This window comes from Acinetobacter sp. V110_1 (genome assembly GCF_031798975.1).
GTDB lineage: Bacteria > Pseudomonadota > Gammaproteobacteria > Pseudomonadales > Moraxellaceae > Acinetobacter > Acinetobacter nosocomialis_A.
This window is the reverse complement of record NZ_JAVQNN010000030.1, coordinates 403,701-461,371: the sequence shown is the minus strand read 5'-3', so window position 1 is coordinate 461,371 and position 57,671 is coordinate 403,701. Positions and strand designations below refer to the sequence as shown.

Sequence of the window (57,671 nt, the reverse complement as noted above, 5' to 3'; positions counted from 1 at the left end):
CAAACATGCTTATTTAAGAAAACTGGTAGACCAACTGATAGAAGGTAAACTTGTTTATAAAACTTTATATGAAACGGACAATGCGACTAACTTAAAAGAACTGGTTTTACAGGGTTTAGGAGTTGCATGGATTCCGAAAATTAATGTTGAAGAAGACCTTGCAGCTGGAAAATTAGTCATTTTAGATCAGCAAGAATATTGCCTTGCGCAAGATATTTATATCTTTAAAAATAATTTGAGCGATAATAAATCGGTACAACAAATATGGAATGGTTTTAAAGCCCAGCAAGAACAATAACGCATACTCATTCGAAAGATGAAGTACACGATATTTATATATAAATTAATCAAATAAGTAGATTATGCTTAGGTCTTCATGATGAAAGGGATGATAAAGCATTGCCCCTCATCTAAGTTCTTTGCTAATTTAGAGTAAATTTCAATAAGTCAAAACTAGGGTATAGGAATCTTTCTATCATTTATACCTGCTTTTGAACCTATTTCACTGGATTATTGAGTCCAAGCGGAGACAATTTTGTTTGATCTAGACAGTAGATTATTAAATATTTTTTATCATATTTATCGGTTCAAAAGTGTTTCAATGGCTGCAGATGCCATTGGTTTAACACAGCCGAGTGTAAGTAACGGTCTAAACAAAATTCGCCAACATTTTAATGATCCTTTGTTTATTCGAGTTGGAAATGAAATGATTCCGACCGAACTTGCAAAGCAGATTTTCCCTCTGATTAGTGAAGTTATTGATAAAGTTGAAAGTATTAATAACTTTAATGTGAACTTTGATCCGCTAACGTCAGATCAGCTGTTTACCATTGCAATGACTGATGTATCACATTTGGTTTTATTGCCTCAGTTAACCAACTATTTAAAAGAAAAAGCCCCTCTTATTCGTTTAAATATTAGACCGATTACGCCAGAAACCAGCTATCAAATGGCAAATGGTGAAATTGATTTAGCGATAGGTTTCTTGCCACAATTAGAAGAAGGTTTTTATCAGCAGAAGTTTTTCCGTCAACACTATGTCGTAATTAGCTCAAAAAGCCATCCGCGTTTAGACCCGAATAACTTTACTTTAGAAGATTATATGCGTGAATATCATATCGATATTGATGCAGGTATTGGGCATTATCACATTAAAAATGAGTTGCAAAATAAAGGGTTGGATCGAAACATTTTGATTCGATTACCAAGTTATCTAGGGGTAGGTTTAGTTGTTCAGGAAACAGATGCAATTGCCACTGTTCCATATTATTTAAGCCAAGTTTTATTGGTCAGAGAGAATTTACAGATTTTACCTGCACCGCTTGATTTTCCAACTTATGACGTTAAGCAACATTGGCATATGTCTTGCCACCATAAGAGTAGTCATAAATGGTTCCGTCAAACTTGTTATGAGCTATTTAAAACAGCTTAAGAATTTTATTTATAAAAAAGAAGATGCAAGGAAAGTCCTTACATCTTCTTTTATTTTTTAATTAGATTTCAATTGCAACAGCAGTTGCTTCACCGCCACCAATACATAGGGCTGCAACACCTTTCTTTTTACCTAAGCGTTTTAATGCATAAATGAGAGAAAGGATAATTCTTGAACCTGTAGCGCCAATTGGATGACCTAATGCACAAGCGCCACCATTTACGTTAACTTTTGCTTCATCAATGCCGAGTTCGTGAATTGGTGCCATTGCCACCATTGCAAAAGCTTCATTAATTTCCCAAGCATCTACTTCATCAACTGACCAGCCAGCACGCTCAAGCACTTTTTGAATCGCACTAATTGGAGCAATTGTAAATTCGCTTGGATGTTGTGAGTGAGTAGAAGTTGCAACAATTTTCGCCAAAGTATTTAAACCATGAGACTGTGCATATTCTTCAGTAGTAAGTACTAATGCAGCAGCACCATCAGAAATTGAACTTGAGTTTGCAGCTGTAATTGTACCGTCCTTACTAAAAGCTGGGCGCAATGTTGGGATCTTATCAAGATTTGCTTTTAATGGTTGCTCATCTTGATCAACAACTTCCACACCTTTACGTGTTTTTACTTCAACAGGAACAATCTCTTCTTTGAAGTAACCTTCTGTAATGGCAGTTTGCGCTTTTTTAAGTGAAGAAATCGCAAAGTTATCCATTTGCTCACGGGTAAAGCCTTTGGTGTTTGCCATGTCTTGAGCAAAAGAACCCATTAAACGGCCTGTTTCAGCATCTTCAAGGCCATCTAAAAACATGTGGTCCTTAATTTCGCCGTGGCCCATACGGTAACCACCGCGAGCTTTCGGCAAAATATAAGGTGCATTGGTCATAGATTCCATGCCGCCAGCCACAATAATATTGGCACTGCCTGCTTTTAAGGTATCCGATGCCATTAATACAGCTTTCATCGCAGAGCCGCAAAGCTTGTTTATGGTCACAGCTCCGACATGATCAGGTACACCAGCTTTACGCATAGCTTGGCGAGCAGGGCCTTGACCAATACCAGCACTCAATACACAACCGAAAATAACTTCATCTACTTGTTCAGGTTTAACACCTGCACGTTGGATCGATTCACGGATGACAGCAGCGCCAAGATCTGGAGCGGTTAGAGAAGATAAACTACCCTGAAAACCACCCATTGCCGTACGGCTACCTGAAACTATAACTATTGAACTCATCTTAATATCTCTTATTGGTGTTTTTGCTAAATTTGCCTTTAGCCTAAACCAAAGGCGCCACTAAATTAAAAAGTTGGAGGGGTGTAACTGAGCGTTCTACCAAAGAACCACAGCAAGAATAAAACTAATGGAAAATGCACAACGAGCTGAGTGACTGTAAACCCAATCACATCTTTTGCTTTTAGTTTTAAAATGCCTAACATTGGAAGCATAAAAAATGGATTGATTAAGTTTGGTAAAGCTTCGGCTGCATTATAAATTTGTACAGACCAGCCCAAATGAACCTTTAAATCATTTGCTGCTTGCATAACATATGGGGCTTCAATAATCCATTTTCCACCACCTGACGGTACAAAGAATCCAAGTACAGCAGAGTAAACTCCCATCACAATCGCAAAGGTTTCTTTTGATGCGATTGAAACAAAAAACTCGGCAACATAATGAGACAGCGATAAATCCTGACTGTTTAAAGCTTGCGTCATAATAAATGCAATACTTCCATACAGAGGGAACTGAATTAAGATTCCTGATACGGCTGGAACTGCCTTTGCAACAGCATTTAAGAAGTTTCGAGGCGTGCCATGCAACGCTAGACCAAGCATTAAAAAAACAAAGTTGTATGTGTTTAAACTTGAAATAGCAATGATTGGATTGCTTTTTGAAAATTCAAAAAACATCCAGATTAAGCCTAATGCCACTACAATGATCGTTAAAATAGGCGAGTTTTCTAACCAATCGCCCGGACGATTAGTTTTCTCCTCATGTGGCTTGTCTTCTTCAAACTGCACATCAAAACTATCAATCGTTTTAACATTATTGCCTTTTGGAGCTGAAAAATATGCAATTGCGATTGAAACAATCACTAAAATAATGGTCATCGCAATTGATTGCCAAAGAAAAATCGTTTCGGTAAATGGAATAACACCAGTTAGGTTGTAAATTGATTCAGGTAAGCTACTTTTATTAGCTTGAAGCTGTGCTGCCGAAGAGCTGATTCCAAGAGCCCAAGTTGCACCCATACCAATGATTGCTGCCGCAGCCGCTGCGCGGTAATCCATATTCAGCTCTTTACGTTTTGCTAATGCAATCACTAAAAGAGCTGTAAGGATTGTGCTAACAGCCCAATTGACCAGTGAAATTAACAAACTAACAGTTGCAACCAAAACAATAGCACCACGTCCAGAATTTGGAATACGTGCCATTTTTTGGATGAGGTATTTTACGGGCTTAGAAACAGAAACGACATAACCTACAATAATGAGCATAGTCATTTGCAGGGTAAAGGGAATAAGACTCCAGAAACCATTCCCAAAAGAAGTCGCGACATCGTGAATTGGCGCACCAATACTTAAAGCGGCAACTGACACAATAATGACGCCGAGTAATGCAAAAATATATGAATCAGGAAACCATTTTTCAGACCAGTCACTAATCCGAAGAGCAAATCTTTCAAAAATTCCTTGCTGTTTTTCCATAGCTGAAAAATCCTTCTCGTTCTTATTTATAAACAGCACATCCGGTGCTTAAAAGGGTTAAGACTCAAACTCACTTACTAACTTGAGTCTTGCAGCTAAATAAATCTTAGAATTTACGCGACTAAGGTTTTATAAAACTCGACACCTGTAGCAGCTTGAATCTGTTCAAGCGTGACATCTTTAGCAAGTTCAATCAGCTCTACGCCTTGTGGGGTAATATCCATTACACCTAAATCAGTAATGACTCGATGAACCACGCCTTTACCTGTCAAAGGTAAACTACAGTTTTTCACAATTTTTGGCGTACCATCTTTTGCACAGTGTTCCATAAGCACCACAACTTTTTGGACACCAACAACCAAGTCCATTGCGCCGCCCATACCTTTGACTTTCTTACCTGGAATCATCCAGTTGGCTAAGTCTCCATTTTCAGAAACCTCCATTGCACCTAAAATTGCAATGTTGACATGACCACCACGGATCATGGCAAAAGATTCAGAGCTTGAGAAAAAAGCAGCGCCAGGGCGAGCAGTGACTGTTTGTTTACCAGCATTAATTAAATCAGCATCTACAGTTTCTTCAGTTGGAAACTCGCCAATACCTAATAAACCGTTTTCAGATTGAAGCCAAACATTAATATTTTCAGGAATATAGTTGGCAACTAGAGTCGGTAAGCCAATACCTAAATTGACATAAAAACCGTCTTCAAGTTCTTTTGCAGCACGTTGTGCCATTTCATTGCGTGACCAAGCCATTTTATACTGCCTCCGTGCTTAAAGTTTTATGCTCAATACGTTTCTCTGGAGATGCATTAAGCACAATGCGGTTTACATAAATACCCGGCAAATGGATTTCATCCGGATCCAATTCACCAATTTCAACAACCTGTTCAACTTCTGCGATAGTAATTTTTCCAGCCATCGCACATTCAGGGTTAAAATTTTGAGCAGTTTTACGGAATACTAAATTACCTGCTTTGTCAGCTTTATATGCTTTAACAAGAGCCACATCTGCTGTTAACGATTCTTCTAAAATGTAGTTTTTGCCATGAAAGGTACGTTCTTCTTTACCTTCCGCAATGAGTGTACCCACGCCAGTTTGAGTATAAAATGCAGGAATCCCAGCACCGCCAGCACGTAACTTTTCAGCTAAAGTACCTTGTGGCGTAAGTTCTACATCAAGTTCGCCATTTAAATATTGGCGCTCAAACTCTTTGTTTTCACCTACATAAGAAGAAATCATTTTTTTGATTTGTTTAGTTTGAAGCAGAATGCCTAAACCAAAATCATCTACACCTGCATTATTTGAAATACAAGTTAGACCAGTTACACCGCTTTGCTTAACTGCAACAATTAGTTTTTCAGGAATTCCGCATAAACCAAAACCGCCTACAGCGAGTGTTTGATTGTCTGCAATAACATCTTTCAGTGCTGCCTCTGCATTGGTATAAACTTTATTCATTCTGTTGTTTTCCTATATCCCTTAGTGATTTAGTTTTAGCATCACATTTTGCGTTATAGAAGTTAATTTTTTTAAAGGATTAATAAGTATAATCAATGAATAGTATCAAATTCTCAACAAAACAATAGTTTTGCACTGACCAAAAATGTTGAAAAAATTATCATAATCTACTGAAAATTATAACAATTAATAAATTTATCTTAAATGTATGCTTAACTCATCCTAAAATACAGTATTTAATTTTTTAAAATTTATATTGAACCAAAGCCTCAATAAATTGAGTCGAAATATTTGAAATCTCGAAGTTCTTCTTATAAACAATTCCCACAGTCTTATGAATAGATTCATCCTTTAACTCAATCAACACGTTATGTTCTTTATCAATGTGTTTTGCAAAGTGTCTAGGTATTGCACTTACCCCTATACCGTAAGCCACAAAACTTGAGAGTGATGAAATTTGATGACATTCAACTTTTAAATCGAGCGTTATGTTATTTCGCAAACAGTTTTGCTCAACTAAATAACGAACAATTGAAGGTTTCTGCAAGGTCACGAATGGGTTTGAACAAAGCTCATGCCATGTAATAGAAGATGATTGAGCAAGTGGATGAGTCTTTGGCAATAGAGCTAAGAAATCTTCTTCAAATAGGGGCTTAAATTCTAAGCCTTCTGTGAGATCTGGTTCAAAACAAATACCAAGCTCAAAAATACCATCCTGTACTTTTTCTATAATGGTCTCATTTGGAATATCGTGAATTGAAAAATTAAGATTGGGGTGAAGTGCTAAAAACTGGTGAATGACTTCAGGCAAAATTGCATGAGTCACAAAGGGCATAGATGCAATACTTAAGGTTCCACGGTTGAGCTTAAAACGTTGTTTAACATCATTTTCCATCTCATCCCAATTGGCGAGTAACTTTTTCGCATAGGGAATAAGAGATTTACCTTCCTGTGTAAGCTCAACACGGCGTGTATTACGGTTAAAGAGTTTTCCGCCTAACTCTTCTTCTAAACTTTTGATGGTGAGGCTTAAAGCAGATTGGCTTAGATGTAGCTCTAAAGAAGCATTGGCATAGTTGAGAGTACGTGCAAGAGCTAAAAAAGCTTTTAATTGTTTAAGCGTCATTTCTTACCTTTAGATTACTCAACTTACCTTGAAGGGTAATTTATACGAAAATTTGCTTAATATGATGTTTTTTGACAAAAAATTAAGAAAAAGAATGATCAAATTCTTACTTAATATAGAACAAGCAATAGCTATTAAAAATACTAGCTACTTTAGTAAGTCGTTCCAGCAAAATTCATCCTTATTATTTGCAAAATATATGAACATGCCAATTAGATGAAAAAATAAATAACCCATCCAAATTTTTTGAGGGGCAACTTTCAAACCCTCTAATAATATAGTTATAGAATAGATAGTGATCATAAACGTGAAAAAGATAATATAGGTCGTACTTACTATAAATTTATGTTTTGGTGCTAATTGAGCAATTTTATATCCAATCAAAATTTGCATCCCCCAATTTATAATGAGTGTAATTATAGTCAAAAGTAATTTTGGTGCATTTAAGCTTTCTAAGGAAACCTGTTCGATTAGGAAAATAGTTTGCCACAGTACAAACATACCAAGAGGATACAAGACAAATTTAAGCCACATAGTTTTTCATTTTCTTATAAATATTTATCTGGGTATTCTATTGAATTATAAAAATAAAATAAATACTACTGTGCAAAAAATATATCTACATGCAAAGTCGCCCTTATTTCAATTAAAATATTTGTGAAGTTTAAATTCTTTAGAACTTAATTTAAAAGATAAATGAAATTGTGCAAAGGTAAAATTGATGAATAAAAATGTTCTTGGCTTAGTATTGATACCATTTATATTGAGTGGTTGCGTCAAAAAAGCAGAAGAGAAAACTACAGAGAAAATAGAAAAAACACCAACTACAAAGGTGAAAGAACCGCCTCCAAAAGAAGAGAATGTTATTCCTGCCATGATAGCGCGCAATTTTGTTGTGAAGTTTGAACAGCCCAAAATTTGTGGGCCTAATCCAGATGTAGAGGGGATTGTATGTACTTCTAAAGAAGCTATTGCACTTAAAAGTAATATTAATTGGATTGATGAAATAATTGATAAAGAAATCCGAAAGGATTATGCAGATGCTTTTACCCCTCCATCAGAAAAGCAAAAGCAATTAAATCAAACCCAAGCTGAAGGTCTTAATAATTGGTCAGAAAGTGTAGCTTATCGTTTTAATGGACAGTTTGGTCAATATGTACAACTTTCGAAAGTTAGCTCGGAATATTCTGGCGGAGCGCATGGCATATCCACTTTTGAAGATTATGTTTTTGACTTAAAAAGTAAAAAACGGATTGGATTAAAAGATATTGTAGTCACTGGAAAAATGAATGCACTTAAAGACGAATTATGGAAACAATACGAATATTGGTGTCAAGAAAAAGATATGGAACCCTATATTAGTAAAGAAGACTTTAAAGTAAGTGAAAATTTCTATATTAACCAATCAGGCGGGATTACATTTGATTTTCAGCTTTACGAATTAGCTCCATATGTCTTAGGTCCTGTGAGTTTAGAGTTACATGATACAGACCAACTGATAAAACCTGAGTTTTTACCACCAAGGCCTGCTTTAAAAACTGAAGTGTAGAGATTTATAATAGTTTGTAAATTGATTAAACCACCTTCGGGTGGTTTTTTAATGCATGAAATGTTAAATTTCATCTCTTAATAATATTGGGTAATATTATGAAAAGGATAATTTTTTTAGGATTAGTTCTAAGCTTAACTGGGTGTTCAACAGCTCCAGTTGTTTCAAATACTGCAAAATTAGTACCTAATGAAAGAATTTACAATCAAAGGTATTTAAAGAAACAAACCCCTGAACAAGCAAAAGTTACTTTTTTAAGAGATAAAGGTTTCTTAGGTTCTGGTTGTACTCATGATATTTATGTTAATAATGAAAAGGTATTTTCAATTCGCTCAAATGAAATAGCTACAATTTATCTTGAGCCTAAATATTATATTTTTAGATTAGAAACAGGTACAGGAATGTGTCCGAATATTGCAACTTCTCAAGAAACGGAAGTCAAACCTGGAGCGGAGATCGAATATCGAATCTTACTTCCATCTGACTTTAACTTAAGACTAACTCGAATGAAGTAAGAGATTAAAAATTTCTACGCCAATGAGTTGATTAAAATTAATGTTCATTAAGTTTTGATTAAACCCACTCATTGTTAAGTGGGTTTTTTCTTAATTGAACTAAGAATTATTAATTGCTTTAAAATTATTCTTTATGCAATTGAAGCCGTTTTTAGAAGCATTACCCTTAATATAAGAAATTTTAGATTCATATTTTTCATTTAGCTAAACTTACCAATGGTAGAAATAATAAACCTCTGAAGTAAATTGAAAATATGATTTATCTTACAACAGTTAAAACTTATAGTTAGCTAGTTATATTGGTCATACTTTAGTCTTATTTTAAGAATTAAGGCTACCGATGCACAGACTGTAAGAACAAGGCCTAACTGTTGTACTAGCCCAGCAAGTCCAAGCATACAACCCAACAGTAAATAATACGTTAAGCCGAATAACGCACCAGCTTTTCCTGCTTGTTCTCGATAATGACGCAGTGCCTGACTAAGTATGTTTGGGATGGCAATACCATAGGCTAGAACGACGCCAGCCATCGGAATCAAGATCCATACGGTTGTTTGTAATATCCAAGCAATCATGCTTGATAACATTGTGATGTAACAAGCATGTCTTACCAATATTTCTGGTTCTATATTTGAGGCAAGTAGCTTTCGATTTAGTAAACTACCCATAAGAGAAGAGATTGCTAATAATAATCCTGTCCAGCCAAATTTTTCTGAACTCCAGCCAAGTTGTTTAAAAAGAAATGGGGCAAGGCTGTAATAACTGAAAATCATTGTATTAAACAAGGCAATTAGCATGGCATTTTGCCAAAGCGAATTATCAAGGAACATACGGGCAGCTAATGTTCGTATGCGAGTGTGAGTTATTGGGTGAGACTGAGTTTCAGGAAGAAAAAAAAGCAGCACTTAGTATTAATAAGAGTATGGCAAGTAAAAACAAGGCAATAAATACGCCTATATAACCCCAATGACTTACTAACCATCCTCCACTTATTAGACCAAAAACCGGGCTTATAGCTAGTGCGGCTCCCATAAGGGAAAATACACTTGCTAGTTTTGTCGATTCATAACTGTCCCGAAGCATGGTTTGTACTACAACAGACCCAGCGGCAGCGCCAAAAGCTGAAATCATACGTGCGAATAACAAAAATTTGAAATTTACTGTTGTAATAGCTAATAGTGTCCCAGCCCCATAACAGATAAGTCCTAACATCATGGCAGAGCGGCGACCAATTTGATCACTTAACCATCCCCATAACCCTACACCTATAGCAAAAGCGATGAAATAAACTGAAAGCGTCTGAGCTGCTTGTTTACTATTAACTGCAAATGAGTGGGAAATGTAAGGTAGTGCAGGGCTGTATATAGTTTCAACTAGTTGAGGGAACATTATCAGAAGTGTTAAAAGCCACAAGGGTGGACGATGTATGGCATTCATAAAATGTCTTAATAAATGAATATTAAAGGTTATTATTCTTGAAAGATAAAAGTCTGATTATCATAATAAGGACTGAATATATTAATTATTGGACAGATTTTGAAAATTGCATCAGATAGTATTTTTGATCCAGATATTTTCGCTGATCCAGTGATTGGTATTGCATCAGATATAGGAAAACATGATTCTGGTAAGCATTGTCATCTTCGTCATCAGTTACTTTTTTCGGCTGCTGGTAGTATCACAATAGAAATAGATAAAACGACTTTTTTACTTCCACCACGACGTGCTGCATGGATTCCTGCAGGCATAACTCATCGAGCGATCATGCGTGGTGTAATGGCTTACCGCTCACTGTATTTTTTACCAACATCAAATTTATCTCAGTTGCCAGTACAGATTGTTGAAGTCAATCCATTATTTTTTGAAGTAATTGAAAGAATGGCATTTTGGCCATGGGGAATGCAGGCTGAACAACAAGCAAGTTTAATTACTGTTTTTTGTGAAGAGATATGTGCTGCACGAAGTGAAAATTGGCAATTAATGTATCCATCAGATGCTCGTCTAGAATCTTGGTTAGAGCACGTCCGTATGGGAGAACTACCTCCACGTTTAGGTCAGCTGGCTCAGCTAGTAGGTGCTTGCGAACGTACTATTAGCCGAATATTCATTCGTGATACAGGAATGAATTATCAGAACTGGAGACAACAATGGAGATTATTAAGAGCAATAGAAATGCTATCTGAAGGTATACAAATAAGTGAGGTGGCGCAACAACTGGAGTTTATCAGTGATAGTGCATTTATCGTTTTTTTCCGTCAACATACAGGTACTACTCCAGTCCGTTATCTACAGAATATTTTTAGCGAAAGCTTGTATAAATAAAATTTTCTCTATCGGTAATATTAGAGTTAATCTTAAAACAAGTAGCAAAAAGACTCTCTTTTAGTACTTTAATTTAATCCATGTTCTTCATAAAAATTGATCTTATTAAAACTATTGGAAATAGGAAAGTGTTTAGAAAAGTTAAAGTATCTTCTGGATTTTTTATTCGAATTAATTTATTACTTTTATGTTAAAAAGCAGTTCCTTATACAGAATTTCTACTAAAATCCCTGTTTTTTACTGATTGCATTATGGTTATTTATGGGAAATTTAAGAATTTTAGGTGAATCTCTGGAAAATGCGGAAATATTAAAAGACGTTCAATATCATATTAAAGATAGGAGATTACCTATCTCTTTAAAAGATGATTTAAACAAACAAGTTATTGAGATTGAAAAATATTTTGGTGAAGATGACTTTGAGAAACTCGAAGTTAAGAAAAACAAAATTAACATCTGGACAGGAATTCTTGCAGTTCCTATCTTAATTTATTGTATTGCCTTGTTCTTAAGTCGATATGTACATAATTTTGGAATTAATATTGATGTAGACATGATGAATCATATGTTATTTGAAAATATATTGAAGTACATATGGGCTATTATTCTTTATGCAGCAGTATTTTTTGGATTAATTTTTTACTTTTATTTAATGAATAATCAAAGTAAAAAATTAATTGAAAAGAATGTTGAGAAGCTTCTGAGTAAATAAATTTTAGAACATTTAAGCCTCGCATTGGCGAGGTTTTTTTTGTCGGCATATTTAAACGTTCTCTGGGCAATTTTTTCTAAAATTTCTTCTAAAAGAAATAGTAATAATAATTTTTAAAACTCAGAAAATAAATTATGTATGATTGACGTGATGATAGTGATAAGAGGATCCTTAAAATATTTAGGCATAAATTAGCAAGAAAATAATTAATGTTTAAAAAATGAATTATTTCAAGTATAAAAGAACCTATTACTTTATAAAAATGAGTTATTAAAAATGTCTCCTATCAAAGTACTTTTTGTTGCTGGATTTGGACCAATTACAAGAGTTAATGAAGAGAGTAAAGCACTCTATCAAGATACATTAAACCTTCCAATAAAAGCGATGGAAGGTAATGAATCTTATATGAGTACAGAAGATGGCGAGCTGGGCGGTGTAAAACACTTTGCACTGTGGCCATTACATCAAGCAGCAGAGTCCTGCTTTGGTCGAAAAGAATGGCCTGAAGAGTTTACTGTTCCTCAAAGTTGGATTGAGTTTGAAGTTGAAGATATTAATCAAGCTTCAGCTCATATGATTTTTAAAGGATATCAACTACTGGTAAATAATCGTTTAGAGCCATGGGGGCAGTCAGTTACTCGCTTTTTAAGTCCTGAAGGAGTACTCACTGGGTTAACAGTTACGCCATGGCTACGTACCGAAAACCAATAAATTAGTATTTTATCTAAAATATATTAGAAAAACGTTTACTCAGGAATACCGTAGTTTGGTTTTCTTTGTCAAAATCTTGATAATCTTAAAGACCTGATTATTCAGTCTTATTTTTTGATGAACGGTCGCATTGTCAAGTTGATCCCATAGTTCAAATGGGAAAAACTCTGAACTATGATCAAATACCCATAACCATTGGTAACTATGAGTCAGCGTATTACTATCAAAACGAACATCTTGAACTTTGACAATCTTAAATTGTTTATGATGTTCATCTTGAAGAGTGATTTCATGGTTCTCCATTAGACATCCACAAATTAAAGACAGTTTTAATTTTACTAAAATTAAAAGTATCTGTTTAGTTGATTAAGTTGGCATTCATTTACAAAAGATTTCTGCTTGTTAAAGTTTGTCATTTTCAAAATGATAATAATCTTTACTTTTGAAATACAAGGTTTTAAGTAGGCCGCATTGTAAGGATAGTATGTAAGTGTCAGAATGCACCATTGACATTTATCTTCGAGTTATCGCTATGAGTTTAATAGGCTTTATGTATGCAAGTAAAACCAATAGTGAACATAGTCAAATAAAACAAGATTTAATTGATATTCTTACAGAAGCTGTCAAATTTAATTCTAAAAATGACATTACTGGTGTGCTTTACTATGGTAATGGGTACTTCTTACAATACTTAGAAGGAGAGAAAGAACAAGTTGAGGCGCTGTTCTATAAATCAATTTTGAAAGATTCAAGACATCAAAACTGCGAAATCATCTTTTTGGAACCGTCTGAACAACGGTTATTTAAACATTGGAGTATGAAATTTGCTCCTATCAATACAAAAATAAAAGATTTCTTTTTTCATCATCATGTTGATGACTTTAATCCATATTTGCTTAACACTACATCAATTCCATCTTTTATTGAATTACTTGTAGATCAACCCAATTTGAAAGCGGATCAATATCAAGTTTAACCAATATTATAATTTTTGATTAGATATAACTTGAACAGGAAAATAGTAAAGGGTGATTATATTACAGCTTCTAAAAAAGCCCTGCATGATCAGGGCTTTTAAATTTTTATCAAATATAAATATGACAACTTAATGTTTATGGATGACTACTAACTAGTGATTTTTCAAACGCCATTTCCGCATCTTTTACAATACTAGAAAGTTTTTCTGGTTGAATAAATGCATTGGTTTGTCCAGCATCTTTACGCGCCTTATTGCCCAAGACATCTGCAACTTCTGGATGGCTAGTAAGCACAATATCTGCCTTCATATTTTTCAAACGCTCAAAACTCTTACGATAATCTGCAACAATATTTGGATACTGATGATTATTTTGTAAAACATTGCCAGCTACAGAGAGACTGCAAGGGAAAACAACATTTAGGTTCTTACCGTTAGATTTAACTTCAGTTGACCAAGTTGTACAACCTGGGGTATGTCCAGGAGTAAGCGTGGCTTTAAGTTTTAATTTTCCTAGTTTAACTACTTCTCCATCGTGAATGACTTTATCAACTTTAACTGGAGTAAAAGGAATAGTTTGGAAGGTGTTTTCACCTATAGGTTTTCCTATTTCTAAAGCCTTAACATCCTGCTGCATTGCAATTAATTTAGCACCAGTATCTTGTTTAATGCGTGCAAGTGCACCTACATGGTCCCAATGAGCATGGCTCGTAACCATAATTTTTACATCTGATAACTTAAAACCTAATTGTTTAATGTTCTGCTCTATTTGCTCTGTATTTTCTGGAAGGCCCGTATCTATCAATAAAGCTTGATGACCAGAAGCTAACAAATAAGCTGCAAGACCATGAGTACCTACATAGTATATATTTTCAGTAATTTGGAATGGCTGAGTATTTTGAGTCCAGTCATCGGGTAACTTTAATGGTGCAGCTGAGGTAGATAGAGAAGTCAGCAATATACTTCCTATAAACAACATCTTTTTCTTCATCTTTATTGGACTCGTAGGTTGATCGCAGTAATTAAAGTTTTATATTTTAACGCCTTTGCCATGATTAGGCCCTAATCTATTCATAAAAAACCTGATTATTCGGATAAAAAATTTTCTGCTTAATTATTAATGTAATGGATAGAATGTATTTAGTAATGAGAAGTTAACCTCCTTAATATTTATTAAGTTAATGATGTAATTAAACTAATTTAAAAAATATATTATTTAATTTCCTTTATTAAATAATATATAGGTATTAATTTAATTTACTCAATAATTAATAAGTTTTATAAAACAATAGCATTTTTAAATAATTAAATTTTACCAATTGGATTGATCAACTATTTGTAATTTATAGGTATTTAAAAATTTAAATAAATTACATTGTTTTTAAATATTTTAGTGATATTTTATTTTTAGGCACATTTACCTATTACCAAGCATAGATATTTTGATTTTTATCATTATAGGTTTGGGATAACCTAAATATCTTTTGGTAATTTTAAACCTAATATTTATTCTTTAAGGAGCAAAGAATATATGTGGGAATTATTTGTAATTCTACTTTCGCTTGGGCTGTTAATGTACACAGCTTACAAGGGCTTTTCTGTCATTTTGATGGCACCAATTTGTGCCTTACTTGCAGTTTTACTCATTAACCCAGCCAATGTTTTACCGTTTTATTCGGGTGTTTTTATGCCCAAAATGGTGAACTTTATTAAAGATTACTTTCTTGTATTTTTGCTCGGGGCAATTTTCGGTAAAGTCGTTGAAATGTCTGGAATTGCCGAATCTATCGCTCGAACTATTGTGAGATGGATTGGGGCAAAAAAAGCGATTTTAACCGTTGTGTTATTAGGTGCAATTTTAACGTATAGCGGTGTCAGCTTATTTGTTGCAGTATTTGCAATTTATCCTTTTGCAAACCAGCTTTTTAGACAAGCTAATATTCCAAAACGCTTAATTCCGGGAACTATCGCGCTTGGTGCATTCACATTTACCATGGATGCATTGCCAGGTACGCCGCAAATCCAGAACGTTATTCCAACTACATTCTTTGGTACCAATATTTATGCTGCACCATTTTTAGGGATTATTGGCGCTATTTTTGTTTTATCTGCAGGTTTAGCCTATTTGGAGTGGCGTCGTCGCGCTGCTGCAAAAGTGGGTGAAGGCTTTTCTGGTTTTGGAATAGACAATACGTCGTCTCAAGAAATTGAAGCCGATATATCTATGCAAAATAATGGAAGTACAGCTCGTCAGTTTTTAGCGTTTGTACCCCTTATTCTTGTTGCTGTAATGAACAAGTATTTGTCTAAGGCAATTAAAGAGTGGTATCCAAATGGCTTTGATTTTGCCACTGTAGGTTTAGCCGATTATACCGTTGATGTTGCAAAAACGGGAGCGATCTGGGCTGTAGGTTTAGCACTTATTGTCGGAATTATTGCTGCAATTTTATTTGACTACCAACGTGTAGTGACGAACTTTAAAGAGGGCATTAATGCCAGTATTGGTGGCTCACTTTTAGCAGTGATGAATACAGCTTCTGAATATGGTTTCGGTGCAATTATTGCGTCATTACCGGGCTTTGCCCTGATTAGTCATGCAATGAGCAGTACTTTTACAAATCCTTTAGTGAATGGAGCTGTGACGACAACCGTTTTAGCAGGTATTACCGGTTCAGCTTCTGGTGGTATGAGTATCGCTTTAAGTGCGATGGCTGAACACTATAACGCCGCGATTTTAGCTGCAGGTATTCCACCAGAAGTCATGCACCGTGTGGTTGCAATGGCGTCGGGTGGTATGGATACGCTTCCGCATAATGGTGCTGTCATTACTTTACTCGCTGTTACAGGTTTAACCCATAAACAATCGTATAAAGATATTTTTGCAGTTACGGTAATTAAAACATTAGCAGTATTTGTAGTGATTACGGTCTTTACCGTAACGGGTATTGTTTAAATCAGCACGTTATAAGTATTAAGGAGTAAATAGATGACTAAACTTTTAGACGGTAAAGTTGCTTTTATTACAGGTTCTGCAAGTGGTATCGGTCTAGAGATTGCTAAGAAATTTGCTCAAGAAGGTGCCAAAGTTGTTATTTCTGATATGAATGCCGAAAAGTGCCAAGAAACGGCGAATTCACTTAAAGAGCAAGGCTTTGAAGCATTATCTGCACCATGTGATGTGACCGATGAAGACGCTTATAAACAAGCAATTGAGCTTACTCAAAAGAACTTTGGCACGGTTGATATCTTAATTAATAATGCTGGCTTTCAACATGTTGCACCTATTGAAGAGTTTCCAACGGCTGTTTTTCAAAAGTTAGTTCAGGTCATGTTAACAGGAGCATTTATTGGTATTAAACATGTTTTACCAATCATGAAAGCTCAAAAATATGGACGTATTATTAACATGGCTTCAATTAATGGCTTGATTGGTTTTGCTGGAAAGGCAGGTTATAACAGCGCGAAACATGGCGTGATTGGTCTAACAAAAGTTGCGGCATTGGAATGTGCACGTGATGGTATTACGGTAAATGCTTTATGTCCGGGTTATGTAGATACGCCATTGGTTCGTGGGCAAATTGCAGATTTGGCTAAAACTCGTAATGTAAGTTTAGACAGCGCACTTGAAGACGTAATTTTGGCAATGGTTCCTCAAAAACGTTTGTTATCTGTTGAAGAAATCGCTGACTATGCAATTTTCCTTGCGAGTAGTAAAGCTGGTGGGGTAACAGGGCAAGCTGTGGTTATGGATGGTGGTTACACAGCTCAATAATTTAAGTGTTTTAAAAGCCGCTTATTTTAAATAGGCGGTTTTTTTTATTCGTTAAAATTTATGATAGTCTACTGTTCAAAATAATGATTTATCTCTACTCTATTTATTTATAAAAAATCTAATAAAATAAGTTTGTTAAAGTATGAAATTATACTTTAAAGGTATTTAACTTATTTCCATTTTTAAAATCTAATAGAGTATGAGAAAGTAATCTGTACTCTCTTTCTTGATTCGGTATTTTCAGGAAAACTCGTCAATTAAAGGATATTAATTGGCATACAAGTTGCTTTTTAAGCAATAAGTTATTTAGCTAGGTGAAAAGGATATGATATCACTCAGCCAACAGATGGAACTCAATCATTATTCACGCAAAGCTGAATTTGCGCAGAATTTGATGTCCGCGATTTGTGGTGAACACCGTCTAGACACAATTTACAAAGACACTCTCGATTTTCACTATGACGGAATGCGTTTGCCCAATAAAAAAATGGCAATCGGTACAATCAGTTATGGTGCAAACGTTGCCATTAACATCTCAAATTTAAAAGCGTATAGCATTAGTTTGCCGATACAAGGTCGACAAGCTCTCAACATTCGTGGCGCTCATTATCAATCTGATGAAAATAGAGGCCTTATTGTTTCAAATAACGATCAGCAAGATTTGATTATTGATAAAGATTGCAGAAAATTTCAGGTGGTTATTCCTGAGCGCAGTATGCAGATTGTCCTTGCGGATCTACTGAATAAACCTATAGAAGCTCCCATTATTTTTAACCCTGAAATGCACTTAGACTCTGAGCAATTGATTGGTGCATGGTGGAAGAATATTCAAAATTTTGTACAGTTAAAATCGCAATATAGCAATTTTTATGGTTTGCAAATGCTATCTGAAGACTATGAAAATTTTGTAATTAAAGCGTTATTGTTATCTCAAGAAAACAACTACTCTGAAGCTTTAAAGTCACTCTCACATCAGGATGAGCCAGCTTATATTCGTAAGGTTCGTAATTTTATTATTGAACATGCGCACGAAGAAATCTGTGCAGAAGATTTGCAACGTCTGGCAGGGGTTTCAAAATCAAAATTGTATGACGAATTTCAACAGTACTACGGCACCAGCCCAATGTCGTATTTGAAGAAATATCGTCTCCAACAAATTTATAAAATCTTGAGCACAACAGGAGCAGATAGAAAGGTTTCTATTTCAAAGCTTGCCTATGACTGGGGCTTTAACCATTTAAGTCGTTTTTCTCAAGAATATCGTGAAGAGTTCGGAGAAAATCCAAGTGAAACTAAAGGCAAAATTTTCTAATATTTAATTTTTCCAAATAAAAAAACTGATTTAGGTGACTAAATCAGTTTTTTTATTTATTGATTAATATTTATAGACTTTCTTCAAGCTTTAACACTTGTTTGTTTTTAGATTTCTCATAAATCACTTTCAGGCTAAGTGCAATAAATGAGATGAAGGTTGGTAGTGCAAGAATAAAGAAAATACCGCTTAAGCTTAGGTTGAAAGTGAAAATGAGCGAGCCAAAGAAAGCACCTAAAATTGCACCGATACGACCAATACCATGCATCCATGAAACACCAACCGCGCGGCAAACTGCTGGATAGAACATAGCTGCAAGTGGCAGTAATGAAGACTGTGCACCAGCGAGTAATGCACCAATTAAGAAGATAGTAAGACCTAACAAGAAAATATTTGAGCTCACCAGACCAGCAATAATGAATAGTCCAAAAGCAATGAAATATGAATATTTAATCACTGTAGTTGGATTCAGTTTATCCATGTACCATCCCATAATGGTTGCACCAATCACACCACCAAAAGGGAAAATCGCGGCAATTAAACTAAACTGTTGGGTACTAAAACCTGCTGTTTTTAAAATTGTTGGCATCCAGCTTGTTAAAAGATAAAACACCAATAGACTGGTAAAGCAGCAGAGCCAAAGCATGCTTGAACCCCAAAGGTATTTCCCTAAAACCACTTTAACCGGATTTTCATCTGAGGCATTTTCTGCTTGAGTTAAAACAAGTTTTACCGGTTCTTGGAACGAATGGCCTTGAATGTTTTCTAAAATACGCTGAGCTTTATCTTGTTGCTGACGTGTAATTAAGTATTGAGTTGATTCAGGTAATTTAAGCAATAAAGCAACCACTAAAATGAGCGGAATGCTTCCTCCAATAATAATCACTTTGGCCCAGCCATAGCTTTCTAATAGATAAGCTGACAACACACCGCCACAAGAAATACCCAGCATAAAACCACAACCAGCAAGACCTGTAAGGAATGCTTTACGTTTTACGGGCATATATTCAGAAACAATCGTACTGATGTTTGGCATGGCTGCACCTAAACCAACACCTGTAATAAAGCGATAAATCATTAAGTCTTGGGTTGAATTGGCAAAGCCACACAAAATCGTAAATATTGAAAACAAAAGGCTTGTAAAAACAATAACGCCTTTGCGGCCAAACTTATCGGACAGAGGTCCCGAAATAATTGCACCAATCGACATACCGACTAAAGCAGCACTTAAAACTGGAGCAAGCTGAGGCTTGGTAATTCCCCAATCATCGAGCAATGCAGGGGCAATAAAACCAATAATTCCCGTGTCTAGACCATCACAGAAGAAGACAAAAAAGCCTAGGATAAAAACCATCCACTGTAGCGGAGACAGTTTCTCACGGTTGATAATCGTGTTTGCATCTATCGTTCTCATATGTATTCCTTATTCATTAAAATTTTTTGCTGTAATTGACGAAGAAACGGTTTTCAGAGAAATCATTTCCATGCTTAACGTCGTAATTGATAAAGATGTATTGAAGAGCTAAACCTTTGAGGAGTGGCTGTTGAAGGGCATAATTGATGATAACGTTGGATTCACTTTCTTTATTTTTTAAGCCATCTGCTGTCTTAAAGTGATCGCCATATACATATTTGAAAGTGGTATTTAAACCAGGCACATAATCTTTAAAGTCATAGCCATAGATGAAGTGATAAGACTTTTCATCTTGTTTGAAGAAACCAGTCGTGTTCCAGTTAATGAAATAAGTTTCAGGTAAGAATCCATCTGGTAACGGGTAAGCTGACTCACCAATAATTTGCTGATAACCCAAACCAAAGCTATGATTTTTTACTTTAAGCGTTTCTAGTAACCCTACATTTTGTGCATCGATGTCAAAAAGATTTCCATTATCTTTGGCATTGAAATATTTGAATTTTGAATTAACTGAAAAATTAGAATTTTTCCATAGGTGGTCAACGCCGACATAATGTTTGTTATATAAATCCTCCATATTCCCAAAGTAATATTCACCCTTCAACGTAGGCGTAAATTGATAGCGAAGATCTATGTAGTTAAGTCCATCGGAGTAGCCAGTCACACCTTTTGAAGTAAAAGAAAATCGATGAAAATCTTCTTCATTTCGTGGTGATACTTTTTCAATACGGCCAATTTCAGCAAAAAGCTTATCGTTTAGCTGGCTCTTAAGATTAGTTCCCCAATAAGATGTCAGGAGTTGTCGGCTTGCATCTACAGTGGTTACGGGTAAATCCAGCCATAATTCACCAATGCTTAGTAGTGTCTTGTTATAGCCTAACTTTAAAGTCGCGCCATATTTTAGATAATCAGGTGCTTGGGACTGCGTGGCTTTATCAAAAGGTAATACCGTATCTGCAACATGTTTATCTTGGCTTAAACGAACCGCATATTGTGCTGAAGCATTTGCGCCAATTTGAATTGGGGTTCCACCAATTTCTAACGGCGTATCATGCATATTTGAGTTGTAAAATAGAGAAACTGATTGTGACCAGCTACCTGTATCTTTTACATCTGGATTGTCATAGTTTCTGTCTATATATGCATTTTTTGATGTAAATTTCCATTCTTCATCCGCTGAATAAGCCTGAGTAGAAAATGCACTGCAACATAAAATATTGATGAGCATTAACGTTTTTTGTTGTCCATAAAGTGGCCATGGTCGATGCATAAATAAACGCCTTAATTTAGAAAATGACTGGGCTTTTTTTATGTAATCAAACTAATTACATGACTTGATTGAACTATTTTTAGCCAATCGTCACTATCCAATAAGTCCTAATCTTCATCCATTTTTTCCAAATTAGATAAAAAGAATTAATTTAATTTTTAATTTAAAGTTATGAAATTTATTAGTTTTCTAATTTTTAGTGTTTTATCCATTTTTATTGATTTTGATAATTGCGCACAGATTGGATAGTGCTTGCAGCTTTTGGACAGCCTAAAAAAATATTCGGATAGAAGATAAAGCCATAACAATGTCAGGAGTTGACACTATGGCTGGTCAAACCGTTCAAATTAAAACAGCATCTGGAAAGCAGTTCAGTGCATATCTAGCAACACCAGAAACAGGAAAAGGACCTGGAGTAGTGCTTTGTCAGGAAATCTTTGGGGTGAATGCAGCCATGCGAGAAAAAGCAGAATTTCTTGCAGAAGAAGGCTATACCGTTTTAGTTCCTGATTTATTTTGGCGTGTAGCACCTAATATCGAACTGGATTACACACAAGAAGATTTTCAAAAAGCTTTCGAGCTTTATCAGCAATATGATGAAAATCTTGGGGTTGAAGATATTCAGGACAGCTTATCTTTTTTAAAGACCCGACCAGAATGTGACACCTCTACAGGTCTCGGTGTGGTGGGCTACTGTTTAGGTGGAAAGCTTGCGTATCTTGCAGGCTGTCGACTTTCTGAAGTGGCATGTGCCGTAGGTTATTATGGTGTAGGAATTGAAAAAGCGTTAGATGAGCTAGCCAACGTAAAAGGGCGTTTGGTTTTACATATTGCAGAACTGGACCAATTTACACCGCCAGATGCGAGACAAGCGATTGTTGATGCAGCCAACCAATATTCAAATGTACAAACTTATGTTTATGAAGGTGTTGATCATGCTTTTGCACGCCCTAAAAGCAATCATTATCACAAACCGTCAGCACGTTTTGCCCACGAGCGTACAGTAACCGCTCTACATGACACGATTGGACCGAAATATGACTTAGTTGCGCTATGGGAAGAGCATATTCGTCATGAGTTTGATACGCGTGACGTCCCAGCAACCATGGCAACGATGGTCGCAGAACCTTATGTCAACCATATTCCAACTTTAACTGGTGGTGTAGGCCAAAGCCAGCTTGCTCGTTTTTATCAATATCATTTTGTTCATCAAAACCCGAAAGATATGAAGATTACTTCGATCTCTCGTACGGTTGGCTCAACACAAGTGGTAGACGAATTCATTATGAGCTTTACCCACGACGCTGAAATTGACTGGTTATTACCGGGTGTAAAACCGACTGGTAAATATGTCGAGATTCCAATGTTGGGTGTAATTCAGTTCAGAGGTTCAAAGCTGTGTCATGAGCATATTTACTGGGATCAAGCGTCGGTGCTCGTTCAAATTGGTTTATTAGACCCAACAGGCTTACCAGTTGCAGGTGTCGAGACAGCACGAAAACTTCTTGATGAAGACCTTCCTTCAAATACGTTGATGCCATCTTGGTCAAGTAGTGAAGGCAAGCCAGTCAATTAAGGAGTATCTGCAATGAACATAGATTTAAAAGGAAAAGTCGCTGTGGTGAGTGGCGGTGCAACACTGATTGGTAAAGCTGTTGTACAAGCTTTGGTAAGTGCAGGTGCTCATGTCGCTATCTTAGATATTGATGCCAAAGGTAAGCCGATTGCCGAAAGCTTTAACCATGATGTGATGTTTATTCAAACCGATTTAACCAGTGATGCAGCTATTCAACAAGCTGTGGTGGATATTCACCAACATTTAGGTGAAGTGAGTTACTTGGTCAATCTGGCATGTACCTACTTAGATGACGGTTTTAAATCCTCACGTCAGGATTGGTTACAAGCACTCGATATTAATTTGGTCTCTACCGTTGAGCTGAGCCGTGCTTTTTACAATGACCTAAAAAAGCAGCAAGGTTCAATCGTTAATTTTACTTCAATCTCGGCCAAAGTGGCACAAACAGGGCGCTGGTTATATCCAGTGTCTAAAGCCGCGATACGTCAACTCACACAAAGCATGGCAATGGATTTTGCTGCCGATGGTATTCGCGTCAACTCCGTTTCACCGGGTTGGACATGGTCTCGTGTTATTGCAGAAGTCAGCGGTAATAACCGTGAAAAGGCCGATAGCGTGGCAGCCGATTATCACTTGCTAGGCCGATTGGGTCATCCCGAAGAAGTTGCCAATGTTGTTTTGTTTTTATTGTCACCCGCTGCGAGTTTTGTCACCGGAGCAGATTATGCGGTCGATGGCGGATATTCAGTGATGGGCCCTGAAGGATCACAGCCCGCTATTCCACGTTTAGCCGAATAGCACAGCGTTTTAAAAGCACATTTAGAAAATTATGGAGAAGATTATGCGCCGTATTGCAATTGTTGGAGCAGGACAGTCTGGTTTACAGCTTGGTTTAGGCTTATTAGATACAGGCTATGAGGTAACCATGGTCACCAATCGAACTGCCGATGAAATCCGTCAAGGTAAAGTTATGTCAAGCCAGTGTATGTTTCATACCGCTTTACAAACTGAACGTGACTTGGGACTAAATTTTTGGGAAGAACAATGTCCAGCGGTAGAAGGTATCGGACTGGCTTTAGTTAACCCTGAAAATGGTGGTAAAGCATTTGAATGGAGTGCTCGTCTTGAGCGTTACGCTCAATCGGTCGATCAACGCGTCAAAATGCCATATTGGATGGAAGAATTTGAATGCCGTGGTGGTCGATTGGTAATTCAGGATGTAGGTATAGAGGAATTAGAACAACTCGCAAACGACTACGAACTTGTATTACTCGCGGCTGGTAAAGGTGAAGTCGTTAAACAGTTTGAGCGTGATGATGCACGTAGCGTTTTCGATAAACCGCAGCGCGCTTTGGCATTGACCTATGTCAAAAACATGAAGCCAATTTCGCCATACTCTCGTGTAACTTTTAATATTATTCCAGAAGTGGGCGAATACTTTTCATTTCCAGCACTTACAGTAAATGGTCCTTGCGACATTATGGTCTTTGAAGGTATTCCAAATGGGCCAATGGACTGCTGGCAAGATGTCAAAACACCTGATCAGCACCTCCAATGCAGTTTGGACTTACTCAAGAAATTTGTGCCTTGGGAATATGAACGCTGCGCAAATGTTGAGTTGACCGATGCTGGCGGTTATTTGGCAGGGCGTTTCCCGCCGACGGTACGTAAGCCCGTTTTAACCTTACCGTCTGGCAAGAAAATTTTTGGGATGGCAGATGCCTTGGTGGTGAATGACCCGATTACTGGTCAAGGCTCAAACAATGCAGCTAAGTGTAGCAAGATCTATTTTGATGCCATTTTAGCCAATGATAATCAAAACTTTAGCGAACAATGGATGGTTCAAACTTTTGAACGTTATTGGGCTTATGCAGAAAAAGTGGTGGCTTGGACCAATAGCTTATTAGTACCGCCACAACCCCATGTTGTTGAGCTATTAGCAGCCGCAAGCCAAAACCAGAGCATTGCTTCCATTATGGCCAATAACTTTGATGACCCTCGTGCCTTTGCTCCTTGGTGGTTTGATGCAAATCAGGCTCAAGCATTCATGGCCTCAAAAACCGCAGCAAAAGTGGCTTAAGGGTAAAACAGCAAAGGGAGATAGAAAATGGACACAATTGAAACTTTAGCTTTACAAGCAATTAATGCAGAAAACCCAAGAGAAATCCGTAATTTGCTTGGACAGTTTGCAACTGGCGTTACCGTGATTACAACTCGTGGTAAAGATGGTCGGAAAATAGGTATGACAGCCAATTCATTTTCGTCGCTGTCTTTAGACCCACCATTAATTTTGTGGAGCCTTTCAAAAACAGCGCCAAGTTTGTCTGATTTTGTTGAAGCAGAATATTTTGCCATTCACATGTTGGCGCAGGAGCATCATCAGCTTTCGGGACATTTCGCTCGAGGTGCTGAAGACAAATTTGCAGGCATTGCACATCAAAAATGCAATGCAGGCGTTCCAATTTTATCCGATGCACTCGCAACCTTGGTTTGCCGCAATGTAAATCAGTATGAAGGCGGCGATCACCTGATTTTTATTGGTCAGATTGAACAATACCAACAACGCCAAGGTGAACCATTGGTATTCCACGCAGGAAAGTATCGGATTGCCGCAGAGCATCCAGAATTAGCCCATTAATTCACCATAATCACGATCAATCCGGTCGTGATTTTTTTATAGGAAATAAAAAGATGAAAAGCACTTTAATTAAGCATGGATTTTTAGCAGGGACATTGTTGGGTTTGTCATTAGTTTCTCATGCCTATGATTTACCGACCGTAAACTTAGGTATGACCAGCTTTCTCGATGGCGGTTTACCCGCAGGGCCCGGTTGGTATGCTCAAACTTACTTTCAAAATTACGATAGTAATAAACTGGTCGATGCCAATGGACAAAAATTAGGTTTACCTAAAACAGATTTAAATTATCAAGTACTGGTTGAACAGATTAGTTATTTATCGAATGTCCGAGTAAAGGATAAAGCCAGCCTAGGTATGAATTTTTTAATTCCTTTTGTTAGAAAAATGGACATGGATGATGGCTTGAATAATGCTGCTATTAAAGCCCAAAGTGGCTTTGGGGACATTATGATTGGACCTTTTATTCAGTTCGATCCAGTCATGGGCGCGCAAGGGCCGAAGTTTGTACATCGTTTTGAGTTTCAGGTGAATTTACCAACGGGCGAATATGATCGGCAAAAAGATATTAACCCCAGTAATAACGCTGTTTCATTTGACCCTTATTGGGCTGCAACGTATTGGTTTAATCCTAAATGGACTGCATCCACACGTATCCATTATCTCTATAACTTTAAGAATAATGACCCAAGCTATGCTTTTGCTGGAGCAAATGATATGCAAGCTGGGCAAGCAATTCATGCAAACTTCGCAACAGACTATGCCATTACCGAACAGTTCCGCTTAGGACTAAATGGCTATTGGTTAAAACAAGTGACAGATACAGAAGTGGATGGTGAAAAAGTCAAAGGTCGACGTGAACAAGTCTGGGCAATTGGCCCGGGTGCGATGTATAGTTTTTCTAAAAATGATCACTTGGTTGCAAATGCTTATTTTGAGCAAGATGCTGAAAACCGACCAGAAGGAACACGCTTACAAGTTCGTTATGTTCATCATTTCTAAGTCATAAAAAAAGCCTTTTATATTTATTGATATAAAAGGCTTTATCTATTTTTAGTTTACGAAAAAATTGAAGTAATTAAGCCTAAGCCTTCACTTTGACCAGAACGGCGGGTAGAAGAAGGTAATTCACCATAACGGCGTTTGTACTCTTGAGAAAAACGGCCTAAATGGCTAAATCCCCATTTAAATGCAACGTCAGTAACCGATAGATTTTCATTGTGCATCAGCTCTAAATGAGCTTGTTCAAAACGTAACTCTTTTAAATAAGACATAGGGGTAGTCCCCAAATAATTTTTAAAGCCAGTAAATAGGGTTCTCACACTCACACCTGCATGTTCTGCCAAAATTTCTACATTAAGTGGTTCATGTAAATGTTCTTTAATATAGGCTTCAGTACGCTTCACGAAATAAGGAGAGACAGTTTTTTCTTTATGCTGATCTATTCTATGTAATGCATTATTGGGTTGACCATAAATGAGTGCATTGAATAGATTCGACTCAAATTGTTTAAAGGCTAAAGGATGATGAAGCGGGTGTTGCTCGCATGCCAAAGCATCCATCAGTGTTCTAACGAGCTGTAAAAAATAGGCTCCACTTTGTGTAGCAAAGTCTAATTTAGGGTCAAAAACGAGTAAGTTATTTTCTGAATCGGCGATGTGTTGACGGCAATGGTAAGTAAAATCATCCTTTGAAACTTTTAGAATGAGCTGTGGTGAGTTTGCGTGCCAGCGCATACGTAAAGATTGCTGTGGAGAAATAAGAGAAGCAATTTGAGAATAAGAAATAAACTTTTGTGAACCGAATTCGATTTCTGCGTAGCCTTGAGTTGGAATTTGAATTAGGTAAAAGCTATCAAGGTGATCTGGTTCAATAATGACATCCGCACCATATTCCAAGCGACTAATAGACAGTGAGCCTGTTTTAACATGGTGCATGGTTGCACTGAAATCTCGCTTTTGATGAGAGATTTTAAGATCATGCGGTTTAAAAATTTGGCCTACATTTCGGCAAGTTTCGCTTAAATCGTGGTGATCAAACACCAGATTATGATTGGTAAAGATAGACTCATTTTGAAAATGACGCCCACTGAGTTCTGGGGAGTTGGCTTGGTTCATATTTATCCCTTTTGGCTCACTCCTGTATTTACTTGTGTTGTAAAAGCTTTAAAACTTCGCTGCACAGCAAGTAAATACGGCACTTAAAAAATTAAGTTACTCGCAAATTACAATGAGATATAAGCAAAATACAGACCAATTTAACCGCTAATTAATATGATTTTCTCAAATTTTTACGTCGGATTTTGTCCATCAATTTAATACATTTGAGAAATAGAATAGGGGGATATAAAAGGTGCTATAAGTTAATCTCATCATGATCTTATTCCTTAAGATCTATCAAATTTATAGCAAATCCGAGTGAACTGGTCAATTTATTTTGTCGGAATTTATTATTTTATGCTGTTGAATATAAAGGTTTTTTATTTTTTTAAATAAAAATTCAATATACCCCTTACAGAGTATATTGAATCATTTCAGGTTTAGTGGTTTTTAAATTATTTGCACTTAAGCTATTTATATTTTCAACGTGATGTATTGCTCTGTAAAAACTTCTCGCTGTAGATCCGGTAGTTTTGCAGAGCTTGTTCATCTAACCAATTTTTTACGGCTTCAATCATTGGCGGTGGGCCACATAAATACATATCAAAAGCCTGTTCAGCCAGTTGATCTTTATTTAAATGCTCATGAATATAACCCGCTTTACCTTGCCAAGTTTCCGTTGCCTTAGTCACAATCGGGTGATAGCTAAAGTTTGGAAGCTGTTCTGCGTAGGCATGTAAACGCTGTTGTTCACACAAATCGGTTTCACTATTTACGCCGTAATACAACTGAACTGCAGGTGAGTTTGGTTGATCAACCAAGTTATCAAGCATTCCCAAGAAAGCTGATAATCCTGTTCCACCAGCAACAAAAACCAATGGTCGCTGTACTTCGCGTAAATAGAAACTACCAAGTGGCGCTTCGATGAATAGGCTTTGTCCAACCTGACAGCGATCACGCAGGTAATTACTCATAACACCGTCTGGTAATAGACGAATTAAGAATTGCAATTGATTGGTTGCGTTTGGTCTGTTTGCAAAAGAATAAGAACGCCAATCTTCAGTATCTGGAATTTGCAAACGAGCATATTGACCCGGCAAAAACTGAAGTTGCTCAGCATGACTGCTTGCATCAAGATGCAAAATTGCTGTTGTCTCAGAAACCAGCTCAACCGCAGTCACTTTAGTTTCAATTTTTAAAGTATCGCCAGCATTGCAAATAGCTGAATCATGATCGAAATAAAAAGCTGCATCCGATTTCACACGCGTCTGGCAAGCTAACATTTTACGCTCAGCCAAATCACGCTCACTTAATGCATCTTCATCGACATATTCTTGTTCATAAATACCGGTTTCACACTGACCCTGACAGGTACCACAAACACCTTCACGGCAGTCTAATGGCAGGTTAATTCCTTGACGAACCGCTGCATCAAGCAGCAATTCGTCGTTATTTACCGAAATGAAAAAGCTTTTGCCATCGGCAAAGTTAAGTGCAACTGAATGTCCCATTTTCATTCCCCTTAAACGTGATAGAAGTCTAAAACGGAATCAATTTTGTCATTGAGCAAAATGCTGTGCTGACGACGAATGCGGAAACCATCTGCTGTTTGGCGTAAAAGATAAGTGGCATGCCCATAAAAACAGCCTTCTAAACCTTGACGGTTATACAGTGTTTGCCATACAACTTTTGCTTCAATTAGACCATCATCAAGTGTTCTAACTCGAATGTTATTCATGCTGTGTAAAGTACGTGGTAATGGCGTTGCCGAAGCTGCTTTTCCTGTACGAATACGGAATACACGGTCTTCAAGTCCAGTGCGGTCTGCGTAATAAATATAAGACAAGCCCTGATTCGGATCTTGAACATAGTTATGGTCATCAATCCATTGCGGAATATGATATTCACTATCTTCATCGTAAAGTTCTAAATAGGCATCCCAGTCATAAGCATCACAAAGTTCTGCTTTTTTGTACAAAAACTGAGATACAGCAAAATATAGTTCTTGTGACATGGTTACACCTCATCCATTAGGGCATTGTTTTCAAAAGTAATATCCTGCATTTTTAATGCTTTCTTGTTTAAGCCGTCGAGCATTAGGCGTTGCCAATGTCCATGCTGGTTTACATAGAGTCCTTCATGGGTAAACTCTCGGCCAGTAATAACTGGTTGAATGCCTAAATCTTGTGAGTTTTTGGTCGCGCCATATTCCCAAGACTGACAGCCACGAGAAATATCGCTCCAACGTTCAAGTCGTGCCTGAAAACCTTTTTGCTGTTCACGGAATTCAACTAAATCGTCTGGTGTACCAAGACCTGATACGTTAAAGAAATCTTCAAACTGGCGAATACGGTTACGGCGTGCTTCAGCAGATTCACCTTTAACGCCAATACATTGACTAATGACTTCGGTTTTATTCCATGCCACAGGGCGAACAATACGAAGTTGTGAACTAATTTGGTCCATAAAAAATAGGCTAGGGTACAAGTTCAAGTTTCTTAAACGGTGCATTGCCCATTCAGCATATTTGTCACCATATTTTTCGACCATATATGGCATAACCGTGCTGTAGCCCGGACGAACAGTTGGGTTTGGCATGTCACTAAATAAAACACTATGACCATTTTTGAAGCTGAACCAGCCATCGTCAGTTTCTGAGTCACCGGCCCCTAACTTGCTATAGTCAAGCGTATCGAGTTCTTCACCTTTTGATGCATTGACTTGTTGGCGGTGTTGGACTGTAGAGACATAGTTATAGTGAACAGTACTTACATGGTAACCATCTAAGCCATTTTCATTTTGTAGCTTCCAGTTACCTGCAAATGTATAAGATGACTTGCCTTGAAGTACTTCGAGTTCACCTGTTGGCGACTGATTAACCATTAAATCAAGGAACAGTTTTGCATCGCCCAAAAAGTCTTCTAGAGAATCTGTTGCTTGAGTATCAAGGCTTACAAATACGAAACCACGGTAGCTGGCAATACGGCCTTGTTTTAAGCCACGGCTTGACTTATCAAAATCTTCACAATATTCACCAGGTGCTTTGACTTTCACCAAACGGCCATCTGACTTATAGCACCATGCATGGAACGGACATGTAAAGGTTGACTGGTTGCCTTTGGCAACACGTGTTAAGGTCGCTCCACGATGCTCACAAGCATTGACCATCGCGTGTAATTCGCCTTTACCATCACGGCTCACAATAATCGGTTGGCGACCAATTTGAACTGTTAGGAAATCATGATTGTTTGGAATCTCACTTTCGTGACATGCATAAATCCAAACCTTTTCAAAAATAAGTTCCATTTCCAAGTCAAATAGTTCAGGCTCAGTAAACATATTGCGTGCAATACGAAATACGCCATCGTTAGGACGGAAGTCGATACATCCATCTACAAAATCATTCCATTGTTTTAAATTAGATGAGGTCATTTGCTCAATCCTATTCATTCAGCTTTTAACTGATTGAACCGCGATTAGGCTTTGGCCTCTATCCGTTTTTTCCAGATCTTTATCCACTTTGTGCAGTTTTGATTTTTTAATAAGACTATTTTTAAGAGCTAATCGAGATTTAAATTTGTATATGTCTTAGCTTGTCAAACTTCCCTATAATGTTAACGAGCATAAAATAAACTTTTGTGAACTAAGTCTATGAAAGAACAAAACTTAAAATTACAGATTAGAATTTTTTTAGAGCAGAACATTGCGTTTGGTCCGGGTAAGGCAGACTTACTTGAAGCGATTGAGAAAACTGGTTCGATCTCACAAGCCGCAAAATCTATGAATATGAGCTACCGCCGTGCGTGGCAGTTGGTAGACACCATGAATCAGTGCTTTGAAACAGCTTTAGTTGAAACTCAAACAGGCGGAACACATGGTGGTGGGGCAGCCGTTACAGCTATAGGCCAAAAAGTCTTACAGCATTACCGACAAATGGAAATCAATGCTCGACAAGCCTTAGAACAGGACTATCAAATCATGAGTAGCTATTTAAAGAAATAAGATGAGAAATACTTTAAAATCAAAGAATTTAAGCGCGAATCAGTTTTATCTACCAATAGTTTTCAGTTGTTCAGAAAAAATATCCATCTTTATAAATAATTTCTACTTTTCATCGTCTATGCTTATCGCTATATTCTTGGGTATATATCGCTGCAAAAAACGACAAAAAGGTAAACATAATGGTAAGTGATACGAAGATAAAAAAGTTGGCTTTAGCCTGTTCGGTGCTCAGCATAGGCTTGGTCTTTAATGTTCCAGCCAAAGCTGAATCGGTTACCGTTTATGCAGCAGCGAGCTTAACCAATGCAATTAATGATTTAGAAAAAATTTATGAAAAACAAAATAAAGTAGAAGTTAAAACTTCATATGCAGGCTCATCGACATTAGCGAAACAAATTGAAGCTGGGGCACCAGCAGATATTTTTATTTCAGCAGATACCCAGTGGATGGATTATCTACAAAATAAAAAATTAGTTGCAACAAATGACCGTATAAATCTATTAGGCAACCGTCTGGTTTTAATTACCCCTAAAGGGCAGTCACTAAATGTAAAACTAGATAAAACAACCGATCCCAATAAAGTATTTACTGGCAAGATTTGTACAGGGGATACCAAAAGTGTGCCTGTAGGCAAATATGCTAAACAAGCATTTACCAATTTAGGTTGGTGGAGCCGTATTGAGCCAAAGTTAGTTGAAACAGAAGATGTTCGAGCGGCATTAAACTTTGTTGCGCGAGGTGAATGTCAGGTTGGGATTGTCTATGCAACCGATGCAGCGATTAGCAAAGACGTGAAGGTAGTAGGCGTATTTCCAGAAAATACACATTCACCAATTATTTATCCTATAGGGATAATTAAAAAGAACTCAAACTCAGCAAAGTTCTATCAATTTTTACAAAGTAATCAAGCCAAAGCAGTCTTTAAAAAGTATGGCTTTAGTGTGTTGGCTCCAGCAAAACCATGATGTTTTCTTTAACCCCAGAAGAACTCAGCGTGCTGCAACTTTCTTGTAAGGTTGCAGCAAGTTGTCTTGTGGTCAGCATTATTCCTGCAATTTGTGTGGGATGGTTTTTGGCACGAAAAGAGTTCTGGGGTAAGTCATTCATTGAAACTTTGGTGTTCTTACCTTTAGTGCTACCACCAGTTGTTCCTGGTTATTTGCTTTTACAGGTATTTGGGAGCCGCGGCATTATTGGGCAATATTTGGCGCCACTCGGAATTGATTTTGCATTTAACTGGAAAGGCGCCGTTCTTGCTTCAGCAGTGATGGGTTTCCCGCTATTGGTTCAATCTATTCGATTAGCAATTGAACTGGTTGATCAGCGTTTAGAAATGGCAGCAAAGACATTAGGTGCCTCATCTTTAGGGGCATTTTTTCATGTCACTTTGCCTCTTGCCAGCAGTGGTATTTTAATTGGTGCTATTTTGTGCTTTTGCCGCAGTTTAGGTGAGTTTGGTGCGACCATTACCTTTGTAGGTAATATTTCAAATGAGACACGCACTTTACCTTTGGCTATGTATAGCTTAATGCAACAGCCCGATACAGAGGCCGCTATTCAACGGCTTATAGTTTTATCGTTAAGTGTGGCTTTTTTAGCTCTATGGTTTGCACAGTGGTTTCATCGTTATCAAAAGAAGCGTTTAGGACGGTAAGGTTATGTTGATTGATTGCCGTTTTCAGCTACACATGGGTCAGTTTCATATTGAACCTAGTTTCCAGTCAGATGCTGCTGTTATTGGATTATTTGGTGCCTCTGGATCAGGTAAAACATCAATTCTACATGCCATTGCAGGACTGAACACACCGCGTAGTGGACTCATTAAGATACAGGACCAAACATGGTTTGATTCAAATCAAAACATTAACTTGAGCACCAAAAAGCGACATGTTGGATTGGTTTTTCAAGATGCTCAGCTTTTTCCGCATAAAACGGTAAAGCAAAATTTATTATTTGGTCTTAAGCACCTGTCCCAACAAGAACGTCACTTTGAAGCTGATTACATTATTGAATTATTAAAGTTAGGACACTTATTACAACGTATGCCCATTAAACTCTCAGGAGGGGAAAAACAGCGCGTGGCACTGGGTCGGGCATTGTTATATTCACCTAAGCTGTTACTACTAGATGAGCCTTTATCAGCATTAGATGCGAATCATAAAGCTGAAATTATTCCTTTTTTTCAGAAAGTAAAAGAGGAAATTAAAATTCCGATGATTTATGTAAGTCATGATATTCAAGAGATTAAACAACTGACCGAAACAATGTGGATTTTATAATTTTTCATATTTCACACATTATTTCAGTCTAGTTAGTTCATGGTTGTTAGCTAGCCCATAAACTACCCGTTGGTGCAGATTTTCGGCGATCTTGGGCTTGTTGATAAAAACGCCAGAAAGCGAAAGCAAAAATGATAGCTAAGAAATCAACCACTAAGAAATCAACCACTAAGATTTCTCCGCCATGTACCCATAAGCCACTTTGAGGAATGAAGTAGGCTAAAAGGGATGTAAGCGGAATCGCAAATAATACTAAAACTAGAGTTAACAGCAATTGTGGTAAAGCTTTTGCATAGCCAATCACAAAGGTATAAATCAAACTCAGTAGGAAAATCGCATAATAACCATACATGAAGAGGTGATTTATGCTTTCAATGTTAAGCGCTGCGAAGAGCCACCGACTAGCTAACATTATACCCACGACTGCTAAAACACACCCTAAACATGCACCTATCGTTAAGTTCGCAAGGAACACCACATCTTTACGTTGAACAGGAACAGGGTCTTCAGCACGCTTTTGTTTACGCGCACGAGTTTCAACCCAAAGGATGTTACCTGTATAAAACAAGAAAGCACCACCAACACCTAAAACAAAATAAATCCAACGTACGCCAGTACCACCAAAACTTCCAAAATGTAGGCTAAACATGGCGTTGATTAACTTATTTCCAGCATCAGTCTGTGTGTTAATGCCTTTATGGTTAAAGTGCTCAACTGCATAGGGGTTCATACGCATAAAGTCTTGATTTGCTCCACGTAACATCTGATCGGGACTATACAAGGCTATACGTGCATTGGCTTTTTCAGGTTTATCGAGGTTACTGAACTGGATATAGTCAACTGAATATTCAGGTGCTACTTTTTTTGTTTGAGCTAGTATTTGCTGTACATCAACCTGTGTTTGTTTAGGTTGAATAAGCGCAGGGGGAGAACGCTGAAAAACAGGCTGTCCTTTGAGTGCAAGCTGACCAATCGCATCGTAAAAAAAGTCATGAAAAGCAAAGACAATAACGCTAATGCTTATAATGATGTGAAAAGGTAAGCTGGTAATTCCAATCACGTTATGCGCATCTAACCAAAAACGCTTTTTATTTTTACCAGGGCGAATAACAAAGTAATCCTTTACCAAAGTTGGTAAAAGTATGATCACTCCTGAAAGCAGGGCAAGAAAATATAAAATAGAAACCACGCCCATCACATAGAGACCTAAACCGTGATGGCCTGCCATGCCCGGTATGCCTGCTGTTTCATGCAACTGTTCGATTAGCCAGCCTGCTTTAGATAAGTTTTCTTGAGCAACGATTAACTGACCTTTATCATCTAAGCTTGCCATCCACGTAGTCTGAGCCGCATTAAAGCCATCTCCACGTTCATGTTCACTCCAAGTAATGGGTGCATAGTGAAATTCATTGGACGCTAAGTTTAGTGTGAAGTTCTTTTGTGCAGCAGGATAGGCAGCCTGAACTTTTTGAATAAGTTCATTATATTGGTCGGGTGAGACTTTCGGTAAAACTTGCTGTGTTGGCGTAGCCCACTTACTAATATGGTGCTGAAACATGCTGAGCCCACCAGCAAAGAAACAGATAAAAAGCAAAATTCCTGCACATACACCCACCCAAGTATGCATGCTTTTTGCTAATTTCATGATGTCTGAACGTACTTTCATGTTTAACCCCGTAAGACAAAAATACAGCTATACGCTAGGGCATTGGCAATCAATAAATAGATAAGCGCTTTTCGTCCAGTCATAAAAAAATAACTGCCAAACATAATCGGCATCCAAACCCAAGGAACACTCCACATACCCACTTGCACCAATAAATCCATGGCAACATAAGGTTGGCCTAATAAAACAATCAAATTACCAATAGCGATAGAAAGACTTAGACCTAAAACACCACCAGCAAAAGTTTTACTCCACCAGTCTGGCTGGATCGGAGACTGAATTTTAGCTTTCATGAAACCAGTTTCCGTTTAAAAAGCGCCATAAAAGGAAGAAACGACCACGCAAAAATGATGAGCATAAACCAACAAAAAGCGGCAACCACTTTCGGTAAGCTTACAAAAAGTGCAATGAATCCAATACTTAATAGCACTAAACCCAAATACTTAAAGAAAGTAGGAAGATGTCGAGACAACAGATTTTGATTGCTATGACTACAATAGATACTGACCGCTCCCAACAGGGTCAAAAAAAGTCCTATAAGTTTCATAATCGATGTTTATAAGTAAATTAAAGTCAAAATTTATCCAATAGTATAAGTAAATAATAATTATTATCAAATGATAAATATAATTATTTATAAATTTGCAGTGAGTAAGTTAAGATAGAAGATAACTTATTAAAAATATTTATTTTGAAGTCGAATACGTGAGCAATTATCTATACATTCCTGAACAACTCAGTACATCAATTTATGAAATCTCGAGTCCTATTTTTCTTACATCAGAGCTATTGTGTTATGGGCTAGATTTATCACAAACAACGTATTTGCATATAGACCAACAATTAGAGCATCCCCTAAAAATTGCTCAAGCGTGTGTCGATCGTAAAAATGAGTACTTATGTGGCAGGGTCTTAGCTCAGGCAGTTTTAAATCATCATTTCGGTTTAGATCAGCCAATAACCTCGATGTACGAACCTTTGCCCATTTGGCCATCCCATGTTTTGGGTAGCATTAGTCATTCACAAAATAAGTTAATTGTTGCGCTATCTAGCCATGCGGTTTATTTGGGAATTGATATTGAGTACTGGGTGACCTCAGAATTTGCTCGAGAGAGCGCACATCTTGTTTTAACGCTATCTGAGTTTGATTTATGGAAAAATAAAGCGGCTAAATTTTTTGATTTTCCCCGCTATGTGAGCTTAATTTTTTCTATAAAAGAAAGTCTATATAAAGCGGTTTATCCCACTGCAAAGCAATATATTGATTTCTTAGAAGCATCTATCGTTGATATTAATTTTGAAAATCAAAAATTAACGCTAACTTTTTTGCCGGAAATTCAGCACCGCTATCAACTCTTAGAACGCTATAACGGTGGCTGGACCATAGAACAAGACCATATTATGACTTGGGTTTTTCAGGCACGTCATTCTGCTTAAAGCAAAGAAGGCAACGAATTGCCTTCTTTTTTATTTAGAGATTAATTTTCTTGTAATTTAGGATCTTGGAATCCAGTTTCACGCATATCTTGAGAGTTGAATAGGAACATAAAACCGACTGCAAAGCTTAATATGCCAAAGAAGAGGATACTTCCTGATATTGGTAAGAACCGAGTTAAAAGACCTAAAGTTGTGGTGGCAATCGAATCGCCTAACGCATCTTGTGCAAGCCAGATTGAATTAATACGCCCTAAATATTCATCAGGTGTATGTCCTTGTACAATGCTGTATTGAAGCAAGTTGGCAATCGACATCAAATATCCGAAAACACATAAAATTGGTAAAGTCACGATGAGCCAAGGTGAAATTCCAATCATAATCATGCAACTAAAAACACCTAAGCACGTATAGAGCATGACTAAGCCGGGTTTGAGTAACCTTGTTGTCCATCCACTGAGTAAGGCGCCTAAAGTCGAGCCTAAAGGCACGGCCGAATACATAAGTCCGAGTTCAAATGCGCCGCCGTGAAAAATTTCATCTGCCATTTGCGGAAAAATAATGCGAATAGCACTGCTAAAACTGAGCAATGTTCCAATTAAAATGGTACTACCGACTACTTTATTTTTAAAAACAAATTTAAACCCTTGAGCTAATTGGCGAAGAGGACTTTCGCCATTTGATGCATGTTGTGGTTTAAGCGCAGGTAGCCCCATCAATAAAAATACAGTAAGTAAAGTACCCACCGTTGAGACCCAATATACGGTTGCAACACCGCTAGCAGCAATTAATATACCGCCGATTGCAGGTGAAATAACGGTTGCAAGCCGTACGGATACCATACTGATCGCACGGGCTTGTACAATATTTTCGCGTCCTACAATCACAGGCATGATCGCCATCATTGCGGTTACGCCTAGTGCACCAAAGAAACCATCCCATGCCGATAAAAAATAAATCGCATAGAGCGAAGGGTGCTCAAACATGGCGTTGATGGCGAGGCCTGCAAAGCCTAAACCACACACACCACGAGCCAATAAAATTAGCCATTTTCGGTCTTTGCGATCTGACAGCAAACCACCAAGTAACAAGCCAATAAACATGGCAATGCCTTCAAAAGCCATTGCAACAGCAACGTTAAGCGAGTTCCCCGTAATGTCATAGACTTGTTTTGGAATAGCTACGACCAACATGCCAATCGTTAATAATGACAATGTGCGAGCAATAAATACATGTCGGAAATGAGCATTACGTTTTAAAAGACTAAAGTCGGTCAATATAGATTTGAAGCTCATGGCGTGTGCTCCTCTAAACCGCGTGCCTGACAAATCATACGGTTTAAAATCGGGCCAAGTGTTTCAAGCTGCTGCGGAGACAATATATCGGTATGGTCCGCTTCACTCAGTCGAACAATATTGAGTTTTTTAACTAAAGGTGACCATTGTTGTTCTGGTTGGATATACGGCAGCAAGTCTTTTTCAGCGACAACTAAGTGTAGTTCACCATTAAAGTGCGGCATCTTATACGGTTTTAATAAACGGACGGCATCGCGATAGTTTGCGAAAATATCCTCTTGTAAACGGCGGGTTTCTTCACTTAATGCCGTATCTGCATCGGCTAAAATATCATTGAAGAATTGAAGCTGTTCTTGTTCAGCTTCAGCATTCATTTCCTCTATCGACAAATCTAACCATTGATGAATTTCAGCAGGGTAAGTGTCTAACAAGCCGAGATAATCAACTTTTTCACCTTGTTCAGTGAGCTTCGCTGCAACTGCATAAGCCACAGTGCCACCAAGTGAATAACCTAGTAACGTATAAGGTCCTGTTGGTTGTTGCTTACGCATAATCTCAAGTTGTTTTTCAACCAATTCGGTCATATCAGTACTATTTGCCAATAGGCCATCTGGTCGAGGTGACTGCAATCCAATAATAGGCAAATCAGAATGTAAATAACGATTCAGCACCGTATATTGCCATGCCGAACCAGAACCGGGGTAGAAACAGAACAATGGATGCCCAGAGCCAGAACGGATGGGTAAAATTGGTTGCATGCCAGTTTGTTCAACTTCTGCCAAACGTTCTTGTGTAAGAAGTAAAGCCGCTAAACGTTGAATCGTGACATGACTCATCAATTGGCCAATTGGAATGGTCCGCTTAAATACTTTTCGGATTTCAATTGCAAGCTTCATCACCAAAATGGAATGTCCCCCAATCGCAAAGAAATCTTCGTTCACACCAATATTTAGATCTGTATTTAAAACTTGCTGGACAATTCGTGTCAGTTCATGTTCAAAAGCAGTGGTGGCGTACTGTTTTTCTGTATTTGAAGGAGTAAGGTGTGGTTGCGGCAGTGCTTTACGGTCCAGCTTACCATTATGGCTTAATGGGAATTGCTCGACCAACATATAGTGTGTTGGCACCATATATGCAGGAAGCTGTTTTGCTAATTGTTTCTTCAGCTGCTCAATGTCCACAGGTGCTGTTGTTTGCAAGTAAGCGACCAATTGAACATCTGCTTTACTTTGCTCAGAAGAGATAGCATGTACAACCACATCAAGACCACTGAGTAAGCGTAATTGCTGTTCAATTTCACCCAATTCAATACGTTGCCCACGTATCTTTAACTGGTCATCAGCACGGCCCACATATTGAATACTGCCGTCTGCATGCCAACGGGCAATATCACCAGTGCGGTACATGCGTTGACCTGCTGCAAATGGGTTAGCCACAAAACGTGTTGACGTTAAGTCTGCTCGATGTAAATAACCCATGGCCAATTGATGACCTGCTAAATAAAGCTCACCGTCCACTCCAACAGGAACAGGGCGTAAGTATTGGTCTAAAATATAAAGCTGGGTATTCCAGACTGGATAACCAATAGCAATACTGTTTTCGTTAGAGTCTAATTCTTGAGTTACATCCATATAACTCACATCTACCCCAGCTTCTGTTGGGCCATATAAGTTATGCAATTCACACTTAAAGTGCTCAGTAAATGATTTTGCTAAAGCCGTTGGTAACGCCTCACCACTACAAAACACTCGGCGGATTGGCAAACTTTGACGCTGAGCAGATGACAAAATTTCGGTAGCAGCATTTTCAAAAATAGCCAACATTGAAGGGACAAAATGTAATGTTGTTACATGATATTTTTGAATGAGGCTTAATAATGCCAATGGGTCACGGTGTGCATCTACAGGTGCCATAACCAATCGTGCACCTACTAAATATGACCAGAAAAACTCCCATACTGAAACATCGAAAGTACAAGGCGTTTTTTGCAAAATCGTATCGTTGGCTGATAGTGGATACTCTGATTGCATCCATAAAATACGGTTCACAATGGCTTGGTGAGAAACCATGACACCTTTTGGTTGGCCTGTTGTACCCGATGTATAGATTAAATATGCCGGATGCTGTGGGGTAATCACTGTCGTTTTATAGCTACTTAAATCAACCTTTGTTTCATCAAACAATTCATTAAAAGCAAAGGTGGCTATTGATTGAGGGGCAATAGCAGCCAGATCTTTTTGTTCACCAATCACAAGTTTAGATTTGGCATCCTGCAACATAAATTTGATGCGTTCAGACGGATGTTGTAAATCAATAGGTAAATAAGCTGCACCTGCTTCAATCACCGCTAAAATAGCAATACTGAGTTTGATTGATCTTGGCAGGGCAACGGCAACTATGTCTCCAGCCTGCACGCCCATTTTTTGCAATTGCTGAGCTAAAGCACAAACTTGAAAACGTACGTCACTAAAACTGAGCTGATGATTTTCATCAGATAATACCGTTTGTTCAGGCGTAATTCGAGCTTGTTCTCTGAGTAATTGCTGTAATGTGCTCTGGCGAACATCATGTTGAGTTTGATTAACTTTCTGGATTAAATCACGCTCTCCAGCAAGTTGTAAGCGATAGTGACCTAGAGAAGTCTCTGGTTCATTTAATGCAATTTCAATCAATTGAACCATTCGCTCTAAGAAGTGTTCAGGCTGATCAATTACACCACGCTGTTCGAGTAATAGCTCAATTTGATGATCAGGAATAACCAGCAAAGCAAGCGGATAATGGCTATAACCGCGATTTGTAAGTTTGGAAATCGCAGCATCCCCAAGTTTTTGCTGTAAATACTGATTATCAGGATAGTTTTCTACGACTAGCAAACTATCGAAAAGATTACCTTGTCCGACTAATTGCTGAATTTCACCCAGACCCAAACCATCATGCTCTAAATGTTCAACATGTAATTGTTGTAACTGAGCCAATTGTTCCCAAAGTGTTTGCTGCATGTTGAGCTTTACACGTACCGGAATCGTATTTAAAAACAATCCGATCTGCTGCTCTAAGCCATTGATAGGTGCTGAACGTCCAGAAACAGGGGTACCAAATACAATATCTTCACGGTGAGCATAAATATTTAAAGTCATTGCCCAAATCATTTGCATGAAGACATTGAGCGTGATGCCTTGCTGGCGTAATTTGTGTTGAAGTTTCGCACCCAACTCAGCACTTAAACGATATGAAGTTTCTTGTACAGCTTGCTGTGCTTGATTAAATAAAATAAGTGGCTGTAAATCAGCTAAATCACGTTGCCATATAGCTTTTGACGTTTCATGATCACGCCCAGATAAAGCTTTAATCACCGTTTCATAACTATGTTCAAGCACTGGCAGTGGTTGGTTAGTTTGCTGATAGGCTTTAATAAAGTCTTGTAAAAATAGTGGAGTTGACCAACCATCTGTTAAAAGGTGATGCACCATAATCAATAATTCTGACTGTTCTGGAGCATGTTGAATTAAGGTTGCCCGAATTAAGCCGTAGGGGTGGTCGAGATGAATCGGTTGCTGCAATGCTTCTTGAATGGTTTGCTCAAGCAAATCGGGAGTGACTGAGCAAAACTGAACTGGCCAAGCTTGAGTAGGATGTAGTGAATAGATAAAAACAGGTTCTTCAGCTAATTCACTATCAAAATGCCCACCTAGTTGCGGGTGACGTTTTAATACGGTAATCAACGCTTGCTGTAAACGTACTGGATCAATGTCGCCATTTAAACTAAGACGAGTAAAGGCATTATAGTTCGATTGATTTTCTACTTGAGATAAGAACAGCATGCCTTTTTGCAAAGGAAGCAAAGGTAAAATCGTGCTGTTTTTTCCATATTTTTCTTGAACTTTTTGTTCTAGATCTACTGAAAATAAAGGTTTTGAAACAGCCGCTTGTTGTTCATCTAAACAGGTGAGTTGCGGTGCCATAGCGGCGACTGTTTTAAATTGGAATACGTCACTTGGTCTTAAGCCGTAACCACGTTGGCGCAATTGAGTACAAAGCATAATGGCAGAAATACTATCGCCACCTGTCATAAAGAAGTCGTCATCAATTCCAATTGCGTCAAGCTTAAGAACAGATGCAGTAATTTGACATAAAAGTTGTTGTTCAGGCGTTTCGGCCATTCGGCTATGGGTACGAATTTGAGGCTTTGGCAGTGCCTTTTTATCGACTTTGCCACTTACATTTCGTGGAAATTCGGACATAACAGTCAGGGCAGATGGCACCATATATTCAGGCAGGTTTTGACGTAACTGACTTAAATATTGCTGACTTAATTGCTCACTGGTTTTTTCATCAAGTTCAATGTCTTTGACCACACAATAACCGAGTAAACGATGACTGTTATTAATCGGTTCTGCAATCACGACTGCACTTTCAACATTGGCTAAAATTGAAAGTGCATTTTCAACTTCACCGATCTCAACTCGATAACCACGAATTTTAATCTGATCATCACAGCGTCCCATAAATTCAAGTTTACCCGCGCTATTCCAGCGGACTAAATCACCTGTACGGTACATGCGCTGTCCATGTTCAAATGGATTCGCTACAAAGCGGGCAGCACTTAAGTCAGCGCGACCTAAATAACCATTGGCAATCCCAAAACCAGAAATATAAAGCTCACCAATCACGCCAGTCGGGCATCGTTGCAAATGACGATCTAATACATAGGCCTGTGTATTGCCAATAGGGTTACCAATGACAGGGCGAGCTGTCTGTTTTAATTCTGCTCGGAAAGTATCAACCGTATATTCGGTTGGGCCATACAAATTATGAGCAAAAAGTGCTGGCTGAGCATTGAGCTGTTGCCATAAAGCTAACGGTGCAGCTTCACCACCAATCAAAATAAGACTTGGATGATGCTGATTTTCAGCAAATAAGCCGTTTGTCATCATTTGCGCACAAAAAGATGGAGGCAAATCAAGTGTATCGATTTGTCGTTGTTGAATTTCTTGCACTAAGCCAAAAGCATCACGACGCATGTTTTCATCAAAAATATGTAGCTCTTGGCCCCATAACATCCAGAAAACTTGTAACCAAGATGAGTCAAACGAGAAAGAGTGTGTATGCGCTGCACGTAACGGACGCTCAGGGAAACGCTCATTTACAGCTTCTAATACAGGCCAGTAAATGGTTGGTTTATGTGACAAAATGAGGTTGAGTAAAGAACCATGTGTGTTCATTACCCCCTTAGGACGGCCAGTACTACCTGAGGTAAAAATTACATAAGCGACGTCTTGGAAATCAAATTTACGATTTTCGGCAGGAATATCACTCGCATCTTGCTTTCGAATCTGTGTTTGGATGTCTTCATGATCAAGATATAACTGCTGAATATTTTGTGGTAGTTGCTGTGCAAGAGCTTGTGTGGTTAATACAAATAATGGATTTGCATCTTCACACATCATTTGCATACGATCGATTGGATAATCTAAATCGAGAGGTAAGAAACTCGCACCAGAGTTTAATACGGATAACATCACCACAACTGAGTCAATCGAACGAGGAATAGCTCCAGCAATGATCGTTTGCTTTTTGGCTCCATTTTCTTGTAAAAAACGAGTGAGTTGATTCACTTGTACTGCAAGCTCAGCAAAACTAAGATGTTGAAGATTTGGACGTTCGCCACTCACAATTGCGGTACGTTCGGGATAGTTTTTAATTTGCTCATAAAAAATATCTAAAACATTATTATATTGTTCAGGATGGCTAACACGTGGACCAATACCACTTTGAGTTAGGGCAGCAAGCTCTTGTGGTGTCGTAATATTAAAATTGCTACATGCCTGTTCTGGACGAATTAGAGCTTGTTCAAGCAATAAAGTTAAGCGTTGACCATGGTTAAATAGTTCATCTTGTGTATAACGCTGCGAATCTGCACGTAGTTCGATAATGAGTTCTTGGTCTTGAACAATAAAAGAAAACTCAAAATCATCAATTGGCCCTGTAGAAATATGGTGTGTTTTGACCTTTTCACCGTCTAACACCAAATCTTGATCAAAAGCTTTATAGTTTAAAATAGGACCGTACATTCGTTCATGAATATCGATACTATTTAAATCTCTTAAAATTTGTTCAGCATCGTATTTCTGATGTGGACGAATTTGTCGTAATTGCTCTTGTACATGTTGAGCCAAGCTTACCCAACTGTCTTTTTCAGCAACTTTAAACTTCACAGGCAACACATTTACCGTCGGTAAGGTTGAGCGAATCGCCTTTGAACCTAAACGACGCATAAATGGAATACCGTTAACTAAATCGGCTTTATCTGTCATTTTGTAAATATAATGTAATGACAATGACATCATCATATCATTCAAAGCTAATTTAGATTGCGCAGCTAAAGCTTGAATCTGCTCTAAAATTCCTGTCGAAAAACGCAGCTGATGCTTAATAAATGTCGCTGTGGTTTTTGCCGCTAAATGATGTGAACTTAAACTAACTGGACTAGGTAAATCTTCACAATATGCCTTCCAGAAAGCTTGGTCTATTTTAAATTGATGGCTATTTTCATAAGCCTGACGTTCCGAAATAACATCATTAACGCCAATGAACGGAGAAATCGAAAGGTCTTTTTCTTCTTGTAATTGTTGATAGAGTTCAACAATACGTTTGGTCAGGTTAATCATGCTAAAACCATCAAGCATGATGTGGTGATAGCGTTGATACCAATACACTTTATCATGCGTCGTAAATAACACCTGACGAAACAGTTGAGATTCACCCGTTTTAAGTGATTTAGCACATTGACGATCTGATGGCATCCAGTCCCATAAACGCTGCTGAGCTTTTTTAGGCGTTAAATGACAAAAATCAAATTCTTCAATTTGAAACTGAACTTGGTTATTAAGTTCAATAAACGGTTGAGATGGGTCAGATGAATACGAAGCAATGACCGTGTCGGCTTCATTTAAGCCGATCTGAATTGCTTTTTTAAACGTTGGGATATCGACAGTTTTTGGTAGTTCCAAACAATGTGCAATGGTATATAAATCTTCAATTGAACTTAAATGATCGGCAAGGAAAATGCCGAGCTGAGTAGATGCCAATTCAAAACGAGCTGGTTGAGAAAGGTCCGGAGTAAATTCATTATTTAATGCCTGATTCATGACAATACTCCTTTACGCTTGTTGAAAGGGGTTAATTGCAAGCCAGTGCTTTTCTACATATGCGATACACGAAGCCCGTGTATCAGGTCCATGCTGAATATCCCACCCCGATGGCACCTGATGTTGAGCAGGCCATAAACTGAACTCACCTTGTTGATTTTTTAAAACCTGAAAAGACAAACTTTCGTTATCGAAAGGATTAATATAGTTTTCCTGTAAGTTGCTCATGATATTGTTATCCTTGATGAAACAAATGGTTATAGTGAAAGAGTTTTTTGCAATGCCTTAAGCAAGTCAGTACGCCAGTTCACGGCATCATGTCCGCCCTGAAAAGTGTGAAAACTCACTTGATTGAATGATTGCAATTGTTGATAAAGCTGAAGGGCATCGTCCCGCATATCGGTTTCATACGTGCCGGCACTGATATAAATTTGAGTTGTTTTTGATAATTGATGAGATAGGTTTTGAAGCAGTTCTAAAATATTACCTTTGTGTTTTTGCCCTAAAATACTGTTTGAAAAATCTGACCACCAATAAGATCCAGATTGCAAAATCAGGGAAGTAAAAATGGTCGGAAACAGCAAAGCGCTATGTAAAGTGCATAATCCACCTAAACTTTGACCACATAATGTAATGTCTGTTTTAGAAATAAAGGAATATTCTTTTAAGAGTATTTCAATGAGTTCATCAACCAACGCCCGACTAAATGCATCATGGCAGCCATAATCTTGTTGGCGTTGTTGACTATTTAAACTATGAACAAAAACATAAACTGCTGGACGAATCTTATTTGAATCAGTCAAATGCTGAATTTCGGGAATAATCGAAAGTTCTCGGCTCCAGATTTGGCCATCAAGCAATATGACGAGTGGCAAGTCTTCTTGAGTTGATTGATGACTAATAAAAACGTCAACTAAATAGTCCTGTTGGCATAAGAGACTTGACCATTGAAATGTTTTTGTAATTGGGCAATCGTCTATGAAAGCTTTTGTGTTTTCGAGTTGAATTTGATTGATGTATCGGGCCAGATGTCCCGTATAAAACTCATGTTGATTAAATGAGTCAATTTGAGCATTTTGTTTAAGCTCCTTTTGCCACCATAAGCGTCGTGTTGCCGCACAATCTGTTTCTGGCGCTTCTTCACTAGCAGTAACTACAACATAACTACCAGTCCAAGCTAAGGGCAGCTCTATTTCAAAGAAGTACACATCTGTCCCAGCTATATGGCTAAAACGATTCCACTTTTGATAGATAGAAGGGCTTTGTGAATAGATATCAATATAGACAAAGATACTTTCTCTAGGCTCAGGACCACGCCAAACAAAGGTACAGAGCGCTTTATTTTTTTGTAGGTTAACTAGCGGACTACCTATTTTTTTAACGGTATTCCACCAGACCTCACTCCCAACATTGAGTTGTTGAAATAGGGGATGTAAGGGATGAGAAAATGGCTTCATTTTGAGTCCATCTCGACAAGAAAGCGCGGTCAAATTAACAAAATGATTCTCATTAGTAAATGAAAACAATTATCATTATAATCAATAAAAAAAGATGCGTTTTATTAAAATTTTTAAAAATCAATGAAATAGGTCGAAATGTTGGTTAATAAATAACTTGATTTAGATTGTAATCTTATGTTTGATATTTATCGCACTTGATAATAATGATAATTATTTGCAATTATGTGGCGGAATTTACTATTCGAGTCAAACTGGAGTAAAACATGAGCTCTACCATCGTAGTCACAGGTGCTGCAAGAGGTATTGGAGCTGCTATTGCAAAAAAATTATTGCAGCAAGGGTATCAAGTGATCGGCATCGACCGACAGGAAAATCCTGAACAATGGGAAATCACACAAAAGATAGAAAGCAGTGAAATATCGCGTTGGCAAGGCTTTCAGCAAGATATTACTGATCAAGAAACAACAGCGAAGCTCATTACAGATATTTTAAACAAACATAGCGTAACGGGTTTAGTGAATGCGGCGGGCGTTTTGATTATGCGTTCTATGCTTGAGGCAAAAACAGAAGACTGGCAAACACTTTTCGCTGTAAATGTCATGGCACCCATCGCAATAAGTCAACAACTTGCCAAGCACTTTTGTGAAAAAAAGCAGGGAAGTATTGTCACGATTAGCTCGAACAGTTCACGTATGCCACGTATACAACTTGGCATGTATGCAACGAGTAAAGCTGCGCTGAGCCATTACTGCCGTAATCTTGCGCTTGAAATCGCACCTCACCAAGTAAGGCTTAATATTGTTTCGCCAGGCTCTACGCTAACTCAAATGCAGCAGCAGCTTTGGACAGACAATTCACCTCCGCCTGCGGTAATCGATGGAGATTTAAGCCAATACCGTACAGGCATTCCCTTAAGAAAATTAGCCCAGCCTGAAGATATTGCGAATACGGTTAGCTTTTTACTTTCTGATCATGCTGCACAAATTACCATGCAAGAAATTGTGGTTGATGGAGGAGCCACTTTAGGCGTTTAAACATTCATTCATTACAACAAAATAATTGTATAAGGAGTTGCGAGATGTCGGCACAGCATCCGTATTTTATCCAACGAGAAAATTTTACTGAAAGCAGAATTACACTCGCAAAAGAAGTTTTAAATTGCACTGATAACGCTGGTTTTATATTTACGACTCCTGAATACATCATATCGAGTCATCAAAAACTTAAAGATATTGAGGTTACAAAAGACACTCAGTTAAAAGAGTGGCTAAACGAAGCCCGTTTACAATTACAACAAGCAATTGCAGATGGTTATAGCGATGCCAAGGTTATGGGTGGGTTGCCATTTAGTTCATCGGCAGATGTTAATTTAATGCTGATGCAAGATGCCAAGGTTTACCAGAAAGCTTTATTTTCACAAACCGATATTAATCTTGATGACTTAATCTTAAAGCAGGCCGATTATTTACCTTCAGGCGAACACTATCAACAGCAGGTTGAATATTTAGTACAACAAATGCAGGCTCAAAAGCTAAATAAAGCAGTACTTGCTCGTATTTTACAACTTGAATTTGAAGAGAATCTTCCAATCTCAGATGTATTTTATAACTTGGCCAAGCATAATCCTGAAGGATATAACTATGCAGTCGCAAGATACCCTCAAAGCGAAGGTTGGTTTGTTGGTGCAAGTCCTGAACTTTTAATTGCAAAGCAAAATAATAAAATCTGGAGTAAACCTGTTGCGGGCACATTAGCACGCGATGATGATCCGATTATTGACCAAAATAATGCCAGAGCATTACTAGCTTCACAAAAAGATCAACATGAGCATGCTCTTGTCATCGAAATGATTGCTGATGAACTCACGCCTTTCTGCAAGCAACTGCATGTGCCCAAACAGCCTTCACTTATTCGCACCAAACGTCTTTGGCACTTGGCCTCACACATTACGGGTGAGCTTAAGCAAGCCGATACTCATGTTTTTGACTTAATTGAACGTCTACATCCGACACCGGCAATTTGTGGTGAGCCAAGCTCTGTAGCAAAAAATTTGATTCAACAACTTGAACCATTTAACCGTGAACTATTCGCCGGAACCATGGGTTGGGCCGATGCCGAAGGTAATGGTGAATGGTCGGTGACTGTTCGCTGTGCTCGTATTTATCAAAATATTGCCCGTTTATTTGCCGGTGCAGGAATTGTGGAAGCTTCTCGTCCACAAGCTGAACATGCCGAAACTGCTGCAAAGTTCCGTACTGTACTTGATGGCTTGCACATTTCACCAGACCAATTACCACGATAAGGAATAACTAAATGACGACTAAGAATTATTTAATTGGCGCTGTGCCATATCCAGCAGAATTTGCTGAGGTTTACCGTAAAAAAGGTTATTGGCTTGGACAAAACTTGAGTGATTTCTTGCGTGAAAGTGCTCAAAAGTATGCGAAAAATATTGCAATTTATGATGGTGATAAAGTTGTTAGCTATGAAGAATTTGACAACCTAGTTGATTGTTGTGCCAACCATTTATATCAATATGGCTTACGTGCGGGCGATAAAGCCGTCGTACAAATGCCAAACCGTTACCAGTTTTATGTTTTATTTTTTGCACTGATTCGATTAGGTGCTTTACCTATCATGTCTTTGCCTGCCCATCGATATGCTGAACTCAGTAGCTTTTTTAAACAAACGCAAGCAAAAGCTTATTTCTGTGCAGATTTTGGTACACAAAAATTTGATTACCGAGAGCTTGCTGAAAAGCTTCAGCAAACAGCACCTTGCTTAGAGCATGTATTTATACTTGGAGATGCTGGCAATTTTGTTGCTATCGAAAACCTATTAAAAGAAACAGAAATTCTAGCGGAAGCAATCTTGCCAACTACAGCTGATCAAGTAGCTTTTTTACAGCTTTCGGGGGGCAGCACAGGTGTTCCAAAACTGATTCCACGTACTCATGATGATTATCTATACAGTGTGCGTGAGAGTGCCAAAATTTGCGAACTCAATCAGACTTCACGTTTATTGATGGTTTTACCTGCGGCACATAACTTTTCAATGAGCTCGGCTGGTTCTTTAGGCATTTTTTATGCTGGTGGCGCGGTGGTTTTAGGTACAGATCCAAGTCCGGAAACTGCATTTCCACTTATTAAAAAACACGGTGTGACAGATGCTTGTTTAGTTCCTGCATTGGTTCGACCGTGGATGGACAAAGCAGCCAAAGATCAAGATTCAATATTATCGACTCTACGTTGTTTACAAGTCGGAGGCGCGCGTTTACCCGATGCTGTTGCCTTACGTTTAATTGATGAGTTTAAGGTTAATTTGCAACAGGTCTTTGGAATGGCTGAAGGGCTGGTGAACTACACCCGTTTTGGTATGTCAAAAGAACAAATTATTCATACTCAAGGTTTAAAAATATCACCAGATGATGAAATTTTGGTATTGGATGATCATGACCAACCCGTAGACGCTGGAGAGGTAGGGCATCTACTCACTCGTGGTCCTTATACCATTCGCGGCTATTACCAAGCACCAGAGCACAACGCTCGTTCTTTTACACCGGATGGTTTTTATCGAACAGGCGATTTAGTACGTATTCGAGAAGATGGCTGCATTGTTGTGGAAGGGCGTTCAAAAGAACAAATCAATCGCGCTGGTGAAAAAATTGCGACCGAAGAAGTTGAACAAGCTTTATTAACTCATCCACAAATTCGCCTAGCAGCATTGGTTGCTATGCCTGATGAGATTATGGGTGAAAAGAGCTGTGCTTTTGTTGCATGGCAAGCACACGCTGATGATCCAAGCCCAATTCGTCTTGCAATGTCAGTTCGTCAACATCTGAAAGACTATGGACTTGCTATCTACAAAATTCCCGATCGAGTCGAATTTATCGAGCAATTTCCATATACAGCCTTTGGAAAAATCGACAAAAAAAGATTACGTCAACAATTTGAAACCAACACCAATGTTCTTGCTTAAAGATAAAAAAGGAAAAATTTGATGAGTATTCCTAAAATTGCCAGTTACAGCATGCCACAAGCGCACGAGTTTACAGCGAATAAAACACATTGGCAGTTGCATACCGATCGTGCTGTTTTATTAGTACATGATATGCAGCAATATTTTTTAGATTTTTATGATCAAACTCAAGCGCCTATTCCAGAGCTCATTAAAAATACCAAAGAACTGATTGAAACTGCGCGTAAATTTAATATCCCTGTCGTCTATACTGCACAGCCCGGTAACCAGACACCTGAACATCGCCAGTTATTAACGGACTTTTGGGGAACTGGTCTAAAAGATGACCCATATATTACCCAAATTTTGCCGGAAATTACGCCTGATAAAAATGATACTGTCTTAACAAAATGGCGTTATAGCGCTTTTAAATTTTCTCCACTCGAACAACTTATGCGTGAGTCAAACCGCGATCAACTGATCATTTGTGGTGTCTATGCCCATATTGGTTGCCTCATGAGTGCGGCAGAAGCCTTTATGCTAAATATTCAGCCGTTTTTATGCGGAGATGCACTTGCTGACTTTAGCCGTGAAGAACACGATATGGCTTTAAAATATACAAGTACACGTTGTGGGCAAGTCATGACAACTCAGCAAGTCACACGAGCTTGGGCGCTTGAACAAGCTGCATCACCACTCACTGAAGAAGGTATTGTTTTGGCAGTGAGTGAACAGCTTCAGATTCCTGCATCAGACATTCAGTTAAATGATGATTTACTCATGCTTGGACTTGATTCGGTACGCCTCATGACATTAGTGGGTAAATGGCAAGCTTACGGCGCACAAGTGAGTTTTGAAGATTTAGCTGAACAACCAACACTAGAAGTTTGGATTGATAAACTAGTCGCTTAAATTGAAAGAATAAAAAATGGCAGATTTAATATCTGCCATTTTTTTATTTTAACTTTTAAAAGGATGTATTGTCCTTTTTAATACGACTGTTAAATCTCAAAGTTCGACTCAACCATAGTTTACTCATTGCCCACTGAAAACTCGGTAAACTATGAACCACAACAAAGAAGAACACAGTAAATAGCGGTACAAGTAAAATACCAAACACGACACTACCAAATACACTCATTCCAATTTCATATCTACTTGCAGCGCCTGCACCAGTTGCAAAAATTAAAGGAACCACACCAGCACCAAAGGCAAGAGATGTCATCAAAATCGGACGTAAACGTAGCTTTAAAGCCTCACTTGCCGCATCGATTTTACTTTTCCCTTGTTTGAGTGCTTGAGTCGCAAACTCAACAATGAGAATCGCATTTTTACAAGATAAGCCAATACCTGTTAATAGGGCAATTTGAAAGTAAACATCGTTAGGTAACTTAAAAATCCAAGCAAAAATAATAGTGCCTGTAATGCCTAGCGGAAGCCCAAGCAAAATAATAAGAGGCACTTTCCAGCTTTCATATAAAGCAGCTAAACATAAGAAAATAAATAAAATAGAGATAATGTATAAGAATAAGGCTTGCTGACTGGATTGCTGCTCTTGTAACGAGAGACCACTCCATGCGACATCTATACCAGACTGTTTACTGACCATATCACTTAACTGTTGCATTGCTTGACCTGAGCTAAAGCCAGAACTTACATTTGCTTCAAGTTGAATGGCAGCCAGTCCCATAAATCGGGTAAGAGCTTCTGGGCCACCTGTCCACTGACTTTGCGCAAAATGAGCAAGGGAAAGCATTCCACCTGTATTATTTCGTACATGCCAATACGCTAAATCTTCAGGTTTAGAACGAAACTCTGAATCACCTTGCATAATGATTCTCTTAATTCGACCTCGTTCAACAAAATCGCCAACATAGTTTCCACCCCAAGCAGTCGATAGTGTTGAGCGAATTGCTTGTTGGTCAATTCCTAACATTTTGGCTTTATTTTGATCGAGTTGAATAAATACTTCGGCTTTATCTTCACTCACAAGCGGACTTAGATTTTCAAAGGCCGAATAATTTCGAGATTCTTTTTCTAAGGCTTTATATTGTTTAATTAATTCATCGCGCCCTTGACCATTTACATCTCTAAGCCAAAGTTCTAAAGCATCAGATTGACCTAAACCCGATACACTTGGTGGCATTCCTACCATGACTTTAGCTGGCAAGTTTTTTTGTAAATATGCTTGGGCACGTTCACGAATAGCACTCGCCGTATTGGCTTCTCCTTTACGCTCATTCCAATGTTTAAGCGAAACAAAGGCCATACCTAAATTTGGACCGCTCCCTGAAAAGTTTTGTCCATTTACGACCAGTACGGTATTAATATTTTTGCCTTCATGTTCAAAGAAATAATTATTGACGAGTCTTCCAATTTCTTCGGTTTGAGTCATTGAAGCACTGTTATGCAAACTATAGGGAACAGCAAGTAATCCTTGATCTTCATTTGGAATAAAGCTTGTAGGCAAACTGCGGTAAATCATCAATAGAATAACCGCGATGCCCACGACCAATAGACTGGAAAATACTTTAAACTGGATTAAACGAACAGATAAAAAACTAAAAGCTGATCTGACTTTTTGAAGAGCAAGCTCAAGCATTTGTCCCCATTTTGGTTTTTTATTATGTTTTTTTAATAGAACTGCGCACATTGCAGGTGTAATGGTCATGGCTACAAATAGCGATAACAACATGGCTGCTGCTAATGTAATAGAGAACTGACGGTAAATCATACCCGTCGAACCACTAAAAAAAGCCATTGGAATAAATACCGCGGTTAAGACCAGCGTAATACCCACCAATGCACCGCTAATCTCTTGCATCGACATTAAACAAGCTTCACGTACACTTAGCTGTTGTTCGTGCATAAGCCGTTCCACATTTTCCACGACTACAATCGTATCATCAACCAATAACCCAATCGCTAAAACTAGAGCAAATAGGGTAAGTGTGTTAATGCTCATCCCAAATAAATACAACACCACAAATGTGCCACTTATGACGATGGGAACTGTAATGGTTGGAATAAGAGTTGCACGCCAATTTTGTAAAAAGAGATACATCACAATAACAACAAGCACGATTGCTTCAAGCAAAGTGATAATGACCTGCTTAATTGACTCTTCAATAAATGGTGTATTGTCTCGTGGATAAATGACTTTATATCCAGCTGGTAAATGCTGGCTAAGCTGAGCCATTTTTTCTTTAATAAGAGCAGAGGTTTCAATTGCGTTTGCATCGGGACTCAATGAAATGCCCAAACCAGCAGAAGGGTAGCCGTTTAGCGTATTAATACTTTCATAGTTTTCGGCACCTAACTCGACTCTCGCTACATCTTTTAAATAAACCAGACTACCATCTACATTGGCTTTAACCACAACCGATTTAAAATCGTTGACTGTTTTTAGCCGCGAACCCGCAGTGACTTTGGCATAAATATTCTGTTCAGCGGCCGAAGGCATGGCACCAATGGAACCTGCAGCAATTTGGGTATTGTAGTCTTCAAGTGCCTTTTCAATATCACTCGGCATAAGTTGATAATTTCTAAGCTGATTTGGATTTAACCAAATACGCATGGCATAACTTGAACCAAATACATCAACTTCACCAATTCCTTGCAATTGTGAAAGTGGCTGTTCAAAGTGATTAACCATATAGTCCGATAAATCGATATTGCTGGCTTTACCTGTCTCATCGTATAGCCCCACAATTAACAGCATATCACCTGTGGTTTTCCAAATATTTACCCCTTGCCGTTGCACTTGCTCGGGGAGACGGTTTAATGCACTGTTAATGCGATTTTGTACTTGTAATTGTGCTTTATCGATATCTGTACCAATTTTAAAGTGAATATCAATGCTACCCGTTCCCGAAGATTCACTATTTGATGTGAAATAAAGTAAGTTATCTAGTCCTTTGATTTGTTGTTCTAAAATCTGCGTTACGCTTTCTTCAACTGTTTCAGCCGAGGCGCCACGGTAGTTAGCAACCACTCTAACGCTTGGGGGAGCAAGGTTTGGATAACGTTCAACTGGCATTGCCCGAATAGAGAAAAAACCAAAAATAAGAATAGTAATGGCAATGACAGATACAAAAATGGGGTGATAAATAAAAAATCGAGAGAGCATTGTTATGTCTACTTTAAGCTTGTTTTCAATAGGTTTTTAGGCACACCAAATTGCAATGTTAACTTTTTTAAACCAAACAAACAATAATGATTATCATTATATAAATAATAATTACTTTTATCTTGAACAATAAAAGTCATGGGGCTATCATGCTCGGCACATCATAAATGATAACAATTATCATATGGTAATCGTTATAAAGTATAAGGACCGAGAAATGACATTAACGAAAAAGGCGCTGGTGGTCGCTCTCTCAACACTGCTTCCATTCGCAGTCCAAGCAAATACAGATATTGAGCAACAGGGTACAAATGAACCTGTTCAAAAACTTAAAACTATTGTGGTTTCTGCTGCTTTAAAAGAACAAGATGTAGATAAAGCACCCGCATCTATTAGTGTCATCACGAGTGAAGATATTGAACGTAGTGCAGCACTTAGCCTTGCAGACGTTTTACAAAAACAAGCAGGGGTATATAACTATAACAGTGGTCAAGATAAAATCGTTATACGGGGAATGCTGAATACCTCGGGGAACTACACCTTAATTCTTTTAAACGGTAAACGCATGTCATCTAATGGCGCCATGTGGCGAGGTAATGACTTTGACTGGAGCGCAATTCCTTTAAATAGCATTGAGCGTGTTGAAGTGATTCGTGGGCCTATGTCATCACTCTATGGCGCAGATGCGATGGGCGGCGTCATTAACATCATTACTAAAAAAGCAGAAGATGGACAATTACACGGTTCTATTTTTGGTCAGTATAACCGAGCAGACCGTGGTGATGGTAAAAACCAGTACCGTTACGGGTTTAACCTATACGGTGGTTTAACCGATAATTTAAGTTTTACTTTGGCAGGCGACGCCTATAACCGTGATGCGTGGTATAGAAATGGCCAGCCAGATCCAGATGGTGCATATTTTGTAGAAAAAGATACCAAAAACCTAAATGGTACTTTAAGCTGGAATATTAATGACCAGCAAACCTTAGATCTAGATTTGGGTTATAACAACGATAAACGCCCGCTGACGCAAGATGCAGCAACATCTATTCAAGAATCTGAAATGAAGCGAACCAATGTAGGCATTGCTCATCGTGGTAAATGGGCTTGGGGTAAAACAGAAGCTTATATTGGTAAAGAAACAGCTAAAATCTATGACTATGACAGTGAGTACGATGCACCGCAAAGCCGTCACTATAAACAAGAAAATTTAATTGGTCGTGCTTTTGCCAACTTTGACTGGCTCATGAATAACACGACTGCTGGTTTCGATTATAAAGACCAGAAAATTACAGACGTTGTAAGTTATATCGGCACTGGAAAAAATCAGCAAAAAAGCTACGGTATTTTTGTGCAAAACGATACCCATATTAATGATGCACTTACCTTAACATTAGGTGGTCGTTATGACGATTTTGATGACTTTGATGGTAAAACTACGGGTAAAGCTTATTTAGCATATCAACTCGCTGAAGGAGTCATAGTTAAAGGGGGTGTGGGACAGGCATATAAAGTACCAGCACCTGCTCAGTTAGACATTAACTACTCGATGATTTCATGTGGAGGTAGTTGCCACATTCGAGGTAATCCAAATTTAGCACCTGAAGAAAGTACAAACTATGAAGCGTCTTTAATTGTGACGCGTCCAAACTGGAATGCTGGCGTTACGATTTTCCAAAACGATGTAAAGAACTTGATTGAAGCCATTACCTTAAGTGATGGTGACCTGCGTTTAGTAGGTGATTTTAGAAAAATCTGGACCAATGTCAGTCGTGCAGAACTCAAAGGTGTTGAGCTTACAGGTGGATATGATTTCACTGACAATTTAGGTGTTAAGGCAAACGCAACTTATCTGGATACGAAAAACAAAACTACAGGTAAAGACTTAACTGAACGACCAGAATGGCTTGCCAATGGCTCTATTTCTTGGGCACCAGTTCAAGACTTTCGTGTAAATGCAGGCGTGAGTTATGTAGGCAAACAAATGTACTCAGCGACTAAAGAATTACCAGCTTATACGACCTATGACCTTACGTTTACCTCGCCAATTTCGCCACGTTTAACACTGGACTACGGTGTGAAAAACCTGACCGATGTTGACTTGGAAGATAAAAACAAAACTTTTAATACCAAACTTTATGGCCGCAATTACTTTGTGAAAGCGACTTATAGTTTCTAAGTTAAAACTAAGTACAAAGCCTATTCGTAGGGGAATAGGCTTTGTTTTTTATTAGGCAAATATCCATAATTTTCAAACCAATGTAGACAAAATAATTTTAAGAATTTCTATACTTTTCAACATTAAGGCTAATTAATCATGACGGCAACTTCAAAATCATTATTAAATGGACTACCAATAAAAAAATCGAGAATACAGGTTTTTGAAATTTTAAATCAAAATCCACAAGGCTTAAGCGCGGTGAGTATTTATGCACAAATTAAAAATGAACATAAAATTACGCTCGGAACAATTTACCGAATTCTATCTGAGTTTGAAAATCGCAAGCTTATCAAAAGGGTCTTCTTAGGAAAAAGTAAAAGTATTTATAAAATCAGAAAAGATAAAATGAGCTGTAACTTAATTTGTCTTAAAACCGCGGAAGCCTCTAGCTTTGAACATGAGAAAGTTAAGGAATTACTTCATGAGGTTATGGACATTATTTTTGCGAATACAGGAACTAATATCAGCAGTATTGAACTTAATCTCTA

Annotated in this window: 48 protein-coding genes and 2 pseudogenes (2 of these 50 cut by a window edge); 28 read left to right on the top strand and 22 right to left on the bottom strand. The window is 38.0% G+C overall.

Annotated features, from left to right (window positions below):
• Both RMA95_RS13095 and RMA95_RS13090 read left to right on the top strand, forming a co-directional pair.
• Positions 1-298, top strand: partial view of a LysR substrate-binding domain-containing protein gene (locus RMA95_RS13095; RefSeq protein ID WP_019459097.1) — the end only. Its footprint begins 599 nt before the window's first position; only the last 298 of its 897 coding nucleotides appear in the window; the start codon falls outside the window, past its left edge; it ends in the stop codon at positions 296-298.
• 237 nt (positions 299-535) lie between these two features.
• Positions 536-1,432: a LysR family transcriptional regulator gene (locus RMA95_RS13090; protein WP_004887299.1), complete on the top strand. Its 897-nt coding sequence runs from the start codon at positions 536-538 to the stop codon at positions 1,430-1,432.
• 61 nt (positions 1,433-1,493) lie between these two features.
• On the opposite strand, the gene RMA95_RS13085 is transcribed toward RMA95_RS13090, so the two are convergent.
• The 6 genes from RMA95_RS13085 to RMA95_RS13060 all read right to left on the bottom strand — a co-directional run bounded on the left by RMA95_RS13085 (position 1,494) and on the right by RMA95_RS13060 (position 7,262).
• Positions 1,494-2,666, bottom strand: coding sequence for a thiolase family protein (locus RMA95_RS13085; protein ID WP_311071151.1), 1,173 nt, complete (start codon positions 2,664-2,666; stop codon positions 1,494-1,496).
• Between the two features lie 65 nt (positions 2,667-2,731).
• Positions 2,732-4,141: a TIGR00366 family protein gene (locus tag RMA95_RS13080; RefSeq protein ID WP_311071149.1), complete on the bottom strand. Its 1,410-nt coding sequence runs from the start codon at positions 4,139-4,141 to the stop codon at positions 2,732-2,734.
• Between the two features lie 113 nt (positions 4,142-4,254).
• Positions 4,255-4,896 carry a 3-oxoacid CoA-transferase subunit B gene (locus RMA95_RS13075; protein ID WP_014206696.1) on the bottom strand — a complete coding sequence of 214 codons (642 nt, stop codon included), beginning with the start codon at positions 4,894-4,896 and terminating at the stop codon, positions 4,255-4,257.
• Between the two features lies 1 nt (position 4,897).
• Positions 4,898-5,602 carry a CoA transferase subunit A gene (locus RMA95_RS13070; protein ID WP_311071148.1) on the bottom strand — a complete coding sequence of 235 codons (705 nt, stop codon included), beginning with the start codon at positions 5,600-5,602 and terminating at the stop codon, positions 4,898-4,900.
• A gap of 244 nt (positions 5,603-5,846) precedes the next feature.
• The gene (locus RMA95_RS13065; protein WP_263613689.1) at positions 5,847-6,728 is read right to left on the bottom strand and encodes a LysR family transcriptional regulator; all 882 of its coding nucleotides are present in this window, start codon (positions 6,726-6,728) and stop codon (positions 5,847-5,849) included.
• A 147-nt stretch (positions 6,729-6,875) separates the two neighbouring features.
• Positions 6,876-7,262 carry a hypothetical protein gene (locus RMA95_RS13060; protein ID WP_311071147.1) on the bottom strand — a complete coding sequence of 129 codons (387 nt, stop codon included), beginning with the start codon at positions 7,260-7,262 and terminating at the stop codon, positions 6,876-6,878.
• 187 nt (positions 7,263-7,449) lie between these two features.
• Between RMA95_RS13060 and RMA95_RS13055 the strand changes: the two genes are divergently transcribed.
• The gene (locus tag RMA95_RS13055) at positions 7,450-8,277 is read left to right on the top strand and encodes an RsiV family protein (protein ID WP_311071146.1); all 828 of its coding nucleotides are present in this window, start codon (positions 7,450-7,452) and stop codon (positions 8,275-8,277) included.
• Positions 8,278-8,375: 98 nt separating this feature from the next.
• Positions 8,376-8,792: a hypothetical protein gene (locus tag RMA95_RS13050; protein ID WP_311071145.1), complete on the top strand. Its 417-nt coding sequence runs from the start codon at positions 8,376-8,378 to the stop codon at positions 8,790-8,792.
• A gap of 290 nt (positions 8,793-9,082) precedes the next feature.
• Here RMA95_RS13050 and RMA95_RS17665 read toward each other — a convergent pair.
• Positions 9,083-10,229: pseudogene (locus RMA95_RS17665) on the bottom strand (multidrug effflux MFS transporter).
• A gap of 99 nt (positions 10,230-10,328) precedes the next feature.
• Here RMA95_RS17665 and RMA95_RS13035 point away from each other — a divergent pair.
• The 3 genes from RMA95_RS13035 to RMA95_RS13025 all read left to right on the top strand — a co-directional run bounded on the left by RMA95_RS13035 (position 10,329) and on the right by RMA95_RS13025 (position 12,536).
• On the top strand, positions 10,329-11,114 hold the full coding sequence (locus RMA95_RS13035) for a helix-turn-helix transcriptional regulator (protein ID WP_311071140.1): 786 nt from the start codon (positions 10,329-10,331) through the stop codon (positions 11,112-11,114).
• Positions 11,115-11,375: 261 nt separating this feature from the next.
• Complete coding sequence (locus RMA95_RS13030; RefSeq protein ID WP_198071036.1) at positions 11,376-11,825, top strand: DUF6097 family protein; 450 nt, start codon at positions 11,376-11,378, stop codon at positions 11,823-11,825.
• A 276-nt stretch (positions 11,826-12,101) separates the two neighbouring features.
• Positions 12,102-12,536 carry a glyoxalase gene (locus tag RMA95_RS13025; protein WP_311071137.1) on the top strand — a complete coding sequence of 145 codons (435 nt, stop codon included), beginning with the start codon at positions 12,102-12,104 and terminating at the stop codon, positions 12,534-12,536.
• A gap of 39 nt (positions 12,537-12,575) precedes the next feature.
• Here RMA95_RS13025 and RMA95_RS13020 read toward each other — a convergent pair whose 3' ends face one another.
• A complete protein-coding gene (locus RMA95_RS13020; RefSeq protein WP_013197966.1) occupies positions 12,576-12,839 on the bottom strand; it encodes a hypothetical protein in 264 nt (87 codons plus the stop codon).
• A gap of 229 nt (positions 12,840-13,068) precedes the next feature.
• Here RMA95_RS13020 and RMA95_RS13015 point away from each other — a divergent pair, with 229 nt between their 5' ends.
• Positions 13,069-13,512, top strand: a complete 444-nt coding sequence (locus tag RMA95_RS13015; protein WP_023274242.1) for a BLUF domain-containing protein — start codon at positions 13,069-13,071, stop codon at positions 13,510-13,512.
• A gap of 136 nt (positions 13,513-13,648) precedes the next feature.
• On the opposite strand, the gene bla is transcribed toward RMA95_RS13015, so the two are convergent.
• On the bottom strand, positions 13,649-14,503 hold the full coding sequence (gene bla / locus RMA95_RS13010; protein ID WP_311071134.1) for a putative subclass B3 metallo-beta-lactamase: 855 nt from the start codon (positions 14,501-14,503) through the stop codon (positions 13,649-13,651).
• 540 nt (positions 14,504-15,043) lie between these two features.
• Here bla and RMA95_RS13005 point away from each other — a divergent pair.
• The 3 genes from RMA95_RS13005 to RMA95_RS12995 all read left to right on the top strand — a co-directional run bounded on the left by RMA95_RS13005 (position 15,044) and on the right by RMA95_RS12995 (position 18,596).
• A complete protein-coding gene (locus RMA95_RS13005) occupies positions 15,044-16,465 on the top strand; it encodes a GntP family permease (RefSeq protein WP_311071132.1) in 1,422 nt (473 codons plus the stop codon).
• A gap of 33 nt (positions 16,466-16,498) precedes the next feature.
• The gene (locus RMA95_RS13000) at positions 16,499-17,284 is read left to right on the top strand and encodes a 3-hydroxybutyrate dehydrogenase (RefSeq protein WP_107973822.1); all 786 of its coding nucleotides are present in this window, start codon (positions 16,499-16,501) and stop codon (positions 17,282-17,284) included.
• 325 nt (positions 17,285-17,609) lie between these two features.
• Positions 17,610-18,596 (top strand): AraC family transcriptional regulator, encoded by a 987-nt coding sequence (locus RMA95_RS12995; RefSeq protein WP_311071129.1) that lies wholly within the window; start codon positions 17,610-17,612, stop codon positions 18,594-18,596.
• A 70-nt stretch (positions 18,597-18,666) separates the two neighbouring features.
• On the opposite strand, the gene RMA95_RS12990 is transcribed toward RMA95_RS12995, so the two are convergent.
• Positions 18,667-20,010, bottom strand: a complete 1,344-nt coding sequence (locus RMA95_RS12990) for an MFS transporter (RefSeq protein ID WP_311071128.1) — start codon at positions 20,008-20,010, stop codon at positions 18,667-18,669.
• Positions 20,011-20,026: 16 nt separating this feature from the next.
• Positions 20,027-21,238: an OprD family outer membrane porin gene (locus RMA95_RS12985; protein WP_311072272.1), complete on the bottom strand. Its 1,212-nt coding sequence runs from the start codon at positions 21,236-21,238 to the stop codon at positions 20,027-20,029.
• A gap of 367 nt (positions 21,239-21,605) precedes the next feature.
• Between RMA95_RS12985 and RMA95_RS12980 the strand changes: the two genes are divergently transcribed.
• From RMA95_RS12980 to RMA95_RS12960, 5 genes are read left to right on the top strand one after another with little or no spacing between them, the layout of a single operon-like run.
• Positions 21,606-22,856, top strand: coding sequence for a dienelactone hydrolase family protein (locus RMA95_RS12980; RefSeq protein WP_311071126.1), 1,251 nt, complete (start codon positions 21,606-21,608; stop codon positions 22,854-22,856).
• A gap of 12 nt (positions 22,857-22,868) precedes the next feature.
• Positions 22,869-23,654, top strand: a complete 786-nt coding sequence (locus RMA95_RS12975; RefSeq protein WP_311071124.1) for an SDR family oxidoreductase — start codon at positions 22,869-22,871, stop codon at positions 23,652-23,654.
• Positions 23,655-23,697: 43 nt separating this feature from the next.
• Entirely contained in the window at positions 23,698-24,936 is a 1,239-nt protein-coding gene (locus tag RMA95_RS12970) for a styrene monooxygenase/indole monooxygenase family protein (protein ID WP_311071122.1), read from the top strand.
• Between the two features lie 27 nt (positions 24,937-24,963).
• Entirely contained in the window at positions 24,964-25,494 is a 531-nt protein-coding gene (locus tag RMA95_RS12965) for a flavin reductase family protein (protein ID WP_311071121.1), read from the top strand.
• A gap of 53 nt (positions 25,495-25,547) precedes the next feature.
• Entirely contained in the window at positions 25,548-26,495 is a 948-nt protein-coding gene (locus tag RMA95_RS12960) for a transporter (RefSeq protein WP_192454312.1), read from the top strand.
• A 56-nt stretch (positions 26,496-26,551) separates the two neighbouring features.
• On the opposite strand, the gene RMA95_RS12955 is transcribed toward RMA95_RS12960, so the two are convergent.
• From RMA95_RS12955 to antA, 4 genes are all read right to left on the bottom strand, one after another.
• Entirely contained in the window at positions 26,552-27,610 is a 1,059-nt protein-coding gene (locus RMA95_RS12955) for an AraC family transcriptional regulator (protein ID WP_192454313.1), read from the bottom strand.
• A gap of 464 nt (positions 27,611-28,074) precedes the next feature.
• Positions 28,075-29,109 carry an anthranilate 1,2-dioxygenase electron transfer component AntC gene (gene antC, locus RMA95_RS12950; protein ID WP_311071117.1) on the bottom strand — a complete coding sequence of 345 codons (1,035 nt, stop codon included), beginning with the start codon at positions 29,107-29,109 and terminating at the stop codon, positions 28,075-28,077.
• A 5-nt stretch (positions 29,110-29,114) separates the two neighbouring features.
• Positions 29,115-29,606: an anthranilate 1,2-dioxygenase small subunit gene (antB, locus tag RMA95_RS12945; protein WP_311071115.1), complete on the bottom strand. Its 492-nt coding sequence runs from the start codon at positions 29,604-29,606 to the stop codon at positions 29,115-29,117.
• A gap of 2 nt (positions 29,607-29,608) precedes the next feature.
• Positions 29,609-31,024 carry an anthranilate 1,2-dioxygenase large subunit gene (antA, locus tag RMA95_RS12940; protein ID WP_004701687.1) on the bottom strand — a complete coding sequence of 472 codons (1,416 nt, stop codon included), beginning with the start codon at positions 31,022-31,024 and terminating at the stop codon, positions 29,609-29,611.
• A gap of 219 nt (positions 31,025-31,243) precedes the next feature.
• Here antA and RMA95_RS12935 point away from each other — a divergent pair, with 219 nt between their 5' ends.
• From RMA95_RS12935 to RMA95_RS12920, 4 genes are all read left to right on the top strand, one after another.
• A complete protein-coding gene (locus tag RMA95_RS12935) occupies positions 31,244-31,594 on the top strand; it encodes a LysR family transcriptional regulator (RefSeq protein WP_311071112.1) in 351 nt (116 codons plus the stop codon).
• 179 nt (positions 31,595-31,773) lie between these two features.
• Entirely contained in the window at positions 31,774-32,559 is a 786-nt protein-coding gene (modA, locus tag RMA95_RS12930) for a molybdate ABC transporter substrate-binding protein (protein ID WP_240061125.1), read from the top strand.
• Positions 32,556-33,248 (top strand): molybdate ABC transporter permease subunit, encoded by a 693-nt coding sequence (gene modB / locus RMA95_RS12925; RefSeq protein ID WP_000971585.1) that lies wholly within the window; start codon positions 32,556-32,558, stop codon positions 33,246-33,248. The genes modA and modB overlap by 4 nt, the downstream gene beginning before the upstream one ends.
• A 4-nt stretch (positions 33,249-33,252) precedes the next feature.
• Positions 33,253-33,873 (top strand): ATP-binding cassette domain-containing protein, encoded by a 621-nt coding sequence (locus tag RMA95_RS12920; RefSeq protein WP_311071107.1) that lies wholly within the window; start codon positions 33,253-33,255, stop codon positions 33,871-33,873.
• Between the two features lie 46 nt (positions 33,874-33,919).
• Here RMA95_RS12920 and RMA95_RS12915 read toward each other — a convergent pair whose 3' ends face one another.
• Positions 33,920-35,539 carry a PepSY-associated TM helix domain-containing protein gene (locus tag RMA95_RS12915; protein WP_311071105.1) on the bottom strand — a complete coding sequence of 540 codons (1,620 nt, stop codon included), beginning with the start codon at positions 35,537-35,539 and terminating at the stop codon, positions 33,920-33,922.
• 2 nt (positions 35,540-35,541) lie between these two features.
• The gene (locus RMA95_RS12910) at positions 35,542-35,832 is read right to left on the bottom strand and encodes a hypothetical protein (protein ID WP_311071103.1); all 291 of its coding nucleotides are present in this window, start codon (positions 35,830-35,832) and stop codon (positions 35,542-35,544) included.
• A gap of 412 nt (positions 35,833-36,244) precedes the next feature.
• Between RMA95_RS12910 and RMA95_RS12905 the strand changes: the two genes are divergently transcribed.
• The gene (locus RMA95_RS12905; protein ID WP_311071101.1) at positions 36,245-36,976 is read left to right on the top strand and encodes a 4'-phosphopantetheinyl transferase superfamily protein; all 732 of its coding nucleotides are present in this window, start codon (positions 36,245-36,247) and stop codon (positions 36,974-36,976) included.
• Between the two features lie 41 nt (positions 36,977-37,017).
• Here RMA95_RS12905 and entS read toward each other — a convergent pair whose 3' ends face one another.
• The 4 genes from entS to fes are packed head-to-tail and all read right to left on the bottom strand — an operon-like array spanning position 37,018 to position 46,873.
• Positions 37,018-38,268 (bottom strand): enterobactin transporter EntS, encoded by a 1,251-nt coding sequence (gene entS / locus RMA95_RS12900; protein WP_311071099.1) that lies wholly within the window; start codon positions 38,266-38,268, stop codon positions 37,018-37,020.
• Positions 38,265-45,416, bottom strand: coding sequence for a non-ribosomal peptide synthetase (locus tag RMA95_RS12895; RefSeq protein WP_311071097.1), 7,152 nt, complete (start codon positions 45,414-45,416; stop codon positions 38,265-38,267). Before RMA95_RS12895 ends, entS begins: the two co-directional genes overlap by 4 nt.
• Positions 45,417-45,428: 12 nt before the next feature.
• The gene (locus RMA95_RS12890; RefSeq protein WP_005305165.1) at positions 45,429-45,644 is read right to left on the bottom strand and encodes an MbtH family protein; all 216 of its coding nucleotides are present in this window, start codon (positions 45,642-45,644) and stop codon (positions 45,429-45,431) included.
• 29 nt (positions 45,645-45,673) lie between these two features.
• The gene (fes, locus tag RMA95_RS12885) at positions 45,674-46,873 is read right to left on the bottom strand and encodes an enterochelin esterase (protein ID WP_311071094.1); all 1,200 of its coding nucleotides are present in this window, start codon (positions 46,871-46,873) and stop codon (positions 45,674-45,676) included.
• 266 nt (positions 46,874-47,139) lie between these two features.
• Here fes and RMA95_RS12880 point away from each other — a divergent pair, with 266 nt between their 5' ends.
• The 5 genes and pseudogenes from RMA95_RS12880 to RMA95_RS12860 all read left to right on the top strand — a co-directional run bounded on the left by RMA95_RS12880 (position 47,140) and on the right by RMA95_RS12860 (position 51,745).
• Entirely contained in the window at positions 47,140-47,910 is a 771-nt protein-coding gene (locus RMA95_RS12880) for an SDR family oxidoreductase (RefSeq protein ID WP_151821873.1), read from the top strand.
• Positions 47,911-47,954: 44 nt separating this feature from the next.
• A complete protein-coding gene (locus tag RMA95_RS12875; protein ID WP_311071091.1) occupies positions 47,955-49,178 on the top strand; it encodes an isochorismate synthase in 1,224 nt (407 codons plus the stop codon).
• An 11-nt stretch (positions 49,179-49,189) separates the two neighbouring features.
• Positions 49,190-50,854 carry an AMP-binding protein gene (locus RMA95_RS12870; RefSeq protein WP_311071089.1) on the top strand — a complete coding sequence of 555 codons (1,665 nt, stop codon included), beginning with the start codon at positions 49,190-49,192 and terminating at the stop codon, positions 50,852-50,854.
• Positions 50,855-50,875: 21 nt separating this feature from the next.
• Positions 50,876-51,526, top strand: a pseudogene (locus tag RMA95_RS12865) (isochorismatase family protein); the annotation flags it as partial.
• Positions 51,527-51,556: 30 nt separating this feature from the next.
• Positions 51,557-51,745: a phosphopantetheine-binding protein gene (locus RMA95_RS12860; RefSeq protein WP_235823111.1), complete on the top strand. Its 189-nt coding sequence runs from the start codon at positions 51,557-51,559 to the stop codon at positions 51,743-51,745.
• A 55-nt stretch (positions 51,746-51,800) separates the two neighbouring features.
• Here RMA95_RS12860 and RMA95_RS12855 read toward each other — a convergent pair whose 3' ends face one another.
• Positions 51,801-54,962 (bottom strand): multidrug efflux RND transporter permease subunit, encoded by a 3,162-nt coding sequence (locus RMA95_RS12855; RefSeq protein ID WP_311071087.1) that lies wholly within the window; start codon positions 54,960-54,962, stop codon positions 51,801-51,803.
• A gap of 217 nt (positions 54,963-55,179) precedes the next feature.
• On the opposite strand from RMA95_RS12855, the gene RMA95_RS12850 reads away from it, so the two are divergent.
• Together RMA95_RS12850 and RMA95_RS12845 are read left to right on the top strand one after the other, a co-directional pair.
• The gene (locus RMA95_RS12850; protein ID WP_311071085.1) at positions 55,180-57,141 is read left to right on the top strand and encodes a TonB-dependent receptor domain-containing protein; all 1,962 of its coding nucleotides are present in this window, start codon (positions 55,180-55,182) and stop codon (positions 57,139-57,141) included.
• Positions 57,142-57,279: 138 nt separating this feature from the next.
• Positions 57,280-57,671, top strand: the 5' portion of a protein-coding gene (locus RMA95_RS12845) for a transcriptional repressor (protein WP_311071083.1). It continues 10 nt past the right edge of the window; only the first 392 of its 402 coding nucleotides appear in the window; its start codon is at positions 57,280-57,282; the stop codon falls past the right edge of the window.

Excerpts from the sequence above, each read along its gene's own strand:
- RMA95_RS12850 (WP_311071085.1), top strand. The coding sequence starts at position 55,180 with ATGACATTAACGAAAAAGGCGCTGGTGGTCGCTCTCTCAACACTGCTT.
- RMA95_RS13060 (WP_311071147.1), bottom strand. The coding sequence starts at position 7,262 with ATGTGGCTTAAATTTGTCTTGTATCCTCTTGGTATGTTTGTACTGTGG.
- RMA95_RS12995 (WP_311071129.1), top strand. The coding sequence starts at position 17,610 with ATGATATCACTCAGCCAACAGATGGAACTCAATCATTATTCACGCAAA.
- RMA95_RS13070 (WP_311071148.1), bottom strand. The coding sequence starts at position 5,602 with ATGAATAAAGTTTATACCAATGCAGAGGCAGCACTGAAAGATGTTATT.
- antB (WP_311071115.1), bottom strand. The coding sequence starts at position 29,606 with ATGTCACAAGAACTATATTTTGCTGTATCTCAGTTTTTGTACAAAAAA.
- antA (WP_004701687.1), bottom strand. The coding sequence starts at position 31,024 with ATGACCTCATCTAATTTAAAACAATGGAATGATTTTGTAGATGGATGT.
- RMA95_RS12880 (WP_151821873.1), top strand. The coding sequence starts at position 47,140 with ATGAGCTCTACCATCGTAGTCACAGGTGCTGCAAGAGGTATTGGAGCT.
- RMA95_RS12980 (WP_311071126.1), top strand. The coding sequence starts at position 21,606 with ATGGCTGGTCAAACCGTTCAAATTAAAACAGCATCTGGAAAGCAGTTC.
- RMA95_RS13005 (WP_311071132.1), top strand. The coding sequence starts at position 15,044 with ATGTGGGAATTATTTGTAATTCTACTTTCGCTTGGGCTGTTAATGTAC.
- RMA95_RS13030 (WP_198071036.1), top strand. The coding sequence starts at position 11,376 with ATGGGAAATTTAAGAATTTTAGGTGAATCTCTGGAAAATGCGGAAATA.
- RMA95_RS12955 (WP_192454313.1), bottom strand. The coding sequence starts at position 27,610 with ATGAACCAAGCCAACTCCCCAGAACTCAGTGGGCGTCATTTTCAAAAT.
- RMA95_RS12890 (WP_005305165.1), bottom strand. The coding sequence starts at position 45,644 with ATGAGCAACTTACAGGAAAACTATATTAATCCTTTCGATAACGAAAGT.
- RMA95_RS12895 (WP_311071097.1), bottom strand. The coding sequence starts at position 45,416 with ATGAATCAGGCATTAAATAATGAATTTACTCCGGACCTTTCTCAACCA.
- RMA95_RS13080 (WP_311071149.1), bottom strand. The coding sequence starts at position 4,141 with ATGGAAAAACAGCAAGGAATTTTTGAAAGATTTGCTCTTCGGATTAGT.
- RMA95_RS13055 (WP_311071146.1), top strand. The coding sequence starts at position 7,450 with ATGAATAAAAATGTTCTTGGCTTAGTATTGATACCATTTATATTGAGT.
- RMA95_RS13065 (WP_263613689.1), bottom strand. The coding sequence starts at position 6,728 with ATGACGCTTAAACAATTAAAAGCTTTTTTAGCTCTTGCACGTACTCTC.
- RMA95_RS12920 (WP_311071107.1), top strand. The coding sequence starts at position 33,253 with ATGTTGATTGATTGCCGTTTTCAGCTACACATGGGTCAGTTTCATATT.
- RMA95_RS12975 (WP_311071124.1), top strand. The coding sequence starts at position 22,869 with ATGAACATAGATTTAAAAGGAAAAGTCGCTGTGGTGAGTGGCGGTGCA.
- RMA95_RS12960 (WP_192454312.1), top strand. The coding sequence starts at position 25,548 with ATGAAAAGCACTTTAATTAAGCATGGATTTTTAGCAGGGACATTGTTG.
- RMA95_RS13075 (WP_014206696.1), bottom strand. The coding sequence starts at position 4,896 with ATGGCTTGGTCACGCAATGAAATGGCACAACGTGCTGCAAAAGAACTT.
- RMA95_RS12910 (WP_311071103.1), bottom strand. The coding sequence starts at position 35,832 with ATGAAAGCTAAAATTCAGTCTCCGATCCAGCCAGACTGGTGGAGTAAA.
- RMA95_RS12985 (WP_311072272.1), bottom strand. The coding sequence starts at position 21,238 with ATGCTCATCAATATTTTATGTTGCAGTGCATTTTCTACTCAGGCTTAT.
- bla (WP_311071134.1), bottom strand. The coding sequence starts at position 14,503 with ATGAAGAAAAAGATGTTGTTTATAGGAAGTATATTGCTGACTTCTCTA.
- antC (WP_311071117.1), bottom strand. The coding sequence starts at position 29,109 with ATGAAAATGGGACATTCAGTTGCACTTAACTTTGCCGATGGCAAAAGC.
- modB (WP_000971585.1), top strand. The coding sequence starts at position 32,556 with ATGATGTTTTCTTTAACCCCAGAAGAACTCAGCGTGCTGCAACTTTCT.
- RMA95_RS13085 (WP_311071151.1), bottom strand. The coding sequence starts at position 2,666 with ATGAGTTCAATAGTTATAGTTTCAGGTAGCCGTACGGCAATGGGTGGT.
- modA (WP_240061125.1), top strand. The coding sequence starts at position 31,774 with ATGGTAAGTGATACGAAGATAAAAAAGTTGGCTTTAGCCTGTTCGGTG.
- RMA95_RS12990 (WP_311071128.1), bottom strand. The coding sequence starts at position 20,010 with ATGAGAACGATAGATGCAAACACGATTATCAACCGTGAGAAACTGTCT.
- RMA95_RS13050 (WP_311071145.1), top strand. The coding sequence starts at position 8,376 with ATGAAAAGGATAATTTTTTTAGGATTAGTTCTAAGCTTAACTGGGTGT.
- RMA95_RS12935 (WP_311071112.1), top strand. The coding sequence starts at position 31,244 with ATGAAAGAACAAAACTTAAAATTACAGATTAGAATTTTTTTAGAGCAG.
- RMA95_RS13025 (WP_311071137.1), top strand. The coding sequence starts at position 12,102 with ATGTCTCCTATCAAAGTACTTTTTGTTGCTGGATTTGGACCAATTACA.
- entS (WP_311071099.1), bottom strand. The coding sequence starts at position 38,268 with ATGAGCTTCAAATCTATATTGACCGACTTTAGTCTTTTAAAACGTAAT.
- RMA95_RS12870 (WP_311071089.1), top strand. The coding sequence starts at position 49,190 with ATGACGACTAAGAATTATTTAATTGGCGCTGTGCCATATCCAGCAGAA.
- RMA95_RS12875 (WP_311071091.1), top strand. The coding sequence starts at position 47,955 with ATGTCGGCACAGCATCCGTATTTTATCCAACGAGAAAATTTTACTGAA.
- RMA95_RS13000 (WP_107973822.1), top strand. The coding sequence starts at position 16,499 with ATGACTAAACTTTTAGACGGTAAAGTTGCTTTTATTACAGGTTCTGCA.
- RMA95_RS13015 (WP_023274242.1), top strand. The coding sequence starts at position 13,069 with ATGAGTTTAATAGGCTTTATGTATGCAAGTAAAACCAATAGTGAACAT.
- RMA95_RS12965 (WP_311071121.1), top strand. The coding sequence starts at position 24,964 with ATGGACACAATTGAAACTTTAGCTTTACAAGCAATTAATGCAGAAAAC.
- RMA95_RS12855 (WP_311071087.1), bottom strand. The coding sequence starts at position 54,962 with ATGCTCTCTCGATTTTTTATTTATCACCCCATTTTTGTATCTGTCATT.
- RMA95_RS12915 (WP_311071105.1), bottom strand. The coding sequence starts at position 35,539 with ATGAAAGTACGTTCAGACATCATGAAATTAGCAAAAAGCATGCATACT.
- fes (WP_311071094.1), bottom strand. The coding sequence starts at position 46,873 with ATGAAGCCATTTTCTCATCCCTTACATCCCCTATTTCAACAACTCAAT.
- RMA95_RS12970 (WP_311071122.1), top strand. The coding sequence starts at position 23,698 with ATGCGCCGTATTGCAATTGTTGGAGCAGGACAGTCTGGTTTACAGCTT.
- RMA95_RS13020 (WP_013197966.1), bottom strand. The coding sequence starts at position 12,839 with ATGGAGAACCATGAAATCACTCTTCAAGATGAACATCATAAACAATTT.